The sequence below is a fragment of the Streptomyces sp. NPDC029139 genome (genome assembly GCF_055564335.1).
Window position 1 is genome coordinate 113,195 of sequence record NZ_JBVHWN010000013.1, and the last position, 57,671, is coordinate 170,865.

General features: G+C 69.6%; 41 protein-coding genes and 3 pseudogenes (1 of these 44 cut by a window edge). 25 read left to right on the top strand and 19 right to left on the bottom strand.

Annotated elements, in window-relative coordinates; genetic code table 11:
- Nucleotides 1-255: 255 nt before the first annotated feature.
- The 3 genes from ACZ4VW_RS25895 to ACZ4VW_RS25905 all read right to left on the bottom strand — a co-directional run bounded on the left by ACZ4VW_RS25895 (nt 256) and on the right by ACZ4VW_RS25905 (nt 3,238).
- Nucleotides 256-1,506 carry an NAD(P)/FAD-dependent oxidoreductase gene (locus ACZ4VW_RS25895; protein WP_467966339.1) on the bottom strand — a complete coding sequence of 417 codons (1,251 nt, stop codon included), beginning with the start codon at nt 1,504-1,506 and terminating at the stop codon, nt 256-258.
- 145 nt (nt 1,507-1,651) lie between these two features.
- Entirely contained in the window at nt 1,652-2,596 is a 945-nt protein-coding gene (gene sigJ, locus ACZ4VW_RS25900) for an RNA polymerase sigma factor SigJ (RefSeq protein ID WP_467966341.1), read from the bottom strand.
- Nucleotides 2,597-2,812: 216 nt separating this feature from the next.
- Nucleotides 2,813-3,238 (bottom strand): VOC family protein, encoded by a 426-nt coding sequence (locus tag ACZ4VW_RS25905; protein ID WP_467966343.1) that lies wholly within the window; start codon nt 3,236-3,238, stop codon nt 2,813-2,815.
- Between the two features lie 94 nt (nt 3,239-3,332).
- Here ACZ4VW_RS25905 and ACZ4VW_RS25910 point away from each other — a divergent pair, with 94 nt between their 5' ends.
- On the top strand, nt 3,333-3,920 hold the full coding sequence (locus ACZ4VW_RS25910) for a TetR/AcrR family transcriptional regulator (RefSeq protein WP_467966345.1): 588 nt from the start codon (nt 3,333-3,335) through the stop codon (nt 3,918-3,920).
- Nucleotides 3,921-4,122: 202 nt separating this feature from the next.
- Here the strand turns inward: ACZ4VW_RS25910 and ACZ4VW_RS25915 are convergent, their stop codons facing one another.
- Nucleotides 4,123-4,572, bottom strand: coding sequence for an excalibur calcium-binding protein (locus ACZ4VW_RS25915; protein ID WP_467966347.1), 450 nt, complete (start codon nt 4,570-4,572; stop codon nt 4,123-4,125).
- 217 nt (nt 4,573-4,789) lie between these two features.
- Nucleotides 4,790-5,218: an IS200/IS605 family transposase gene (gene tnpA / locus ACZ4VW_RS25920; protein ID WP_467966349.1), complete on the bottom strand. Its 429-nt coding sequence runs from the start codon at nt 5,216-5,218 to the stop codon at nt 4,790-4,792.
- A gap of 50 nt (nt 5,219-5,268) precedes the next feature.
- On the opposite strand from tnpA, the gene ACZ4VW_RS25925 reads away from it, so the two are divergent.
- The 3 genes and pseudogenes from ACZ4VW_RS25925 (at nt 5,269) to ACZ4VW_RS25935 (ending at nt 8,128) form a co-directional block, all read left to right on the top strand.
- Complete coding sequence (locus tag ACZ4VW_RS25925) at nt 5,269-6,483, top strand: RNA-guided endonuclease InsQ/TnpB family protein (RefSeq protein WP_467966351.1); 1,215 nt, start codon at nt 5,269-5,271, stop codon at nt 6,481-6,483.
- Between the two features lie 30 nt (nt 6,484-6,513).
- Nucleotides 6,514-6,836, top strand: a pseudogene (locus ACZ4VW_RS25930) (TrmO family methyltransferase domain-containing protein); the annotation flags it as partial.
- A 188-nt stretch (nt 6,837-7,024) separates the two neighbouring features.
- Nucleotides 7,025-8,128 carry a glutamate--cysteine ligase gene (locus ACZ4VW_RS25935; RefSeq protein ID WP_467966353.1) on the top strand — a complete coding sequence of 368 codons (1,104 nt, stop codon included), beginning with the start codon at nt 7,025-7,027 and terminating at the stop codon, nt 8,126-8,128.
- Nucleotides 8,129-8,375: 247 nt separating this feature from the next.
- On the opposite strand, the gene ACZ4VW_RS25940 is transcribed toward ACZ4VW_RS25935, so the two are convergent.
- The 3 genes from ACZ4VW_RS25940 to ppk2 form a co-directional block, all read right to left on the bottom strand.
- Entirely contained in the window at nt 8,376-9,926 is a 1,551-nt protein-coding gene (locus ACZ4VW_RS25940) for a hypothetical protein (RefSeq protein ID WP_467966355.1), read from the bottom strand.
- Nucleotides 9,927-10,101: 175 nt separating this feature from the next.
- Complete coding sequence (locus ACZ4VW_RS25945) at nt 10,102-10,266, bottom strand: hypothetical protein (protein ID WP_467966357.1); 165 nt, start codon at nt 10,264-10,266, stop codon at nt 10,102-10,104.
- Nucleotides 10,267-10,436: 170 nt separating this feature from the next.
- The gene (gene ppk2 / locus ACZ4VW_RS25950; RefSeq protein ID WP_467966500.1) at nt 10,437-11,420 is read right to left on the bottom strand and encodes a polyphosphate kinase 2; all 984 of its coding nucleotides are present in this window, start codon (nt 11,418-11,420) and stop codon (nt 10,437-10,439) included.
- Between the two features lie 325 nt (nt 11,421-11,745).
- On the opposite strand from ppk2, the gene ACZ4VW_RS25955 reads away from it, so the two are divergent.
- The 5 genes from ACZ4VW_RS25955 to ACZ4VW_RS25975 all read left to right on the top strand — a co-directional run bounded on the left by ACZ4VW_RS25955 (nt 11,746) and on the right by ACZ4VW_RS25975 (nt 18,205).
- Nucleotides 11,746-13,002, top strand: coding sequence for an aromatic acid exporter family protein (locus tag ACZ4VW_RS25955; RefSeq protein ID WP_467966359.1), 1,257 nt, complete (start codon nt 11,746-11,748; stop codon nt 13,000-13,002).
- Nucleotides 13,003-14,544: 1,542 nt separating this feature from the next.
- Nucleotides 14,545-14,883 carry a helix-turn-helix domain-containing protein gene (locus ACZ4VW_RS25960; RefSeq protein WP_467966361.1) on the top strand — a complete coding sequence of 113 codons (339 nt, stop codon included), beginning with the start codon at nt 14,545-14,547 and terminating at the stop codon, nt 14,881-14,883.
- Nucleotides 14,884-15,114: 231 nt separating this feature from the next.
- Nucleotides 15,115-15,318 carry a cold-shock protein gene (locus tag ACZ4VW_RS25965; RefSeq protein ID WP_030556983.1) on the top strand — a complete coding sequence of 68 codons (204 nt, stop codon included), beginning with the start codon at nt 15,115-15,117 and terminating at the stop codon, nt 15,316-15,318.
- Between the two features lie 332 nt (nt 15,319-15,650).
- The gene (locus ACZ4VW_RS25970; protein ID WP_467966363.1) at nt 15,651-16,220 is read left to right on the top strand and encodes a hypothetical protein; all 570 of its coding nucleotides are present in this window, start codon (nt 15,651-15,653) and stop codon (nt 16,218-16,220) included.
- Between the two features lie 197 nt (nt 16,221-16,417).
- Nucleotides 16,418-18,205, top strand: a complete 1,788-nt coding sequence (locus ACZ4VW_RS25975; RefSeq protein WP_467966365.1) for a BCCT family transporter — start codon at nt 16,418-16,420, stop codon at nt 18,203-18,205.
- 423 nt (nt 18,206-18,628) lie between these two features.
- On the opposite strand, the gene ACZ4VW_RS25980 is transcribed toward ACZ4VW_RS25975, so the two are convergent.
- A complete protein-coding gene (locus tag ACZ4VW_RS25980; protein WP_467966367.1) occupies nt 18,629-19,429 on the bottom strand; it encodes a bestrophin-like domain in 801 nt (266 codons plus the stop codon).
- A 1,056-nt stretch (nt 19,430-20,485) separates the two neighbouring features.
- On the opposite strand from ACZ4VW_RS25980, the gene ACZ4VW_RS25985 reads away from it, so the two are divergent.
- The 3 genes from ACZ4VW_RS25985 (at nt 20,486) to ACZ4VW_RS25995 (ending at nt 22,481) form a co-directional block, all read left to right on the top strand.
- Nucleotides 20,486-21,439 carry a hypothetical protein gene (locus tag ACZ4VW_RS25985; protein ID WP_467966369.1) on the top strand — a complete coding sequence of 318 codons (954 nt, stop codon included), beginning with the start codon at nt 20,486-20,488 and terminating at the stop codon, nt 21,437-21,439.
- A 60-nt stretch (nt 21,440-21,499) separates the two neighbouring features.
- Nucleotides 21,500-21,742: a hypothetical protein gene (locus tag ACZ4VW_RS25990; RefSeq protein WP_467966371.1), complete on the top strand. Its 243-nt coding sequence runs from the start codon at nt 21,500-21,502 to the stop codon at nt 21,740-21,742.
- A 214-nt stretch (nt 21,743-21,956) separates the two neighbouring features.
- Entirely contained in the window at nt 21,957-22,481 is a 525-nt protein-coding gene (locus ACZ4VW_RS25995; protein ID WP_467966373.1) for a hypothetical protein, read from the top strand.
- 119 nt (nt 22,482-22,600) lie between these two features.
- Here the strand turns inward: ACZ4VW_RS25995 and ACZ4VW_RS26000 are convergent, their stop codons facing one another.
- The 3 genes and pseudogenes from ACZ4VW_RS26000 to ACZ4VW_RS26010 all read right to left on the bottom strand — a co-directional run.
- A complete protein-coding gene (locus ACZ4VW_RS26000) occupies nt 22,601-22,837 on the bottom strand; it encodes a hypothetical protein (RefSeq protein WP_467966375.1) in 237 nt (78 codons plus the stop codon).
- Between the two features lie 306 nt (nt 22,838-23,143).
- Nucleotides 23,144-24,682 (bottom strand): carboxylesterase/lipase family protein, encoded by a 1,539-nt coding sequence (locus ACZ4VW_RS26005; protein ID WP_467966377.1) that lies wholly within the window; start codon nt 24,680-24,682, stop codon nt 23,144-23,146.
- 733 nt (nt 24,683-25,415) lie between these two features.
- Nucleotides 25,416-25,517 (bottom strand): annotated as a pseudogene (locus ACZ4VW_RS26010) (transposase); the annotation flags it as partial.
- Nucleotides 25,518-25,760: 243 nt separating this feature from the next.
- Between ACZ4VW_RS26010 and ACZ4VW_RS26015 the strand changes: the two are divergent.
- The 3 genes from ACZ4VW_RS26015 (at nt 25,761) to ACZ4VW_RS26025 (ending at nt 27,609) form a co-directional block, all read left to right on the top strand.
- Nucleotides 25,761-26,069, top strand: coding sequence for a hypothetical protein (locus tag ACZ4VW_RS26015; RefSeq protein WP_467966379.1), 309 nt, complete (start codon nt 25,761-25,763; stop codon nt 26,067-26,069).
- A 380-nt stretch (nt 26,070-26,449) separates the two neighbouring features.
- Nucleotides 26,450-26,752, top strand: coding sequence for a hypothetical protein (locus ACZ4VW_RS26020; RefSeq protein WP_467966381.1), 303 nt, complete (start codon nt 26,450-26,452; stop codon nt 26,750-26,752).
- Between the two features lie 251 nt (nt 26,753-27,003).
- Complete coding sequence (locus tag ACZ4VW_RS26025; protein WP_467966383.1) at nt 27,004-27,609, top strand: dihydrofolate reductase family protein; 606 nt, start codon at nt 27,004-27,006, stop codon at nt 27,607-27,609.
- A gap of 113 nt (nt 27,610-27,722) precedes the next feature.
- Here the strand turns inward: ACZ4VW_RS26025 and ACZ4VW_RS26030 are convergent, their stop codons facing one another.
- Both ACZ4VW_RS26030 and ACZ4VW_RS26035 read right to left on the bottom strand, forming a co-directional pair.
- Nucleotides 27,723-28,808, bottom strand: a complete 1,086-nt coding sequence (locus tag ACZ4VW_RS26030) for an LLM class flavin-dependent oxidoreductase (RefSeq protein WP_467966385.1) — start codon at nt 28,806-28,808, stop codon at nt 27,723-27,725.
- 122 nt (nt 28,809-28,930) lie between these two features.
- Nucleotides 28,931-29,707 carry an MBL fold metallo-hydrolase gene (locus tag ACZ4VW_RS26035; protein WP_467966387.1) on the bottom strand — a complete coding sequence of 259 codons (777 nt, stop codon included), beginning with the start codon at nt 29,705-29,707 and terminating at the stop codon, nt 28,931-28,933.
- Nucleotides 29,708-29,793: 86 nt separating this feature from the next.
- Here ACZ4VW_RS26035 and ACZ4VW_RS26040 point away from each other — a divergent pair, with 86 nt between their 5' ends.
- Both ACZ4VW_RS26040 and ACZ4VW_RS26045 read left to right on the top strand, forming a co-directional pair.
- The gene (locus tag ACZ4VW_RS26040) at nt 29,794-30,411 is read left to right on the top strand and encodes a CGNR zinc finger domain-containing protein (RefSeq protein ID WP_467966389.1); all 618 of its coding nucleotides are present in this window, start codon (nt 29,794-29,796) and stop codon (nt 30,409-30,411) included.
- Nucleotides 30,412-30,954: 543 nt separating this feature from the next.
- Complete coding sequence (locus ACZ4VW_RS26045) at nt 30,955-31,275, top strand: hypothetical protein (protein WP_467966391.1); 321 nt, start codon at nt 30,955-30,957, stop codon at nt 31,273-31,275.
- A gap of 199 nt (nt 31,276-31,474) precedes the next feature.
- On the opposite strand, the pseudogene ACZ4VW_RS26050 reads toward ACZ4VW_RS26045, so the two are convergent.
- From ACZ4VW_RS26050 to ACZ4VW_RS26060, 3 genes and pseudogenes are all read right to left on the bottom strand, one after another.
- A pseudogene (locus ACZ4VW_RS26050) lies at nt 31,475-33,016 on the bottom strand (helicase associated domain-containing protein); the annotation flags it as partial.
- Nucleotides 33,017-33,252: 236 nt separating this feature from the next.
- A complete protein-coding gene (locus tag ACZ4VW_RS26055; RefSeq protein WP_467966393.1) occupies nt 33,253-34,455 on the bottom strand; it encodes a hypothetical protein in 1,203 nt (400 codons plus the stop codon).
- The gene (locus ACZ4VW_RS26060; protein WP_467966395.1) at nt 34,452-39,701 is read right to left on the bottom strand and encodes an AAA family ATPase; all 5,250 of its coding nucleotides are present in this window, start codon (nt 39,699-39,701) and stop codon (nt 34,452-34,454) included. The genes ACZ4VW_RS26055 and ACZ4VW_RS26060 overlap by 4 nt, the downstream gene beginning before the upstream one ends.
- 431 nt (nt 39,702-40,132) lie before the next feature.
- Here ACZ4VW_RS26060 and ACZ4VW_RS26065 point away from each other — a divergent pair, with 431 nt between their 5' ends.
- From ACZ4VW_RS26065 to ACZ4VW_RS26100, 8 genes are all read left to right on the top strand, one after another.
- The gene (locus ACZ4VW_RS26065; protein ID WP_467966397.1) at nt 40,133-41,098 is read left to right on the top strand and encodes a 5'-nucleotidase; all 966 of its coding nucleotides are present in this window, start codon (nt 40,133-40,135) and stop codon (nt 41,096-41,098) included.
- A gap of 800 nt (nt 41,099-41,898) precedes the next feature.
- Nucleotides 41,899-42,453, top strand: coding sequence for a transcriptional regulator (locus ACZ4VW_RS26070; protein WP_467966399.1), 555 nt, complete (start codon nt 41,899-41,901; stop codon nt 42,451-42,453).
- Nucleotides 42,454-42,753: 300 nt separating this feature from the next.
- Complete coding sequence (locus tag ACZ4VW_RS26075) at nt 42,754-44,085, top strand: transposase (RefSeq protein WP_467966401.1); 1,332 nt, start codon at nt 42,754-42,756, stop codon at nt 44,083-44,085.
- 95 nt (nt 44,086-44,180) lie between these two features.
- On the top strand, nt 44,181-44,372 hold the full coding sequence (locus ACZ4VW_RS26080; RefSeq protein ID WP_467966403.1) for a hypothetical protein: 192 nt from the start codon (nt 44,181-44,183) through the stop codon (nt 44,370-44,372).
- Entirely contained in the window at nt 44,369-45,193 is an 825-nt protein-coding gene (locus tag ACZ4VW_RS26085) for an AAA family ATPase (protein ID WP_467966405.1), read from the top strand. Before ACZ4VW_RS26080 ends, ACZ4VW_RS26085 begins: the two co-directional genes overlap by 4 nt.
- Complete coding sequence (locus ACZ4VW_RS26090; protein ID WP_467966407.1) at nt 45,190-45,948, top strand: ATP-binding protein; 759 nt, start codon at nt 45,190-45,192, stop codon at nt 45,946-45,948. The genes ACZ4VW_RS26085 and ACZ4VW_RS26090 overlap by 4 nt, the downstream gene beginning before the upstream one ends.
- Entirely contained in the window at nt 45,945-47,075 is a 1,131-nt protein-coding gene (locus ACZ4VW_RS26095) for a hypothetical protein (RefSeq protein ID WP_467966409.1), read from the top strand. The genes ACZ4VW_RS26090 and ACZ4VW_RS26095 overlap by 4 nt, the downstream gene beginning before the upstream one ends.
- Before the next feature lie 487 nt (nt 47,076-47,562).
- Nucleotides 47,563-48,369, top strand: a complete 807-nt coding sequence (locus ACZ4VW_RS26100) for a hypothetical protein (RefSeq protein ID WP_467966411.1) — start codon at nt 47,563-47,565, stop codon at nt 48,367-48,369.
- 1,187 nt (nt 48,370-49,556) lie between these two features.
- Here the strand turns inward: ACZ4VW_RS26100 and ACZ4VW_RS26105 are convergent.
- Both ACZ4VW_RS26105 and ACZ4VW_RS26110 read right to left on the bottom strand, forming a co-directional pair.
- On the bottom strand, nt 49,557-53,954 hold the full coding sequence (locus tag ACZ4VW_RS26105; protein ID WP_467966413.1) for an AAA family ATPase: 4,398 nt from the start codon (nt 53,952-53,954) through the stop codon (nt 49,557-49,559).
- Between the two features lie 182 nt (nt 53,955-54,136).
- Nucleotides 54,137-57,671: the 3' portion of an AAA family ATPase gene (locus ACZ4VW_RS26110; protein WP_467966415.1), read on the bottom strand. Its footprint extends 758 nt past the window's final position; only the last 3,535 of its 4,293 coding nucleotides appear in the window; its start codon lies beyond the right edge, outside the window — the gene reads right to left on this strand; it ends in the stop codon at nt 54,137-54,139.

Here is a 57,671-nt window from a genome sequence, read left to right on the forward strand (position 1 = left end):
GGCGGGCCCGCCCCGGGTTCTGAACCGCCGCCCCGCCGCACCCGTCCGCCAGCACCCGCCGCGCCCGTCCGCCCGTGCCCCGCACCCGTCCGCCAGCACCCGCCGCGCCCGTCCGCCCGTGCCCCGCTGCCCGCCCGCCCGCACCGTCCGACCGTGCCCGCCCGCCCGCACCGTCCGACCGTGCCCGCCCGCCCGCACCGTCCGACCGTGCCGTCCGACCCGTGCCCGCCCACCGCACCAGCCGCCCGGCCACGGTCAGACCGCCGCCTCCCTCTCCACCGCCGCCTCCACGGACTTCCCCGCTTCCGCCCGCGCGCCGCCGCGGGTCTGCTGCGCTGCGACCCGCCGGCGCCGCGCCGGCACGCCCGCGGTCGGGTGGGCGACGCCCCAGGCCGCGCCCTTGCAGATCAGTTCCTTGTAGAGGGCGGCCACACGGCCCGTCAGCGCCCGCTCGACGGCCCGGTCGTCGGCGGTGACGAACTGGATCAGGCCCTCCTTGCGGCCCAGCGAGACGCACTGCTGGAAGTAGCGGATGGAGACGCGGGGGACCTTGGCGCCGGCCAGACGGGCGGCGATGGCGTCGGCGGCCTGCCAGGCCATCGGAACGCCCGAGGCGCAGGACATGCGCAGCGGCTTGCCGCCCGGCCCGATGGCCATCGCGGCGTCCCCCACCGCGTACACATCGGGGTGGGACAGCGAGCGCATCGTGGTGTCGACGACGATCCGGCCGCCCTCGGCGAGTTCCAGCGCGGTGGCCCGGGCGATCTCGTGCACGGCGAAGCCGGTGGTCCAGACGGTGACGTCGGCGGGCAGGGTCCGCCCGTCGGCCGTCGTCACACCGTCCGCCGCCACGGAGCCGACCGCGGTGTGCTCGTGGACGGTGATGCCGAGCCGGTCCACGACCTTGCGCAGGTGGGCGCGTCCCTTGCCGGAGAGCCAGTCCCCCAGGGCGCCGCGCACGGCCAGGGCGACATCGAGGTCCGGGCGGGCCTCGGCGATCTCGGCCGCGGCCTCCAGCCCGGTCAGCCCGCCCCCGACCACGACCACGGACCCGCCCGCGCCCAGGGCGGCCAGCCGCTCACGCAGACGCAGCGCGCCGGGCCGGCCGGCGACCTCGTGGGCGTGTGCGGTGACGCCCGGGACCCCGCCGTCGTTCCAGCCGCTGCCCAGGGCGTAGACCAGCGTGTCGTACGCCAGTTCCTCCTCCTGGCCGGGGCCGTCCGGGCCGTCCACGGCGGCGACCGTCACCGTCCTGCGGTCCACGTCCACCCCCGTGACCTTCGCGAGCTTCAGGGCCACGCCCGTGCCCGCGAACATCTCGCGCAACGGCCGGGGGGTGAGGTCCTGGCCGGCGGCCAGCTGGTGCAGCCGGACCCGCTCGACGAAGTCCGCCTCCGGGTTGACCAGGGTGATGGTGACGTCCTCGCGGTGCAGCCGCTTGGCGAGGCGGCCGGCGGTGACGGCTCCGGTGTAGCCGGCTCCGAGGACGACGATGCGGTGCTGCATGGGCCTGCTCCTGTCTGCGAGGTGGTGCCGCGGTCCTTCGCGGTGTCGCCCCTTGAACCGGACAGCCCGGCGTTTCCTGACAGGAACAGAATGTGAAGCACGTCACACCTGCCCGGGAGGGTCGGAGAACGTACACCCGGGAGGGTCAGAGAACGTACAGAGGAGACTCCCCGCGGCCCGCGGCGGCCCACTGCTGCGTGGCGCGTACGAGCTTGTCCGGGTTGACCTGGCTGCGCAGGGCGACGATGCCCTCCCCGGTGACCTCCAGGCACGTCACCCCCACCACCCGGCCGTCCACGACCGCCACGACGGCCGGCCCGCCGTTGGCCGTCGCGGCGTAGATCTCCGGCGTGCCGCCCACGTAGGCCCGCTTCGCCGGGCTGGGCTTGAACAGCCCGCGCAGGAACGTGGCGACCGCCAGTGCGCCCTCGAACGCCTTCGCGCGCGCGGGAACCTTCCCGCCGCCGTCCCCGACCGAGACGGCGTCCTGCGTCAGCAGGCGCACCAGCGGCTCGGTGCGCCCGCTGGTCGCCGCGGCCAGGAACTCCTCGACGATCCTGCGGGCGGCGGCCTCGTCGATCTCCGTGCGCGCCCTGCCGTCGGCGACGTGCTTCTTGGCCCGGTGGTAGATCTGCTGGCTGGCGGCCTCGGTCACGTCCAGGATTTCGGCGATCTCCCGGTGCGGATAGTCGAAGGCCTCACGCAGCACGTACACCGCCCGCTCGCCCGGCGACAGGCGCTCCAGCAGGACCAGGACGGCGTACGACACCGACTCGCGCTGCTCGGCGGTGTCCGCGGGCCCCAGCATCGGGTCCCCGGCCAGCAGCGGTTCGGGGAGCCACCTGCCCACGTACGTCTCACGCCGCACCCGCGCCGAACCGAGCTGATTGAGGCAGAAGTTGGTGAGGACCTTCGTCAGCCAGGCCTCCGGCACCTCGATCCGCCCGACATCGGCCGCCTGCCAGCGCAGGAACGTCTCCTGTACGGCGTCCTCGGCCTCACCGGCCGAACCGAGCAGCCGGTAGGCGATGGCCTCCAGCCGGGGCCTGGCAGCCTCGAACCGGTCGACGTCACTCATGAGCAGAGCCATGCCCGCGATCCTAATCGCCCCCCGTCCGCGGCGGCCGCCGCACCACCCCCCGGCCCGCGACACCCCCTCACCCGCGGGGCCAACACCCGCCCGCACCAACCCCCCACGCCCGCGGGGGCCAACCCTCTACGCCCGCCAACACCCACCCCGAGCCCCCACGCCCGAGCCCCCACGCCCGCGCCGACCCCCGCCCCCGCGCCACCGCCCCCGACGACCTCAGACGCCGGTGTACTGGGCGGCGTACTCCTCGCTGGCCGGGACGACGGTGATCACGTCGATCAGCACACCGTCGGGCGCGGCGACGATGAAGTGGCGCTGGCCGAACTCCTCGGTGCGCAAAGGCAGTACCTCGGGCAGCCCGGCCTCCGCCACGAGCCGCCGGTGCTCGCTGTCGACGTCGCCCACCTCGAAATTCAGCAGCAGCCCGCCTTCCAGCGCGGCCCGGTGGCCCTCGGGGACGCTCGGGTGGGTGTGGTCGAGCAGGGCCAGCTCGTAGTGCGGGGCGTCCGCGCGGCGCAGGCTGACGTACCACTCGGCCTCGAAGGTCACCTCGAAGGCGAAGTGGCGGGTGTAGAAGTCGCGCGCGGCCGCCACGTCGCCGGTGGCGAGCACCGGATAGAAGCCGTGGAGTCGGTCGGTCATGGCAGGGATCCTTCGCTCAATTTCACATACCCTGGGTATGTGAATGGTGGCGTTAGCATACCCCCGGTACGCGAAATGGAAAGGGCGACCCCTGATGGCCACCAACCGAGCACAGCAACGGGCAGCCACCCACCATGCCCTCCTCGCCGAAGGACGCCGCCGCTTCGCCGCCGACGGATACCACCACGTCGCCCTGACCGATGTCGCGCAAGCCGCCGGAGTCACCAAAGGGGCCGCCTACCACCACTTCCACAGCAAGACCGGACTCTTCCGGGCAGTCGTCGCCCAGGTCCAGCACGAACTCGGCGAACACGTCGCCGCCGCGGCCGCACACCACACCGGCCTGTGGGACCAACTCCGTGCCGGCTGCCACGCCTTCCTCGCCGCCGGAACCGACCCCGCCGTACGCCAGATCCTCCTCATCGACGCGCCCACCGTCCTCGGCTGGAACGAATGGCGCACCCTCGACGAGGAGAACTCCGCCCGGCACCTCACCGAAGCGCTCACCGCACTCGCCGAAGCCGGATCCATCCCCGACCGGCCGGTCGAGCCCCTCGCCCGGCTCCTGTCGGGAGCGATGAACGAAGCCGCCCTCTGGATCGCCGGCGGCGGCGACCCAGGGGCCGCCGAAGCGGCCCTCGACCAGCTCCTGGCAGGCCTGCACACCCCCACCCGCCGATAACCCCCGCCCCCGTGCCCGCCCCGGTGCCCGCACCGGCGAAGCCCCCGCCCCCCCGCACGTCGGCGGGGGAGGGGGCTCGCCCTCACGGCTTCCGAGCTGTTCGCGGCGAGAACAGTGCGAACGCCCTCTCCGCGTCCACCAGGACGCGTACGCGGCGCTGGACGCAGCGGCGCATCGCACGCCGCCTCTTGCGCCGTTGCGCTCAGGAGTGCCGCCGACGCCGAAGAACGACGTACGACAGACCGACGGCCGCACCTGTCGCGAGCACCAGACCGGCCCCCGTCTCCAGGCTGCTGGGCCCTGCCGCGCCGCCCACTCCGCCCTGGGCTCCGCGGGAGGGCATCACCGTCGGCCGGACGGTGGCCGGAGACGTGGACGTAGGCGTGGGCGTGGAGGGGGACGTGGGCGTGGAGAGGGGCGTCAGGGGCGGTGCGGTGGCGGTGCTGCTGCCTCTTCTCGGCAGCCACTCGCAGGCGATGTTGTCGTCCGGCCCCTGGTCCTCGTCGAGCCGGTTCGGGTCGCTGCGGTCCATCTCGAAGACGGCCTGGGCGTCTTCCTGGAAGCGGAAATCGCGGCAGTCAAGATCCCCTTGCGCATGCGCCGCTTCGGAGAGCGGAGCGAGGGCGGCGAAAGCCAGAGCTATACCGGCCACAGCAGTACGACGATTCACCTGGACCTCCTCATACTCCCCGAGACGGTCGCTTCGACCTTAGGAGCACCGGCCCCGTCAGGCACTGGGATGTGGGCCGAACGGGTACGGCACACCCGGCCGGCACGGCGGGAGACCACCCCCGTCGGGCCGCCCTGCACCGCGATCCCGAAAGCGGAGGCGCGGAGCGCCGGAGTGCCCTGCGCCTTTGTCATGACGGTCAGGTAGGCCGCTTCTGGTTCTCGATGTAGTCGCGGACGATGCTCAGCGGCGCCCCGCCGCAGGAGCCCACGAAGTACGAGGGTGCCCAGAAGACGGACCCCGTGCCGATTCGGTTGATGCGGCCGGTGTACTCGGCTCGCAGGTAGCGGGAGCTGACGCCCTTCAAGCTGTTGACCAGTTTCGACAGGGCGATCTTCGGCGGGTAGTGCACGAGTAGGTGCACATGGTCGCCCTCGCCGTTGAACTCGCGCAGCTCGGCTTCGAACTTCTCGCATACGTCCCGCATGATCGCTTCGCATCGGTTCAGCATGGCGTCGTCGAAGACCTCACGCCGGTACTTGGTGACAAACACCAAGTGGGCATGCAGGTTGTAGACGACGTGGTTTCCTCTGCGAATATCGGGGTCTGGTTCCCAGCGAGGTGACATCCGCCAACTGTAGTATGTTGATCACGGTGACCTGAAAGGGGGTGGGCCGGGTGATCCGTTCGTACAAGTTCCTCATGCGGCCCACCGTGGGGCAGACGATCGCGCTCGGTGAGATGCTTCGTGATCACTGCTCGCTCTACAACGGTGCGCTGCAGGAACGCCGCGATGCCTACCGGCACGCGTCGAAGACGAGCATCAAGTACGGGATGCAGTCGGCACAGTTGAAGGAGATCCGGGCGTTCGACCCGGAGCGTCAGGGGCGTTGGTCGTTCTCCTCGCAGCAGGCGACCTTGCGTCGTCTCGACAAGGCGTTCGCCGCGTTCTTCCGGCGGATCAAGTCCGGCGACACTCCGGGATACCCGCGCTTCCGGGGCATAAACTGGTTCGACACCGTGGACTTCCCCAAGGACGGCGATGGCTGCCGGTGGGATGCAACCCCGCACGACCCGGTGACCCGCGTCCGTTTCCAGGGTGTCGGGCACGTCAAGGTCAACCAGCACCGGCCGGTGGTCGGCAAGGTCAAGACCGTGTCGGTCAAGCGCGAGGGTAAGCGTTGGTTTGTGGTTCTCACGGCCGAGCAGGCGCAGCCTGAGCCGCTTCCGGCAACCGGCAGTGTGGTCGGTATCGACGTGGGCATCGCCAACTTCCTCGCCGATTCCAACGGCGAGTTCGTTCCCAACCCGTGTCACGGCCGTCGCGCCGCCGACAAGCTCGCCGCCGCACAGCAGGCTCTCTCCCGCTTCGGCCGGGTCCGCCGCGACAAGCGCACGGCGAACCACCGGCGGGCCGTGGAACGCGTCGCGACCCTGCACCGTAAGGTCCGCCGCCAGCGTTTCGACCACGCGCACAAGACCGCCTTGGACCTGGTTCGGGCGCATGACTTCATCGCGCACGAAGACCTCAAGATCCGCAACATGGTCAAGGCCCCCGCACCCAAGCCCGGCGCCGACACACCGCGCAGCTTCCTGCCCAACGGGGCCGCCGCGAAAGCTGGACTCAACCGCTCGATCTCGGATGCCGGATGGGGGGTGTTCCTCACGATCCTCACCAGCAAGGCTGAAAGCGCCGGTCGGGAAGTGATCGCCCTGGACCCCCGCAACACTTCCCGGACCTGCCCCGAATGCGGGCACATCTCAGCGGATAACCGGCCCACGCAGGAGCAGTTCCACTGCGTCTCGTGCTGCCACAGCGCGCACGCGGACACGGTGGGCGCCCTGAACGTACTACGGGCCGGGCTGGTCCGTCGCAACGCCAGCCAGGCATAGCGAGAAGCCCCCTCCTTTAGGAGGGGGAGGAGTCACGTCGAGGTCGTCTACCACTTGGCTTCGACCGGGTCCCGGTGGAGAAGGTGGAAGCAGGGGCCCGGCATCCCCGCGGCAACACCGACTGGCCGCTGGTGGGCATCTTCGCCCAGCGCGGCAAGAACCGCCCCAACCGCCTGGGGGTCTCGCGCTGCCGCCTGTTGCGCGTCGAGGGACTCGACGTCCACGTGCAGGGCCTGGACGCGGTCGACGGCACCCCCGTACTCGACATCAAGCCCTACATGACCGAATTCGGCCCCCAAGGTGCCACCACCCAGCCCGCGTGGGCCACCGAGATCATGCGCCGGTACTACTGACACGACCCCGGCCGTCCCCCTCTCCCGCCCTCCCGCCCCGTTCCCGGTAGGGCCCCTGGTCGGTGTCAGCGACATCGAGGCCGCGCCTGGAGCGTCACCCGCGCTGTCCTGGGCATACGCATGACCTGCGGCCCCCCAGGCCGGGGGCCGATCCGGTCGGGCGTGGCCCGTGGCGTGGAAGGAGCTTGATGCGCACCGTAGGAGTCGAGGAGGAGCTGCTGCTCGTCAGCGCCACGACCGGCGAACCGCTCGCCGTGGCGCCGGCGGTGCTGGCGGCGGAGGCGGTCAGCGGTGACGGGGAGGAACAGGGCGTCTTCGAGAAGGAGCTCCACCAGGAGCAGTTGGAGTTCGCCACCCGCCCGCTGAGCGACATGCGCGAACTGCGCGACGAGATCGTCCGCCTGCGCGGGGCGGCCGCGCGTCACGCCGCAGAGGCGGGCGCCCGGGTCGTGGCCCTGGCGACCTCGCCGCTGCCGGTGGAGCCGTCCCGCAACCTCGGCAGCCGCTACCGGTGGATGGCGGAACAGTTCGCCCTCACCACCCAGGAGCAGCTCACCTGCGGCTGCCACGTCCACGTCTCCGTGGAGTCCGACGAGGAGGGCGTCGCCGTCCTGGACCGGATCAGGCCCTGGCTGTACCTGCTGAACGCGATCAGCGGCAACTCGCCGTTCTGGGACGGCCAGGACAGCGGCTACAGCAGCTACCGCAGCCGGGTCTGGAACCGGTGGCCGTCCGCCGGCCCGTACGAACCCTTCGGCAACGCGGAGGGATACCACGAGCGGGTGCGCGACATGCTGGCGACCGGGGTCCTGCGCGACACGGGGATGGTCTACTTCGACGCCCGGCTCTCCCACTCCTACCCGACCGTGGAGATCCGCGTCGCCGACGTCTGCCTGGAGGCGGACACCACCGTGCTGGTGGCGACCCTGGCCCGGGGACTCGTGGAGACCGCCGCCCGCGCCTGGCGCGAGGGCGAACCGCCCGCCCGGATCCCGGCCGCACTGCTGCGACTGGCCTCCTGGCGGGCCGCCCGCTCCGGACTCGAGGGTCCGCTCCTGGACCCCCGCACCCTGCGCGAGACACCCGCCGAAGCGGCCCTGGACGCCCTGCTGGAGCACACCGACGCGGCCCTGCGCGACTCCGCGGACCGAGACGGCGTCCACCGCGCCGTGGCGACCCTCCTCGCCCGCGGAGGCGGAGCCCAGCGCCAGCGCGAACTCCACCGCGGCGGGCGCGACCTGCGCGAGGTCGTACGGCAGTGCGTACGGATCACGTCCGGCGACACCACCTGACCACACCGGGCCCGCCCCCTGCGGGCCGGTCCATCGCCCGCCACCGCCATGGGCGAGTGGGCGGTGCCTGGCGGCTGTGAAGCGACCTGGTGCTGTTCCGTCGATCTGCCCGCCCCCAGGGGCGTGAGGTCCGACCGTCCGGGCGGGACGTTCACGGCGGCCGCGCCCGGTCGGTGACCCGCACCTCCCTCGGCCCCGCGCGCGAACGGACCCACCAGCCCTGCCCGGCAAGGGATGTGACTGGACGTCAGGACCGTACGGGACCAGCGGCGCCCTCCGGCCGAGGCCCCTCCAGCCCCGCCGCGTCCCGCCCCGCGGCGTCCCGCCCCGCGGCGTCCCGCCCCGCGGCGTCCCGCCCCGCGGCGTCCCGCCCCGCGGCGTCCGGCCCTTCCGGCCCTTCCGGCCCGGGCCGGGGCGCCTCGCCCGCTTGCGAGGCCGACACTTCCGCGAGCAGCTCGGGCAGCGTTCCCGGGAAGTGCCACAACCGAGGCAGGAACGCGGCCCACCACCGGGCGGGAACACCGCCGGCGCTCCAGCGGGCCAGCAGAGCAGCCGTCTCCACGTGCAGGGCGGAGCGGCCGCTCCAGGCGGCGCGTGACACATCGGTCCAGCCGGACTGCTGGCCGACCCACGACGTCAGCAGGCTCGCCGGACGCATCAGGGCGACCGCCTCCGCCGCCGACAGCTGTCCGCGTTCGAGGACCGCGCCGAGGTGACCGAGGTGAGGGGCCTGCGGGTCACGGTGCGCGTTGAAGACGACCGTCGTCGTCCGCAGCACCTGGCGGGCCGAGGCGGCGGTCTCACCGAACGGCCCGGTGTCACCGGGCGGCTGCCACGGAGGCACCCAGTGACTGCTCGGGCGCCGGTACGGCTGCTGCGCCGTCTCCGCCTCGGGGGCGGCGGGCGGCAGCGGCCGGCCGGGGACGGCCGGCCGGCCGGTCCTGAGAACGACAGCGACCTCGGGCGGGCAGTCGGCGCGCGAGCGCAGCACCTGCGCAGCCGTGCGCGGCAGCCGGCCGCCGAGCCGGGCCGCCGCGACCAGCCGCCAGTCGATCCGGTACGGCTCCTTGAGGACCGACCGCATGGCCCGCTGCACCTCCCGGGGCGGGCGATCCGTGCGATGCGCGGCCCGCAGGCGGCGCAGCAGCGCGCCCGTGCCGAGCCGGCGCTCGGCCGCGCAGTCGAGGAACGGTTCGGGATCGGCCTCGGCCAAGGCCGCGACGACGTCGGCGTCGGCCGGGTGGCCTGCGCCGGGCAGCAGTGCGGCGAGTTCCCGCATCCGGGCCGTTCCACCCGCGGCACGCACGGTCTCCCAGGCGAAGGCGCGAGCCGTCGGCGGGTGCTCGCCGCGCAGGTCCACCAGGGCGGCCGCCGCAAGCTCGGCGTCGTGCGACAACAGCGCCCGACGATGATGGTCCTGCTGGTACGCACGGCCGGCCGCGGCGGCGACCGGATCCCGCATCCGCAACAGGCACCACGTCTCGTACCCCAGCTGGCGGTTGCCCAGCAGCGCCGCGTCGACCTCGGGGATGTCGAGGTCGAACAGGGCTCGCTGGGTGCCGGCGTGACGGGCCGTGTGCGCGAGCGCGGCCCGCAGCCGTGTGCCGCCCAGCCGCTGGACGGCCTCGGTGACAGGGGTGGGCGGGTCGAACCCCATGAAGAACAGGGCCGGGTCGATGTCCAGCCATGCCTCCAGGGCGGCGGGCCGCTGGTGGTACGGGATCAGCGTCGCCAGACAGGCGAGGTGGAACCGGTTGGTCATCCGCTGGTTCGGCGTCAGCTCCTCGTACGCACCCACCCGGACCCGCCCTCCCCAGCACCGCACAGCACCGCATCGCCCCGCCCCGGGGCCGGCCTGCCACCGCGGCCGACTGCCCGGCCTTCGGCTGCTCGCCGTCCAGCCTTCGGCTGTTGGCCGTCGATGAGGTGGACCAGAGCCCCCTGGCACCCCCGCGGCCACCCCTTCGTCCGTTTCAGATGGCGCGTACCGACCTGAAGTCGACCGCCCGGTCCGCCTCGTCCAGCACCTGCGCGGCCACCCGCCGGACCTCCGCAGGTACGTCACCGCGTTCCCGGACGAGAGCCGAGTAGATCGGGACGTCCCCCTGCACCCAGCGGGTCTGATCGTGCTGGCTCACTTCGGTAATCCTCCCGTGGTGGAATCGGCTAGCGAGTGTACGGGGACCCCTGTCGCGTCGCGTCAGCACGGTGCGGGCCGCTCGCGCGCAACCCACCCGGTGTCGCCCGGGGAAGGGGGCGGTACCTCGTGGTGAGCGCGGTGCCGACCTCCGGGGGCGGGCGGCGGCTGTCAGCTGTGCGGGTGTTCTCCAGGGCCCTCACGGCGCGGGGCCAGAGGTGTGGGGGAGAGGGCGGAGGTCTCCTCGCCGGGTTCGAGCAGGGTGTCGGCCGCGCCGACGATGAGGGGATCGGGCTCGCCCACCGCGGCCGGGTCCTTGCTCGGGTAGTCGAAGCGCGACAGCAGACTGCGCATGGCCTCCAGCCGGGCCCGCCGTTTGTCGTTGCTCTTGACCACCGTCCACGGCGCGTACGTGGTGTCCGTCGCCCTGAACATGGCCACCTTGGCGGCGGTGTAGTGGTCCCACAGGTCGAGCGAAGCCAGGTCGGTGGGGGAGAGCTTCCACTGCCGGACCGGGTCCACCTGCCGGATCGCGAAGCGGGTGCGCTGCTCCGAGCGGGAGACGGAGAACCAGAACTTCAGCAGATGGACGCCGTCCTCGACCAGCATGCGCTCGAACAGCGGGCACTGGTGCAGGAACAGTTCGTACTCCTCATCCGTACAAAAGCCCATCACCCGCTCCACGCCCGCCCGGTTGTACCAGGAGCGGTCGAAGAACACGATCTCCCCGGGAGCCGGCAGATGAGCCACATAACGCTGGAAGTACCACTGGCCCGCCTCCCGCTCCGTCGGCTTGTCCAGGGCCACGATCCGGGCGCCGCGCGGGTTGAGCCGCTCGGTGAACCGCTGGATCGTGCCGCCCTTGCCGGCGGCGTCCCGGCCCTCGCACACCACGACCAGCCGGGCACCGGTCTCCTTGGCCCAGCGTTGCAGCTTCAACATCTCGATCTGGAGGATCCGCTTGGCCCGCTCGTACTCGCCCCGCCGAACCTTGCGGTCGTAGGGATAGTTCTCCTGCCAGGTACGGATCGGTTCACCGGCGGCGCTGAGCAGGACGGGCTGCTCGGGCCGGCTCGCGTCCACGCTCAGACCGCTCAACAGATCCTGCCGCTCCCCGGCCACCGCCTCACCCGCCTCGACGCCCCCGGCCTCCACCTCGACGTCCCCGGCCTCGACGCCCACGTCCTCGGCTTCCACGTCCTCCGCCTCGACGTCCCCGGCCTCCACGTCCTCGACCGCGGCCTCCACGTCCTCCACCGTGACGTCGCCGGCCACGATCTCCCGCTCCTCGCCGCCCGCCGCGCCCGCTCCCGTCACCTCACCCACCTCACCCACCTGCCACCTCGCTCTCCCGCTACCTGCCGGTGCCCTCGGCCCGACGCGCCAACCCTCCACAAAAGCGTTGATCCCGGTACGGGCCGATGCCGATGTGTGCGTCGGGCCGTCAGCGGGGCAGACGGCCCCCAGGAGGTGATCCATCGTGCCCAGGCGCGGCAAGGTGCCCGAAAAGGCGCGGGCGGCGGCCGCCGACAGAATCGGCTACCTGCGGCGTGCCCTGCGATCGTCGGGAAGCGAGCGGGACGATCTGCTCCTCACGGCGAAGACGGTCGTCGCCGCCACGGTCGCATGGATGCTGGCCCACCACTTCCTGCCCTCGACGGTCTCCACCTTCGCGCCCTTCACCGCGCTGGTGGCGGTGCAGGCCACGGTCTACCGCTCCTTCCGGGAATCGGTCCAGTACCTGCTGGCGATGTCGCTGGGGGCCACGCTCGCCGCCGCCGCGGCGGCCACCCTCGGCCTGCACGCGTGGGCCCTCGCGCTCCTGACCCTGACCGCCCTGCGCATCGGCCGCGTCCGCAGCCTGGGACAGCAGGGCATCCAGGTCGCCGTCGTGGGGCTCTTCGCCTTCTCCTCCGGCGAAGGACGGATCGACTACATCGGCCACCTCGCCCTCTCCGTCATCCTCGGCACCCTGTGCGGACTGGCCGCCCACCTCGCCGTGGCTCCCGCACGGCACACCAGCCACCGCCAGCAGGACGTCGCGCACCTCTACGACGGCCTGAGCCGGCGTACCGACGGCCTGGCCGGCGCCTTCGCGGCGAGCGCCCCCGACCCCGGCCAGGTCCGCCGGTGGCGGCAGGACTGGCGCGCACTGTCCGCCGACTGCGACCGCATCGGCGCGAGCATCGACGCCGAGGAGGAGAACGCCAAGCTGAACCCCCGCCGGAGCCTCGACGGGGACACCCACGCCCTTCCCCGGGCCCGTGAGGCGCTCACCGTCGCCCAGCGCTGCCTGGACCACCTCCGCTCCCTGACCCGGACCCTGGACTTCGCCCTGGCGGACGAGGAGCTCGACACCCTGCCCGGCACCTTCCGCTCCGGCCTGGGCTCCCTGCTGCGGCGGGTGGCCACCGTGATGGAGGAGCTGGGCAAGCCGTCGCCCACCGACGACCACCGCCTGCCCGAGATGATCGACGCGGCCCACGACGAACTCGGCACACTGGAGCGGCAGGAACTGACGGCCCCCAAAACCCGCCCGCCCGCCCCCACCCTGCAAGGCGCACTCCTCACCGACGCCTCACGCCTGCTGGCCGAACTCCGCTGGGGCCACCAGGCCCTGGCCGCGCTCTCGACCACACAAGCCCCCCGGGCCCCGGCACAAGCCCCCCGGGCCCCGGCACATGCCCAAGGCCGGGCCCGCGGCACCGGGCCGGCCACGCGCGATCCCCGGCACTGACACGGCGAGACCCCGCCGCGACGGGGGAAACGCGGCGGGGCCTGACCCCCGCGTGCCCCGTATCGGCCGGCCCACACCCGAACCGGACGGCCCACTTCCCCTCGGCCGGCGCGCACGACGTGCGGGACCGGTTGTCACCCGGCGCCCCTGCCGCCGTACGAGACGCCAGTGGCGGCCACCGAGAAACAGCACACCGCCCCCCGGTCGGCGGCGCGCCCCTCCGGCACGGCCCCCGACGGCAACGGCGCGCCCCCAGCCCGCCCGCCGCCCGCCCCCGCACGCGACCAACCCCGCGCGGCGCCCCGGCATGATGCGGGCTGCCGATCACCGCCCACATGAGTACCCGTACTCAACCCACCGGAGCACCGGCTCACCCACGGACTTCGGACCACCGGATCCGCCGCCCCGACAAGCAGGTACTCGGCAGGCGCCTGGCGGTACGGATGCCGGCGTTCACGGCTGCGGCCACTTCCTGACCCGCCGGCGGGTTACCCGGTCGTTCTGGCGCGCCGGTTGGCCATGCGTCAGCCGAAGCCACCGGTGCCGCCGTTCAGGCCGGGGGCGCGCACACGCAACATCCGCGGGTTGGGCTCTGCACGGCCACCTTGATGCTGTTCTGGGGTTCGGTCAGGTCACGCGACAGCGCTCCGGAGCTCCTCGCCGGGTCTCCCGCCGGCGGTCGCACCGTCGGTCCCGTCCGCCCGGTCCCGTCCGCCCGGGGCTTGGGCCCCGGGCACGGCCCGTCACCCCGGCTCGTCCCGGCAATCGTCCATGTTCGATGGTGATTACCTCCCTGCCGAGCACACGAAAATCTATGGCGGCCAGAGTAGACATTGAGCGGTGGTGTGGTTATGTTTCTCTCGTAACCAAGAAGGACCGCAGGGCCCGGCAGAGACGAACTGCCGGGCAGCAGTACCCGTAGTTGCAGTGCGCATGACGGTCCGGTGGTGGAGTGTCGAAGCCAGGGTGGTTGCAGGACGGCGACGGGACTGACGACCGGACCGGGCGGCCCGCAGTGATCAGGGGCCGCCACCGTAGTGGCGGTACCCCGCAGTGAGTCAGTGAGCGGTACCTCGGTGAAGGCGTCGGCTGCGGACGCGCGCACCGGGAGGTTCGGCAGTGGGGTTCCAAGCCGGAGCAGACGCAGGACGGGCGACGGGGCTGGCTGCCGAAGAGTGGCGCTGTCACAGGTCACTTGAGCGGTTCGCATCACCAGCAGTACCCAGTGGAGCAGTACCAGCAGGAGGAAGTTCCCGTTTGGTAGGTAGTTGATCACCGAGGGAAGAACGGAGGAACGAAGCGCCATCAGGATCGCCCGGGCGGAAGTCTTGGGCCCGGGTACCGCAGGACATCGACAGTGAGGTGGTCTCCGGTCAAGCAACCGCGATCCCCGCAGCCCCGACAGCAACTGGGTCGGGCGGGCGGACACAGAACGCCGGCGCAGGATCAGGGCCGGCAGATGGTGTAGTTCCTTCGGGGCCCTGGTGCCGTACGGCACCAGGGCCCCTCCACACGTTCATGCGGTTCCTCGAGAGAGGTGCGATGACAGCAGACCACTCCTACGGCCGTCTCGACGACGACGACTACCCCGCCTACACCATGGGCCGGGCCGCCGACATGCTCGGCACCACACCGAACTTCCTCCGCGCCCTCGGCGAGGCACGCCTCATCACCCCGCTGCGCTCCGAGGGCGGACACCGCCGCTACTCCCGCTACCAGCTGCGCATCGCCGCCCGCGCCCGCGAACTCGTCGACCAGGGCACCCCCATCGAGGCCGCCTGCCGCATCATCGCCCTCGAGGACCAGCTCGAAGAGGCCCAGCGCATCAACGCCGAACACCGCCGCACCACCGCATCGGCCCACCCGCCGACCGCGGCCTGAGAAGTTGCGCGCCCGCCGGACACCGGCGGGCCCGCGCACACATTCGGGCGTTTCCTGTGGTGACAGCGTGTAGGGACGTGTAGCGTCCCCGTTAGCTGTCGTGGTTCGGAAGTTCCCTCTGCCCATGCCTACGGCGTGGGCGTTTTGCTGTGCTGTGCCGCAGGAACCAGGGCGATCACCTCCGTCTCCCGCATGGTGCGCGAGGCGTTCATCGACTGGAAGGCATGAGACATGGCTACGGGAACTGTGAAGTGGTTCAACGCGGAGAAGGGCTTCGGCTTCATCGCCCAGGACGGTGGCGGCCCGGACGTCTTCGCCCACTACTCGGCGATCAACTCGACGGGCTTCCGTGAGCTCCAGGAAGGCCAGATGGTGACGTTCGACGTCACCCAGGGCCAGAAGGGCCCCCAGGCGGAGAACATCAACCTGGCCTGACCCTCCCCGCCCGCTCGCGGAGCCGTGGGCACCGAGCTCGAGGCGAACGGCTGCGTCGCGCAGCCCCGCCCCGAGCGGCGGACAGCGGCTCCGCTGCGGGGGAGTGGGCATGTGAACGGGGCCGCGCGGCCACCTTCTGCGCCACAACGTGTCTACGGGGGCGGGCCGCAGGCCCGGGCGCGTGCCCGGCGCCGGCGGTGGCCGCCCACCCCGTCACCGTGCGCAGGAGGCGTCAGCCGGCGGGGAGAAACGCGACCGCTGCCAGGTTCGCCTCGCGGCCCGCCTCGCGGTCCGCCCCTCGTGCCCCAGCTCCCCGCTCCTGGCGCCCCGGCATGCACCACCAGGTGCCTGTCCCCGTCGCGGCCGACGCCGTCGGCCCCTCAGGTTCGGCAAGGGCCGTAAAAGCAGCCCGTTCATGGGCAGGTGGCAGGTGGCAGGTGGCAGGTGGTGGTGAAGTGGCGCGGGTGGAACCGGAGAAGCGGAACATCGCAGCCGAGATCTCCGCGGCGATGCGCAGCCTCGGTGACACAGATCCGGACATCGAGGAGCGGGAACTCGACGGCGGCGGCCGGATGACCGAATGCGTCATGCGGCTGGACGGCGAGGACGTGCAACTTGACGTCATGCACCACGAACGCGTCGACGCGTCCGCCCGCCTCATCCTCGAGGGATGGCAGTTCGATCAGGTCGCCGCGTCGGATCTCCGGCAGGTCATCACCGCGATCCTGTCGGGTGATGCTGTGATCAAGCCCAGGCGCAGGTTCCTCCGCCGCACCGACCACGTTCTGAAGGTGACAGCCGACACCAGTACGTACACGTACACGTACTACGCCTCGAGCGAGTCGTTCGCGAAGGAGCGAGCCACGGTGTGGGAGACACGCCTCCTCGCCGCTGCGAGCTAGCACAGGTCCGGCGACACGGGCAAGGCCGGCCGCGACGGGCCCTCCCTACGGCGGCGGCAGTCGCGGCGAGCTCTCGTGCCACTCCTCCTCCATACCCGTACGGGCCTGTCACCTCAGAGAAAGGCGCGCTCGGCGCCTGTTGATGCCGGGACAGGTGTGCGCGCCGTGGTACGGGATAGCAGGAGCCAATTCGGGCCATGATCGCGAAGGGTGCGCCTGTGTCTCAAGAGCAACGCAAACGGGGCCAGAGGCTACGGCTGCCGGTGAAGGCCGCCCTGCCAGGCCGTCACCCGCACGAGGACCAGGCGCCCGTCACCGACCGGGTGGTCTTCGGGGTGACGGCCGTGCTCACCTTGGGCTTCGTGATCTGGGGAGCCACGGCCACCGGCGCCCTGGAGAGCGTCTCCGACACCCTGCTGGACGTCCTGATGCACAACGGCGGCTGGGCGTTCGTCCTGGCCGCCTCCGGATTCGTCGTCTTCGCGCTCTGGCTCGCCATCAGCCGGTACGGACGGATCGAGCTGGGCCAGGAACACGAGAAGCCGGAGTTCAGCACCGTCTCCTGGGTCGCCATGATGTTCAGCGCCGGCATGGGCATCGGCCTGATGTTCTACGGCGTCAGCGAACCCCTCGCGCACTACACCACCCCGCCGCCGGGCACCGACCCCGCCGACTCGGCGGACGCCATGCAGACGGCGCTCGCCACCACGCTCTTCCACTGGACCCTGCACCCGTGGGCCATCTACGCGGTGGTCGGCCTGGCCATCGCGTACAGCACATTCCGGCGCCGCAGGCGACAGACCATCAGCGCCGTCTTCGTCCCGCTCATCGGAAAGAAGCGCGCCGAGGGCGGACCCGGCCGGGTGATCGACATCCTGGCGATCTTCGCCACGCTGTTCGGCTCCGCCACCTCCCTGGGGCTCGGCGCGCTCCAGATCGGCAGCGGCATGCACGAGGTGGGCTGGCTGAACAAGGCCGGGACGGGTCTGCTCGTCGCCATCATCGGCGTGCTGACGGTCTGCTTCGTCTTCTCCGCCGTCTCCGGCGTGGAGAAGGGCATCCAGTGGCTCTCCAACATCAACATGGTGCTGGCCGTGATCCTCGCGGCCTTCGTGTTCATCGTCGGCCCCACCATCCTGGTCCTCGACCTGATCCCCACCTCCCTCGCCGCGTACTTCGACGAGCTGCCGCAGCTGATCGGCCGCACCGAGGCGTCCACCGGCGGCGGTGACGTCGCCGACTGGCTGAGCAGCTGGACGGTCTTCTACTGGGCCTGGTGGATCTCCTGGACGCCGTTCGTCGGCATGTTCATCGCCCGCATCAGCCGGGGACGCACGATCCGTCAGTTCGTCGGCGGCGTCATCCTGGTGCCCAGCACCGTAAGCCTGGTCTGGTTCGCCATCTTCGGCGGTACGGCCATGCGCCTGAAGGAGCAGGGAAGCCTCGGTGAGGCGACCACGCCCGAGGCGCAGCTCTTCGGCGTGCTCCAGGAATTCCCGATCGCCGGCGTGACGAGCCTGCTCGTGATGATTCTGGTCGGCATCTTCTTCGTCTCCGGCGCCGACGCGGCGTCGATCGTGATGGGCACCCTCTCCCAGAAGGGCACGTTCGAACCTGCCCGGTTCGTCGTCGTCTTCTGGGGCGTGGTGACCGGTGGCGTGGCGGCTGTGATGCTGCTCGTCGGCGAGGGCAAGGGCGACGCCCTCGCGGGCCTGCAACACCTCACGATTCTTGTCGCGGCCCCGTTCGTCCTGGTGATGATCGGCATGTGCTGGGCCCTCTTGCGGGACCTCCGCCGTGACCCGCTGATCGTCCGCCAGGAACTCGCCGAAGAGGCCGTGGAGGAAGCCGTGATCGCGGGCCACGAGGAGTACGCGGGCGACTTCGAGATCCGCATCGGCCCGGCGCAGGGCGAGACCCCTCCAGGAAAAACGCAGAACGGCCGCGACCCCAAAGACCCAGAAGCCCCGCCTCCGGCCTCCTGACAGGTGGCGGCGGCCACTGTGCCTTGTCCCGGCCGGGACAAGGCCCGGGCCGGCCGCCCGTTGCCGTAAATCGCCGCCCACGGCCGGCCCAGATCACCGGCATTCCGCGGGCCCCCGTCCTCCACGATCGCGAGGCCGAAGCCCGCCGCCTGCCGGCCGTGGAGCCGCTCTCCGCCCGCGAGCGCGGCCTCCAGCGGCCCGCGTCCTTCCCCCCAACCCCCACCCCCCAACCCGCCAACCCGGCCAACCTCCCAACCCACCAACCCGGCCAATCCACCAGGCCCGCCGGGGTCCTCCGGTTCCCACTTGGTCTTCGACCTCATCGAGGGCGGGGCCGGTGGCGTACCGGGGATCTGGAAGGCCTGCCCACCACGATCGGGACCCGAGGGAGACCGGCCCGCCTGTGAGCCGGTCGGTTCGGTGTCAGGCGTTTCGGCGGTTGCCCTGTTCGTCGCAGGGCAGGTCGGCGGCGGTGTGGTGGGCGAGGAAGTCGCGGGTGGCCTGGCGTTCGACCTCGGAGATCGCGGTGGGCTGGATGTCGATGATGCCGCCGAAGGGGCGGTCGACGTCGCGGATGATGCACAGGGTGGCGGTCAGGAGCGCGGTGATGACGGTGAGGGTGATGATCTGCCCGCGGTTGTTGCGGCGTGGGATGCACGTCCCGAGCGCCATGACGGTGATGACCAGGGTCGCCAGGAGGAACCAGAGGACGGCGCTGGGGATGCTCGCGGTGGCCTGGGTGAGGCGCTCCTCGCGCTCCTCCGAGCGCTTGTTGTCCGCGGCGACCAGCATGCCGAACACCGGCTTGCCCTCCACCTCGCGAAAGACCCGTCGGAAGTCGGTGGCCCACACGCTGGGAGCGGCCGAGCCCTTGCCGTCGGCCATGGCCGGCCACTCCTGCGTGCGTACGGCACGGGCGTAGCAGACGGCGTCCGCCTGGATCTCGGCCCGCTGCGCCTCGGGCGCGTACTCGGCGGCCTCGACGAGCTGGTCGACGGCCCGGGCCTCACCGCGCGAGGCGACCTCGGCCTTGCCGTAGGAACCGTTGGCGGTGACGAGGACGAAGGCGAGCAGCAGCACGGTCAGCGTGAGCAGCGGGCCGACCAGGTCCTTCACCGCCATGCCGGAGTCGTCGTCCTCGGTGATGAGGCGAGGACGCAGCCAGCGGTTGGCGGCGAGGCCGGCGAGCAGGGCCAGTACGGCGACGACGATGACGAGGACCACGGACGGTCACCTCCGGGTAGGACGCTAGGTGGCCCCGGCACAATGGGGGCGCCGGGAACGTATCCCGTGCCCCACACCGCCCTGAACTGCGGAAACGTCTCCTCACTCCCGAACGAGCGACGCCCCTTGCGCCGGAAAGCCCCACGTCGCGACAGGCCGTGCCCGGCCCGGCGTTGTCCGCGGGCCAAGGCTGCCGCCGGCCGGGAGCACCGCGGTCGGTGATCCGACAGCCAAGGGCGCGAGCGGACACGGCAGGACCGGGCGGGCGGATCGCCGCCGGTCCTGCGAGCCTTCACCCTCGGCCCGCGGTGAGCGCGGCCTGCGCCCCGACCGCCCGTGAGGCACCCCCGCTCGAGGTACCGGCTCGCCGGCACGTCCGGGTACCGATCAGGTCACCCTGTGCGGCTCCGGCGGTTCGTCGCCGAACCGCCACGCCAGGCAGGTGAGGCGGTCCAAGTGAGCGTCTGCAAGGGTGTCTTCGCGGGGGAGCGGCGCAGGCAGCCGACGCCCACGTGCCCCGGGCAGGACGGAGGGAACGGCGGGGGACAGGGGCGCAGTGGTGCTGCATCCAGATGTCCACAGGGCCCTGCGCGACGCCCGGCTGCTCCGCACTGAAGCAGAGCAACGCCCGACCGGGGAAGCGTGGTGTCGCCCGCAACCGTCGCACCCCCTCCGAGCCGGAGCCCAGCGAAGCTGCCCGACTGGCTGATCAGCTCCGGGCGGCCGGCTTCACCCGACGCGACATCGCCCGCCTCCTCGATCGTGACCCTCGCTGATCTGCTCTCCACACGCCACCGACGCGCCGCTTTCGTCTCTGCCCTCACCCGCCTTGCCGCAGTTCGGACCGAAGGCATGACCACCCGCGAACTCGCCTCGATCGCCGCCCCCCTCACATCACCCGCCGCACCAGTCATCCCAAGATCATGGTCTCCGTGAGGTCGTAGCGTCACAAGGACTGCGGTTCTGGAAGAGGCGGAACACCCCCTGCAATCGCTGACTGTCAGACGCGATGGCTAGTGTCGGCGGCGCCGACCAGCACCAGCAGCAGGAGACCCCATGCCGTCGTGGCACACGCAGGAGGACGCCGTCCATGGACGGCCGACCGAGCCCCGGGCGCTGGCGCCGATCCCCTTCGACGTCGAGGCCGTCTTTCCGGAGCTGACCGGTACGTCCCGCGACGTCACCCTCCTCTATCCGCGGGCCGGGCAGCCGGGCCCGGGTGACAGCTCCATCGGCGGGCCGCTGCTGTGGCCGGCCGGCGAGCCCTGGCCGATGTGCGCCGAGCCGGACCACTACAAGCCGCTCAGCGAGGCCGTCGGGCCTGAGCCCGTCGCGATGGTCCCGGTGGTCCAGCTGTACGCACGAGATGTGCCCGGTCTCGTCTTCCCGGCCGGCACCGATCTGTTGCAGATCGTGTGGTGCCCTCTGGTGCATGAGGACGGCCAGTACGCGGCCAACCCCCGGCTGTACTGGCGCAGCACGGTGTTGACGGCCGCCGGCGCTGTGGCCGGGGAGCCGCCGCGCCCGCACACGGCGGAGGGGGACTACCTGCCCCGCCCGTGCACGCTGTCGCCCACTCCGGCCGTGGAGTACCCGAACTTCGACCTGCCGGAGGCGCTCGGCGAGCTGCTCGACGAGCGGTTCGAGGCCCTGGAGGAGGAGCAGGGCTTCGACTACTACGAGGTGGCCACCACGCAGCAGAGCAAGGTCGGCGGCTACCCCGGGTGGACCCAGCCGCCGGACTGGCCCGACTGCGCGGGCTGCGGCACGCGCATGGAACACCTGCTCAGCGTCACCGCAACCGAACCGGGCATGGGCCGTTGGCTCCCCTTGGACGACCGGGACCCACGCCAGGACCCGTCAGCGATCCCGTCCTGGAAGATCGAGGCGGACCCCGCCGCCCTCGAGGCGTTCGGGCACGACATGGTCCTAGGTGACCTCGGTGGCATGTACTTCTTCGTCTGCCGTATCTGCCCCGACACCCCCTACACCCACCGTTACGACTGCTGAGCCGCCTGGGCGGCTCACGCGGGCAGCGACGTGGTGCGGCGCCGGCCGGAGCTGAAGGCCGTGCACGAACTCGACGACATCGTCGACCTGGTCGACCTGGTCGGCCCGGGCGGCCCGGTCGGCCCGGTCGGCCCGCAGGCCGTGCGCATCGCCAAGTACGGCGAAAGATCCCTGGCCAGGTCGCCGAAGGCTTCATCACCACCGGAGCCGGCGCCCGTTCACGTCTCCACCGCTACGAGTCCCGCCGCTGATCACGGGTGGAACGGCTTGCCGACCGCGCTCGACCGGAGCCTCGCTGCGTAGCCGGCCGAGGACATGAGCCCGTCTCCCCGCCTTCGCTGTCCGGTGTTCGGGGAAGGCTGAGTCGCGTCGGCCGAAGGGGCTGGGCTGCTGTGGGGGCCGGGGGCTGCCGTGTGGGTGAAGCCTCTGTGTGGCAGCCGCCGAACAGGACGGCCGAACGGAATAGTTCTGCGCGAACGCAGGATCGGATTCATGGTGCAGACCTGGAGGATGCGTCGTGGACAATTCTTTGCTGGCTCACATCGAAGCAGCCGTCGGTAGGGGAAAGGCAGTCGTCTCGGCGGACGACGACGCGGTCGTGGCCCTCGTGCAGGAAACCATCAAGAGCGGCAGAACCGCTTCCTTCTACCTGTCACGTGAGCAGGCCCGCACCCTCCGGGACCTGCACTGGACGCCTGAGCTCGTCAAGGCCTCCCGGCTCGAACCGGTATCGGCCGAGGAGAAGGCGCGGATCGAGTCCGAGCTGGGAATCGCGGACATCGGCGCCTTCCGGTTCGGCCGCTTCACGTGCAAGCAGGGCCACGAGTTCAGCGCCTTCGACTTCCTACAGCTCGGAATCCGGGAACACGGATCGGACGCGGTGAAGGCGATCTTCGAGCTGAAGAACGCGGCCTTCCTCCGCGTCAACCCGTACTTCGCCGTCAACTGCGCCACCTGCGACCAGCCGATGGAAGGGGGCATCACATACGAGGGCGACACCTACGCCGGGTGCTCCTTCCCGGACCCGCCGGTCTGCGTGTAGCTGCCTCCGCCGCGGTGGCCGCGGTCGCCATCGCGGGCAGCCTGGCGGACACGCTCGCCATCCTCGGCGAGACCGACCGCCGACATCCCCGCCTGGAGCTGGACCGTCGGGGCTACGGGTCACCGCCCCGTTCCGCGCCCGGTTGAGCTGTGCCTCTGACGAGCGCCAGGGTCGCTCATGTACCCGTTCATCTGAAGTAGGTCGATGAGGTCGATGAGCGGGTCGGCGGAGACGAAGCGACCCGTGAGGGGCTGGCCCTCGACCTGGTCGACGGCGACGGTCGCGGTGCTGTGGTGGTCGGAGAGCAGGACGGTATGACGCAGGGCACCGAGGCGCTGCCCGAGTATCTCGGTCACACCCCCACACAACTTTTTCGCCGACGGGGTTCGATCGGCACTGCCCGTAGCAGTGCCTCAGGCCGCATTCAATATCCCCCACCGCTCGGAAAGCCCCAGGTCGGGTATTGAAGGCGGCCGTCGCCATGTCCCTCGTGACTGGGCTTCGGGCCTAGGTGGGCCGCCCTCGTACGAGCAGAAACGCCGAACGGATTTTCGCGCGGTGCCGGCCGGACCGTGCCCCTGATCGTCTCTCGGTGACGACGCCACGACGGCCCCGGCCCCCGATCCTGTGGGCGGCGGGGGCCGTCGCGTGTCCGGCGCCCTTCAGTGCCGGGCGGTCACAGCCCCCGGGAGCCACAGGTCGCACTTGTGGTCCTCGGGGAACGTCGTCGATGCCGTGATCGCCCCCGGCGCGAGCACCTGCACCTTCGGATACTGGTTCCAGCGGGGGGCGTCGGCCGCATACGGGATGCCCGTGCGGGCGAAGTGGGTCCAGTAGCCGAGCATCGTGGAGGCCAGGGCGTTCTGGGCGGGGGTGCCCGAGACGCCGCCGAAGACATAGCGGATCTCGGAACCGTGCGGGGCACCCAGGGGGAAGCTGACCGGCAGGCCCAGGTAGTCCACGGCACCGCGGTCGGCGAACTCGTACTGGTAGGACCGGGTATGCCCGGCCATCAGCCGCGCCGTGCGGGACTGGAGGCAGGCGAACTGCGAGTCCGTGAGGATCGCGCCGAGTGCCTCGGCGGGGGAGCCGTGGTCCGACAGCGGGTAGCGGGCCAGGATCGCGTCGGTACGGTCGCCGTACAGGGCGCGGACTGCCACCGGGTACCCGGCCGGGGTGAGCCGGCGGCCGGCCAGGTCGTAGGTGGATGCCACGGTGAGCCGTCCCTCGTCGGCGGTGGTGCCCTGCAGGACGGGCACGCGGTGGAACTTTCCTCTCTCCAGCGCGTCGGCGATCTGCAGCGGGATGATCCGGCCGTCGACGTTCGGGACCCAGCGGGCGGTGGGGTTCGTCGAGGCCGTGAGCAGATCGTCGGCGGGTTTGCCGCGCAGGCAGGCGACGTCGGCACAGCCCAGGGATTCGGCCCAGGTCGCACCGGTGCGCTGCTGCGACTCATGGGTGGGCAGCGGGAAGCCGCAGCCGGACTGGGCGATGGCCCGGTCGAAAAGGCCGGTCGCCCGGGGGGAGACGAGGTGCTGGCAGACGCTGCCGCCGCCCGCCGACTCGCCGAAGACCGTGACGTTGCCGGCATCACCGCCGAAAGCAGCGATGTTCTGCCGCACCCAGCGCAGGGCCGCCTGCTGGTCGAGGAGACCGTAGTTGCCGGAGATGCCGTCCGCCGACTCTCCCGCCAGGCCCGGGTGGGCGAGGTAACCGAAGGCCCCCAGACGGTAGTTGAGGGTGACGACGACCACGTCGCCCCGGGCGGCCAGTTCTCCGCCGTCGTAGAAGGTCCCCGAACCGATGGTGAAGCCGCCGCCGTGGATCCAGACCATCACGGGCCGGTCGCGCAGGGAGCGCTCGGCGGGCGTGTGGACGTTGAGGTAGAGGCAGTCCTCGCTGGGCGTGCCCGGACCGGCCAGATCCCCCCAGGGGGTCGACGAGCCCGTCTGCATACAGGGGTTGCCGGGGACCGTGGCGTCCCGCACTCCGCTCCAGCGCGCGGGTGCGGCAGGCGGCTTCCAGCGCAGGCCGCCGACAGGCGGCGCGGCGTAGGGGATGCCGAGATAGTCGACGGCCCTCTCACCCGCCGTTCCCCGCACCTGCCCGTAGCGGGTGGTCACGGTCGTGTCGCCGGTCGCCGGAGCGGCCGCGGCGGGCGTGGTGCCCAGCCCGGTCGCCGACAGCAACAGCGCGCTCACCAGCACACCCCGTAAGCGGTGCCTCCACGACGGCGATCGTCGCGCCGTCCTTGACTCGTGCCTCGTGTACGGACCGGGCATCGGTACCTCCGTGCGGGGTTCGGATGGGGACAGGGGCACCGCAGTCTCGGCGCCCGTGCGCGCCTGCGCATCGCGCGAATCACCGGTCCTGCAGAGGGGCGGCCCGGCACCGGCGGAATCGGAAGCGGGCCGCGATTTCGTCGACGGCAGTGCTCCCGCCCAATACGCCATGCCCTAGGTGTCCCGGGTGCCGCCGGAACGCCGGCCTCGGCAAGTCCTCGACGACGCCCCTCAGCAACGCCGTCGACGACGCCCGGGCGCGAACGGATCGGCTCGGTCCCGGGCCCGTGTCCCGGCTGCCCGGTGTTCCCTGCGGACGGTCGACTACTTTGTCGCTGCCGGCTTCGAGGCAGCTCGCCGCCACTACTACGGCAGCGGCACGCCTACCGCCGCATCCTCGCCTTCGGACGAGCCCGCCGGGTGCGGCCGGTCGGTGGCTCACCCTGCCCGCACTGGACCGCCTCGTCCCGGCGGGGCCGCAGTCGTTCCCAGGCCCGGGGACTCCTGCGGGGCCGAGGGGGCGCTGGAAGAACCGTGTGCTGAGGGGCACGGCATGACGTCGAGTCGACGCTCACCACGCTCCGGTCGATCCGGCCCGGCGAGGTCGGCGTCGGTCTGGACGGCACGCACGATCCGGTCCCAGGTGCCGTCCGCCATCCGCCGACCAGCGACGCCGGTGCCGTTCATGGACGCTCTTCCAACTGCCGCCGAAACGCTCCGGAAGATCCCGCCACGGTATGCCCGTTCGTACCCGGAGAAAGGGATCCGGTTGATCACCTTGCGGTGATCGTTCCACCGACCGCCACGCTGCCCCATCGCCAACAGGTGCGCCTCCGACCGGCCTCACTCGGCATTCGCCAGCTCGCCCCGCCCCATGCTGACAGCAACGAGCGACCGATCCGACGGTCACATGATCCGCCTAACAGGGTGCAACTACGCCTGACTATGGGACAGTTCATGATGTCGTGCCACCGGCTGCCGGGGGGAAGGGCGGGATATGGCGCACGAAGAGAAGGACATGCTGACGGCTCGCGAGGTGAGCTACTTGTGGCCGGGCGTCCGTACTCACTCGGTGCATGTCAATGCGGTGGCCCGTGGGGTGCGGATGGGAACGGAGAGCTGGCTGACCACTACGGGGTACGCCCACAAGGTGTGGTACAACGCCGACGACGTGCGCCGAGTGGCCCCGCAGGTAGCAGCCGAGCCACTCAAGGGGCCGTCCTCGCTGCCGTGCTGTCTGATGCTGATCGTTCTGGCGGCGGGACCAGTCGTCTGGCTGGTGCTGGCCATACGAAGCGGGCAGTAGAGGTCACGTGTGTGGCTGCGCGGCCGGCCAGCCGCAGATGCCAGGGTGCCAACTGCACCATCTCTGGCTCGTTGGGCAGGGCGCTTCCGAGCCTCGAGGGGAGGCCTCCTGGACACCACCCTCGTCCAGCCCGACCTCGTCGCGGGGGTCGGCGCCGACACCTCCGTCGACCGCGGCGGCGTCTGCCGGCACCCGATCCCGTACATGCGTCTGCCCTTGGACGCGAGCATGGAGGACGGGCCTCGGTTCGGCGGGGGCCCGGCCACGGCCGCCGGTTGAGCAGCGCGCGGTCCGACGCGCGTCATGCGATCGGCTGGTCGCTACGCCTTGCCTGCGGCTGTGAAGCGGAAGCCGAAGAGGCCGCCCTCTTCGTCGCCAGTGTGACCACCTCCGAGCCCAGCACGCTTGCCGTCGCCGACCTCGAGGAGATCGGCCGGGCCGCCTACACCTTCTACCCCGACGGAGTCGCCGACTGGCAGTGGGCCGACGGCGCACTCGCCACCACGCGAAACGACGCCTCGGTCTGCGTGCACACCGGCTCCCTCGCGCTGATCCGCCGACCCGGCGGCGTGTGGTGGTCGTACTACGACAGCAAGGAAAGGCACGGTCCTGGGCGTGGCAAGATCGATATCGGCCGCCTCGTCCCGCTCGCGGAGGTCCACGACTGCGGCGGCCACGGCTGAGGATCTGTGTGCCCGCCTGTCCGTGCTGCGGGCCCGGGCGACCTGTGGTGTCGGGTGTGCTGCCGGAACCCGCGCCGCGCGCCTTTCGGTCGTCGCGGTGCCGGCGTGGTCTCCAGGACCACCACCGCCGCTGCTGCTCCGATCTGTTCGGTTGCAGTGTCATGGGTTTTCTCGTTCCTCCGCAGCGTGGTCGATGAGTTTGTGGCTCGCGGCCGGTCCAAGCTCGTGACACCTCAGGAAAGGACACCGCCATGTCGGAGCTTCTCGTCGACTTCATCACCTCCCTGGACGGCTACGCATCCGGAGAGGGATGGCCCGGATTCTGGGGCCTCGAGGGCCCGGAGTATCTCGCGTGGCTCGGCGAGCAGCCCGAGGTCACCTACTTGATGGGAGCGAACACGTACCGCCTGATGTCGGGCTTCGCCGCGGGCGAGGTCCCGGACGGCCAGGACGAGTTCAGGCCCGAGGAAGAGGCGTCCGTCGACGAGCTCACGCAGGCGTCCAAGGTGGTGTTCTCCTCCTCGCTCGAGGAGCCACTGACGTGGGCCAACTCCACGCTCGTCCGCGACGACGCCGTCGAGGCGGTCCGCGCCATGAAGTCGAGTGGGGCGGGGCTCCTCAGCACGATCGGCAGCCTCAGCCTGTGCCGGTCCCTGCTGCGTGCCGGGCTCGTCGACCGCTTCCGGGTCGTGATGTTCCCGGTGATCACCGGGGCCACGGGCGAAGAACGCATCTACGACGGCTATCCGGACGTTGCCCTGGAGATGATCGAGCACCGCACCTTCGACGGCCGCATCCAGCTGGTCGAGTACAAGCCCCGCGTGCTCGAGCACCCGCCGCTCGGCGCCCCTGCCTGACGCCGCCCCGTCCGCCGGTCCGGGGCAGCCGCCACGCCGGCGCCGGGGGCTCCTCGGAGCTCTTGGAGAGGGGCTTGGGGGTGAAGGCGGTGGGCGGGGTCGCCGGTCCCTCGTCAGTGCGGGCTGTCGGGCATGCCGTAGGCGTCGGCGATCAGCTCGGTGGAACGCAGCCGGGCCTGGGCGGAGTGGCCGACGCTGCCGATCATGAGTTCGTCCGCGCCGGAGTCCCGCTGGACCTGGTTCAGGTGGGCGGTGACCTGTTCGGGGGTGCCGTGCGGGATGTGGGTCAGCCAGCTGTCGACGGCCTGGCGTTCCTGGGCGTCGTAGGGGTAGGCGTCCACTTCCTCGGGGGACGGCAGCAGGTAGGACGTGCGCTGGAACATGCGGAGCATGGCGTGGGCGAGGGTGCCGGCCTGGCGGCGCGCCTCCCGCACGTCGTCGGAGGCCGCGACGGTGAAGCTGACCAGTGTGTACGGCTCGGCCAGGGCCTGGGACGGGGTGAACCGGTCGCGGTACAGGCGCAGGGCGGATACGACATCGCGGGGGTTGAAGTGTGCGGCGAAGGCGAACGGCAGGCCGAGCCGGGCGGCGAGCTGCGCGGAGTAGCCGGACGAGCCGAGCAGCCACACCGGCAGGCGGCCGGGGGGCGGGGTGAGGCCGTTGAGCCGGTCCTGGGCGGGCCCAGGGACGGCGTACACGCGGTCGGCGTAGGGGTGGGCGGCGGGGAAGTCGTCGCCGAGGAAGTGCAGCAGCTCGGCCACCTGCCGGGGGAAGTCCTCGGCGCCGCTCGCGCCGCGGCGCAGGGCGGCGGCCGTGGTGTGATCGGTGCCCGGGGCGCGGCCTAGGCCCAGGTCGATGCGGCCGGGGGCGAGGGCCTCCAGCATGCCGAACTGTTCGGCGACGACCAGCGGCGGATGGTTGGGCAGCATGATCCCGCCCGCGCCGAGCCGCAGCCTGCTGGTCTCGGCGGTGAGCCGGGCCAGCAGGACGGGCGGGCTGGAGGTGGAGACGCCGGGCATGGCGTGGTGCTCGTTCATCCAGTAACGGGTGAAGCCGCGCCGGTCGGCGAGGCGGGCGAGTTCGATGCTGCCGGCCAGCGCCTCCGTGGCGGTCTGGCCGGTGCCGGTCATGGCGGAGTCCAGTACGGACAGGGCGGCGGGGGCGGAGCCGTGGCGGGTGCCGCGGATGGGGTCGGGCATGGTCGTGCGGTCCTTCGGGTTTCGAGGTGGGCGGCGCACAGGGGGCGCCGGCCGGCAGTCGTGGCAGTTTTCTGTCGGCCGACCGCCCGGCTGCCCTGCGTACGCGTGCGACGCAGGGGGGTTCAGCCGCGGACGCCGAAGTCGACGCGGGCGGTGAGCCCGGCGTCGGCGAAAGCGGCGACGAGCTCGTCGCGGCCCTCGGTGAAGTGGGCCCAGCTGTCGAAGTGGACGGGCACGATACGGCGAGCGCCCAGGATGCGGGCGGCCTCGGCGGCCTGGGCGCTGTCGAGTGTGAGCAGTGCGCGGTCCAGGACGGGTGTGCGGACCGCGCCGGCGAACAGCACCGCGGTGTCCACCGGGCCGAAGTGGTCGGCGATCTCGCGGACCAGCGGGAGCTGGGCGTTGTCACCGCTGACGTAGACATGGGGCAGGCCGTCACCGCTCAGGACGAAGCCGACGACCTCGCCGACGACCGGCTCGAGGTCCTCACGCGCACCGGGGCCGTGCAGGGCCGGGACGCCGGTGACGGTGATCGTGCCGCCGCCCGGGCGGTCCAGCTCAATGGACTCCCAGTCCTTCAGGGGGCGCGCCGTGCCGCCCAGCCTGCCTGCGCCGCTGGGCGTGGTCAGGGTCAGGGGTACGTCGGCGAGCAGGGCGCGGCCTGTGGCGTCGAGGTTGTCGTCGTGTTCGTCGTGCGACAGGAGCACGACATCGACGCGGCCCAGGTCGGCAGGCGCGGCGGAGGCGGGCGCGGTCTTGGCCAGCCCCGAGGGGTAGGTGCCGGGGGCGTCGAAGGTCGGGTCGGTCAGGAACCGCAGCCCGCCGTACTCGATGAGTGCGGTCGGGCCGCCGAAGACACGGACGGGAATCTGCTCGCTGGACACGCCGGTTGCTGCCATCACGAAAGCACCTCACGGATAGATTGACTAACATCCGTGACCATAGGTGGTTGTCACGGTTAAAGGCAAGCTGTAACGTGAGACGCGTGAGTGAGACCGATACCACCGTCACCACCGGCACCATCGACCCCGGACTGACGCCGGCACCGGGCGCTGACCACTACCCCGCGCTCGACCTCGCCAACAGCGCCATCGCCCTGCCGGGCGGCCAACTCCTCGACCTGTTGGGCACCCCAGCCGGCGCCAACCAATGGCTGGTCGACCACAACCTGGCCCCCGCGGATGCCGGCATGCAGGAAATCTGCGCGGCTCGCCTGCGCTCACTGCGCGAACAGGTACGCGCCCTGCTCGCAGCCCAGGTCGGCAACCACCCCGCCCCCACCACCGCACTGGCCGCCGTCAACGACGCCCTCACCCGGGTCCCCACCGCCTCCCCACTCGGCTGGGACTCCGTCCGCGGCATGCACCGCACCACCCCGCACCCCATCGACCAGATCGTCGACCAAGCCCTCGGCATCCTCGCCGCCAACGCCGCCGACCTGCTCACCGGACCCGACGCCCAACGGCTGACGGCCTGCCCCTCCACCCCCTGCAACCGCTACCTGCTGCGCGCCGGACGCCGCCACTGGTGCTCGGTCCGCTGCGGCGACCGAGCCCGCGCCGCCCGCGCCTACGCCCGCCGCACCCAGACCACCGCCGACTGAGTCCGGCACACCCGCATTTCGCTTCGGGCACAGGTCCTCTCGAAGGCCCGCACTTCAAGCCCCTCCGAGCCGGCCAAGTGCGGTACGCAGGACCTGGGCCAAGGCGGTGCCGGATCCCGAGCCCGACGTCACCGCCTGACGGCCCGCGGTGACAGTTCAGCCGTTGCCGACAGCCAGCGCGGCGAGGCGGGCCTCGAGCGAGGAGGCAGAGAGAGAGTGAGCCTCGCGGCGCGCACCGACCCTGTTGACGGGGAGGCGAGGGATGCCGGCTGGGATGCAGACGTAGCCGCCGGCCTTGAGCCGGACGTCACCGTCGGACGAAGACGGCCGACTCGTAACCCTGGTGGAGGTGAGTTCGCCCGCGTGCTCCCGCCGGCATCACCAACTGGCGGAGGCACAGGCCCTACGCTCCGGCGGACTGGGGCCGGGAGGAGCAAACCCATTGAAGGTGCCCGCTGACCCCGGGGCGGGAAACAACCTTGGTGCCGCAGTCGCCGCGCACGGACCGGCTGCGCTCCGCCATCGCCACCGACGGGAGCCGGGATGGGCTATCTAGACGGCATAGAAGCAAGCCTCAGAAAAGAGCTGGAGCTACGCAAACTCTCCCTCCACGAGCGGACAGACAGGAGGGGCTACTTCGACGTGTGGTGGGATGACGGCATCAAGAACGGCCCAAACGACCGAGGACTCCCCGTCGGGTACCTGAACGTGCTCGCTTCCTCTCGCGGCTTCATGAAGCGCACGGATGAGTTCTGGTTCGTCAACGTTTCCAGCCCTGCAGTCCACGAGGTCGCCAGAAACATCCCGAACATCAACGAAGCCATCAGGGCATTCCTTGTCCATCTCCCCGACCGGTACTCCTGAACAACCACTGGCAGCGCCCTTGAGCGCCTGCTACTGAACCCACCGGCGGACGCGGGCCCAAATGACCTAGTACGCACCAGCAGCAGCGACTCCCGTTCGGCAAACGGTCACCGTGACCGCTCCCCGAACGCCTTCCCAACATCCCCGCTCAGAACTCATGCCTCCTGACCTGCTGATACGGGGCTGAGGAAACGCGTACTCACGCCCATTGCGCGCCGAGCTTCTGTAGTGCGTCGAGTTGCTCTGGGGTGAGCCGGTCCCTTCTCGTTTTCGTGTTGGTGATCCATACGCCGAGTCGCACCGTGACCGGCTCCCCGTCGAGGGCGATGGTCTCGCTGTGTCCGCGTGGTACGGGCCGGTCCACGCCTTCCCGCTCCACCCACTGCGCCATGGCGACCAGTCCGCGCTGGAACGCCTGCTGCGCCTTCCTCGGGCCCTTCGCCGAAGGCGGAGCCGCCGAGGCGGGAGACGGGGCCTGGGCGGGTTGTACGCCCAGTCTTGACAGCCGTTCCTGCTGTTCGTTCGTCAGCTGCTTCCAGGTGCCCGGCTGCTTCTGTCGTTGGAGCCATCGGCCGATGTCGTCGCCGTCGAACGTCACGCCGGGTGCGATGTCGGGCAGCATCCCGCCCGGCTCGTCGTCGGCGAGGTGGGCGAGGTGGCGGTAGTGCCGCTGCCAGTTCAGAGGCCAGGGGCAGTTCCAGTCCTCGTCGACTGCGGCCAACTGCTCCGCGCGTGCGGCGGCCCGCTCCGCGTCCTTGCCGAGGCCGCCTTTGCGGCGCAGGTTGGCCATGTGCTGGCCGACGGGCACCACCGACTCTCCCTCGCCCCACACTGCGTCCTGACGCGGCGCGAGATGCCCGGTGGCCCGCCGGTAGGACCGGAGCGCGGCGAGTTTGTTCTCCCAGGCTTCTTCGCCGGGTTCCCACACCATCCCGGCTTCCGGGGCGTCCAGCAGCGTCTTGCGCCGCTCCTCCAACTCACCCGCCCGCAGCGCCTTCCGCTGCTGATGCACCCACCGGCCAAGCGGAAAACCCTTTGTCACGCCCACCTCGACCTCGGTGTCGTAGGGAACGGCGTACACGCCGGTGATCTGCTTCTCGGTCCGCCAGTGGAGAAGGGCTTGATAGCCCTCCAGCCAGACCAGGGACTCCGGCCGGTACACCCGGGTGCGCAGGAACGCGGCGATGGTGGCCGCATCCCGGGGCGTGGAGAAGCGCAGCAGCACAGCCCAGGCGTCGTCGTTCTCACCGTGGCCCTCGCCGCCGGCGCCGATGATCCGCCCCTCTTCGTCGCGCTGGAGGTGGGCCTTGCGCCTACCGCTGCTGAGCGCGCGAGAAGCGAGCTGCTCGACCAGGCGCTCATCGTGCGAGCGCAACCCCTGGAGGACGGCCACGAGCGGTTTGTAACTGGCACTGGCAATCATGTCGGTGGGATCTTCACCGGGCTCCAGAAACACCGGCACGATGATCCGCGCGATCTTCGTGGAGCCGTCGCGGTTAAGCCTCAGCGCGCGGCCGATGTTCTGCACGACCTCCACCTGGGAGCCGCGGGTGTCGGCGAAGCACACGGCCTCCACACCTCGCTCGCCGGTGATGTCCACGCCCTCCCCGAGCACGCGGCAGCTCGCCAGGAAGGCGCGGTGGATCCGACGGCCCGCCGCATCGATCCCGCCTGCGAACTGGCGCAGGACCTCGCGCCGCTCGGACACCAGGTGGTCGCCGCACAGCCACGCCGCCCACATGTGAGGTGCCTCCTTAGCGCCACTAGAGAAATGTCATCTAAGTGTCAGCGTAGGGCTCTGGTGCTGACAGCTTGAGCAGCGAAGATGACGGAGGCGTGAGTGGCACCGCATGGCAGTCGGCACTGACGTGAGGTGGTATCACCCCATGACATGGTGCTGACACTTCCTATGGATCGGCTCTGAGATGACTGCACAGGCCGGACGTGCGGAACGTGCAACCCATCATGCGCCAATGGTTAATGGCTGCTTCGATCTCTCTCGATGGTGTCGTCGGTTTCGTCCGTCGGCATGTAAAAAACGCCGAGGCCGACCCGGCAGCGTGCGGCGCTGATGGTGTTGTGGAGAAGGGTGAACAGGTCGGGGCGGATCAGTAGATCTGCTCCCTCGATCGCGGGCAGCAGGGGCTTGTAGTTCCCGTCGTGGACGAGGTGGCCGTGCCATTGGCGGCCGATGAGCGCTTCCCCTCGTGCGTCGCTAAGGCTGAAGCCACAGATCCCTGCTGTGGGTTCGAGGCCGAGGAGCGCCACGACGGGGGCAGTTGGTGCGAGGACGTAGTGAGGCAGGCCCAAGCCTTGTGAAGGGAGGGGCGCCTCGACCAGGGAAGTGTTGCTGGCATCGGTCAGAGCTACGAGGGGCTGGTCGGTGGCCATGATGAGCTCGGCTGCCGCTTTCACTTCGACGAACGAGGCTGCCATTGCCCGGTGTCGCAGCGGGCGTGTCCACAGTTGCCAGGGAGCCCTGCAGACAGGCAGCGAGCCGGCCGGCGCGTCAGCCGCGGAAGCTTCCATTCCGACGACGATCTGTATCTGGCGGGCGGGCTCGTTCGGATACCGGCGCGCTGGAGTGTGCTGCCGCTCGATCAGGCCGATCTGCACCCAACCCGTATGAGGGCCATTGGGCACGCGGGCGAGAGCCATGGCGCCTCCCGGCAGGCATCGCTTGCCCGCGACGGAAGCAAGCCCAAGAGGTGGCCAGGGCCTTTGCTCCTGTCGGCTGTCACTGAACCACGGTGCAGGATCGAGCGACCAGGCTAGTACTTCGGGGCGGATGAGGGGCCGTGGCACGCGGGCCAGCTCCGCTCGCAGTGCCGCCCGTGGATCGTCGCGCAGTCGTGCGGCAGCATTGCGTTCAAAAACTTGTGCCTTACTGCCCATGTGTCCGGCTTGAGCGAATGCGGCACGTAGCCCTGCCGCAGCTTGCTGAAGTGCGTCTTCGGTGGCGCTTTCATCGGCAAGGTAGGCGTCGGGCCACTGTGTTCTGCTCGGATGAGTAAGCGAATCCAGTTGTTGACCCATCAGCGATTCCACGTGTTTAGGCAACGCCTCGGTAACGAGGTCGATGACGGTCTCTCTTAGCCCCACAGGATTGCCTGCGGCGGCGAGACGGGTTTCCAAATGGTGCTCGACGATCTCGGTCGCTGCCTCTTGGAAGTCCGTCATCGGTGACCCTCGGTGCGAGAAATAGCGGCGGTTATGGCGTGTGTGAGTGTTGGGTGGGCTGGCGTTGCGGGGGGTGAGGGAGGTTCGTGTCCGGCGCGCGTAAGGATCTCGGCAGCTCCTACTCGGACGGACAGCATGTCGCTGCTGCACAAGGCCACGAGCTGGTCGAGGAGTGCTCCATTCAAGGATCCTGGTGGCAGATGGTCTTGCACGACGGACATAAGCCAGGTGAGTGGCCCGGCGCCGAGGGAGAAGGAAAGCACGTGCGCGAGTGCGGTCTGGGCTTGGCTGGGGCGGCTCGCCAGCAGCACTGTCGCTGCGATCAGGGCGCGTCGTCTGTCGCCGCGTTCGGGCAGGGCGATGGTGGCCATGGCAAGAGTGCACAGCGCGGTGTCGATGTCGTGCTGTGTGGCCGGCTCTTGGTTCGGCTGGTAGGCACCGTCACCAAGGTGAGCGTCGCCCGGCAGGCGATGAGCGATGACTTCGTAGGCAGCGTCCCAGCAGGCGAGCGCATCGACGGCTGGCGGCCGGTCAAGTGGGGCTTGTGCGGCGAAGGCGGAGACCAGCGCTTGACTGACGCCAATTGTTCGGCTGTATGAGGCGTCGGCGACGGCGCGTGCCACCTGGTCGGCGAGGAGGTTGGCTGCGACGGCGGTCTCCGCCGAGTGCGCCTGCTGCCAGAGATCCAGCCGCTCTTTGCCTGCGAAGGAACGCCAGCCGCCTCCTCCCCGCATCGTGGTGAATGCGAGCACGCCGGCCGTTGCGGCGAGTGGGCCGAGGGTGTCGGAGGCAGCCTCTTGGCGCAGACGGAGCCCAGTGGCGATGTCGGCCAAGAGCTCGCGCGGCTTGATCGGGCTCAGTTCCTCAGCGATCCGGTGCAGGAGTCGGGTGGCCGCGTCGGCGCCGTGTCGGTCGATGACCTCCAACAACCTCCACCCGACCGCGTTGGCCAGGCTCTCTTGTGACCACCGGGCACCCGGGGGAGCGTCGTAGGGCTTGTCGTTGTAGTCACGGACTGCTGCCAGCACACCGGCAGCACCTTCGGCAAGCGTGGGACGTTGCTGCGCGTGCAGGTAGACGCCTGTGGCGTAGCGCCCTTTGGGCTCGGACCAAGCACGTGAGGTCTTGGCGGTGGCGGGCTTCGGCGACCATAGCGGGCCGCCCTCGCCACCGCATTGCTGTGCTGCTGCGGTCAGTGCCGTGGTGGGCGAGTCCCCAGCGCCGCGTGAGGTGTAGATCAGCGCCTGGTCGTCGTAGGTGGAGGTGATCGCGTTGGCCATTACCGGCAAGAGTTGCTGTGTCCGGGCCGCATCGTCGCTCGGCAAGTTTGTGAGCCTGTCGAGCAGGGCGATGTCTGCGTCAACACTCCGGCCACCGGGACCGGCGGCGATGCGCAGCGCAGTCAGGACGACGGGGTCGGCGGTGTTGGCCTGTGTGACAAGCAGCTGAAGATGGGCCGCTTCTACCCGGGCATCGGGCAGCCCTGGTTCGGCCAGCAGCACGTGGGCTCCTAGCTGGGCGGCAGCCTGTGGGTCCAGTTGGGCGAGGAACCGCCACCACTCATGGGGGATTCCGTTGGTGCCCCGGCCGTCGGTGCAGTGGGCGACGAGATAGGCGAGAGGTTGCGTGCGCGCCAGTCTTTCACGGGCCTGGGCCGGCTCGGCCTGAAGGAGCTGGGGCAGAGGATCCAGCAGCTCCTCGACCGTGGCGTCCTTGTGACCGCCATAGGCACCCATGAACCGGGCGGCGCGGTCCCAGCACTCCTGCGCTGCTCTGGGGTCGCCGCAGGCGAGACTCACGCGGGCCATCTCCAGCTCGAAGTCCGCATCCTCCGCATACAAAGCCCGGCGGTCCGCTTGAGCTGCGCGCAGGGTGTCCATGAGCTCGTGCACTACATCGGCTCCAGCCTGGCCGACACTCTCGGCGAGCAGAGACAGCAGCTCCGTCGTGATGAGAGGTCCGCTGCCGGCCATGCCCATGAGGGAGGTGGTGGTTCCATGGCTGATGGCTTGCAAGGACGTGATGCCCAGCGCCACCTCCTTGCCCTGGAGTACGGCCACGGCATCGTGCAGAACCTGCCGCACGAGTTGGTGAATGGCACCGAGGTCGCTGGCCTTCGGCCGGCCGGTAAATGGCTGATTGTTCTGGGCCAGCTGCTCGAGCGCCACACGGGCGGTCAAAGAAGCCGTCTCGGCGGGGATTCTGCCCGCCTCGACATCGTGGCGCAGGCCCAGGGTGGCCAGGGCGAAGCGCAGCCAGGCGCGGTAGAAACCGACACCTTCGCAGAGCGGTTGCAGGCGAGCGGCAGCCTGTGGGTCGGAGGCATGAGCCACGGCAAGCAGCGACAGCCACCTGCTCACCGGTGCCGGCAGATCACCGGCGTGATCGGTCAGCACCTCTCGCGTGGCCTCTTCAAGGACGTCGGTGATGCCGCCGCCGGAGAAGACGTCCTGCGCTAGGTCCGTCACCGGCACGCCGTGACGGAGCAGACGCCGCGGGTCACAAGGCCCACTTGCCCAGGCCGCTGTGGCTAGATTGCGCGCCGAAGGTAGCTCTCCTGAAGTGCTGTCACGGGCGTCGGCGAGACACAGCAGAACAGCCGCACGCCGGTCGGGGCGCTCAATGAGCTCTACGCTCGCCATCAGCGGCTCGTGTCCCAGGCAATCCAGCAGCACACCCAGGGCACGCTCAACAGGCCTCAGGCGCTCCTGGTCAAGGAACTTCGCCACTCGCTGCGCGACCGGGAGCGGCGCGGCGTCGCTGTCTGTGTTCCGGCGTGGCTGCCGGATCTGACCGCGCAGCTCCGCGAGGAACACAGCATCGTCGCTGTCAGAGCCGTAGCGGACGTGATCGTCACGTTCCTTGTCCCAGGCCGCCAGATACGCCTCCCAGGGTGCTGCCAAGCCCGCACGATCGACAGCCGCGCACAACTGCAGCCCCCACCGGGCCATCATGGTTGCCTCGCCCTCATACATCAGGCTCGCTGCCACCCGATCGGCTCCGCACAGCGTCACCAAGACATCGGCGTACGGGACGAGGGATCCCGGCAGGCCCTCCTGCTCGTAGGTCGCCCGGGCCCGGCTGAGTTCGATGCAGCGAATCAACGTGGGCCAGTCGGTGCGGTCAGCCGCTCGGCGCGCGGCGACAGTCAGCGTGTGGACGATGGCCTGCGGGGGTTGCAGGCCGGCGATCGCGCGGGAGAGGAAATCGGGACCTACGAGCACGGCCAGTTCGTCGTCCCGGCCCAAGGCGGACAGAAGCTCGGGCAGGTGCCGGAACGCCCGGGGGTCCGTGAAAAACCCACGCCTGTCGAGCCAGGCGGCAGCCTGTGACCGGACAAGATCGGCCCAGTCCTGATTGCTGTCGATCTTTCGGATGAAGCGGCTGAAACTCTCATGGTGGATCTTCAGTCCGCCGATCCCCGGCTGCTGCGCGACAATCGGCGCCACGCTGGTCAGCGCAGCGCCGAGCATCATCCCAGGCAGTGGGAAGATCTCTCCCAGCTCCTGCGCGGTTACGGCGAAGTCGCAGATGGCTAGCATGCTCACGGCCTGCCGCTGCTCGTTGGTAAGGCCTTTGAAAAGGTAGTCGTAGTAGTGGTCAAGGTCCTGTGCCGAGGACGGGACCGCGCGCAGACGTTCCAGGGGGTCCCCAGCGACGTCCGGAGCCGACAGCGATGCCAAGACGGCCGTCGGCCCCACCGCCTGGCGACACAGGTACGTGGCATAGAGGGCATTCCCCCGTGAGCGCTCCTCGATCAGGCAGACAGCGGCCTCTGCAAGCTCAGCAGATGCCTGCTCTGAGGCGGATTCCGACAGGGCCGACAAGACGCCCAGCCGATCCGCCAACGCATGCAGTTCCCCCCGTCTGAGAGGCGGGACCATCAGGCGTTCCGCACGGTCGTCCAGGGCTTGGAGATGAGGACCGGGCTGACTGGCCAGTACAAGGACCACACCGGGAGGCAGGGTGAGAGCAGCGAGTTCTTCTACCAAAGACGCGGCTGGGTCCGACTGCTGCTGAAACGCGCTGCCAGCAACGCTTCCGAGGACCCGGCTGACATGGTCGATCCCGTCCACGATCAGCGCGATCGGCCGATCTGGAACCAGACGGCGCACCGCAGCGACTGCCGCCGTGAGCGTCTCGGCCGTGGCCGCATAACGCGGTCTGACCTGCGCCACCGCCTCCGGGACGGCTGTCTCCAACTGCTTCAGAAGGCTGCCGATCACCACATCGGTCAGCACACGATCACGAAGCCGGTCGTCATCGCTTCCGAGCCAACAGTGATGCCGCGCGGCGACCCAGGTGTCCCGCAGTGTTTCACTGAGCTGCTCGCACAGCCAGGACTTGCCGATGCCAGGACCGCCGGTCATCACGACGACACCACCCGTATGGGCCGCGCTGTCCACGACGGCTGTCATGTCCGCAAGAACCGTCGGGCGGATCACCTCCGCGGCACGGTCCACGGGGTGCCCCTCCTGAGCCGCTCCGAAGTCGACGTTCAATCCCAGCCGGGGAAACAGGCGGTCGAGGGCCACCGCCCCTCCTCTGGCGCGAGCCTCCTTAGCGGTGTCAATGAGGGCTAGGGCTACGTCCTCAGATGCACGATGCCGGTTCGGCGGCCGCCCAGCACCGAGTTCTTCGCTGACACGATGCAGCAACGCAGCCTCGGCCGGTCCTGGCTCTCGGACGTTGAGGGAGCATGCCGGTACCCCCGTGTCCACAATCAGGGAGGCACAGGCACTGCTGAGCAAATCATCATCCAGATCGGCGAGCATCGAACGCCACGGCTCGTGTTCCCGCAGCGCAGTGGCACTGAACCGAAAGCGCCTGCTGTTGAGCCCCGACAATGCCGGCCCCGGGTCGCTACTCGCGCTGAGCGGCTGCAAGACCTGGGACAGATCAGGGTCATCCGGCTCCGTGTCCCGTACTACAAGGCGGTGCGAGGTGTCGGGGTCCGCTTGAAGGTCCTGGATGACTGAGGAGAACAAGAGGTCCAGTTGCAGGCTGCGCTGGTCCTTGGTGAAACTCTTCAACGGCAATGCGCGGTCGTGAGTCGTGTGCTTAATCTGCAGCCGCTCACGGCTGCCCTCGGCCCACTCGCAGGTAATGTCGTCGAACCGGTCCCCGGCGAACATCTTCGTGTCGACGAGCACCGACCGCGCGCGCCCCACCGCGAGATCCACCAGACGCAGCGCGGTAAGCAGATCTTGGTAGGCGTAACCAAGGTGTGTCGGACGCAGGTCCATGATTACCTCCGACATACCCTTGGATCACCCCGGCGCCGAGTGTCACGGCATGAGTCTGGGCAAACCTTAACCTCAGCAGCTGCTGCCCAACGCGCCCTAGTCCACGTGCCGTCAATGCACGACTGCCCCGGCGCCGAGTGCCAAGGCACGCCCGCGCCCTACACCAGTGCCCCCCGTCGCATAGATGTTTGTGGGACCGGCGCCCTGATAGCTGCCACCCGATGCGAATGGCGTCATGCCACACACGGGCCTGCCCCATTTGCAGCCCGTCATAGAGGACTGGGAAGCCGACCCAGGGGCGCCCGCCGTGTGGGGACCTCGCAAGCCCGCAGCGGCAGTGCTGGCGCCACCGCACGGCCCACGTGCGCAGCCCAGCTGTGATCGATAACATCGATGATACGTATGTGCGAATTGATGCAAGGGAGAGTGCCGTGCCTTACGACCTGGGAAAGCGGCTGGTCATCGGCATCGCCTCCAGTGCCTTGTTCGACCTCGCGGAGGCGGACGCCGTCTTTCGCGAGCAGGGGGAAGAGACGTATCGCGCCTACCAGGAGGAGCACCTGGAGGACATCCTTGCCAAGGGCGTCGCCTTCCCCTTCATTCGTCGGTTGCTGTCCCTGAACGACCTCAGCGCAGCGGACGACCCTTTGGTCGAGGTCATTGTCCTGTCACGCAACGACCCCGACACCGGACTGCGGGTGATGCGCTCAATCCAGGCGCACGACTTGCCTATCACCCGGGCCATCTTCATGCAGGGACGCTCGCCCTACCGGTTCATGCCCGCCCTGAACATGTCGCTCTTCCTCTCGGCGAACGAGACCGACGTCCGCGAGGCCGTCGCTCTGGGCCTGCCTGCCGGCCACGTCCTGGGACCGGCCGCTGTTGACGACGACGACGACGGGCACCTGCGCATCGCCTTCGACTTCGACGGAGTCCTCGCCGATGACGCCTCGGAGCAGGTCTTCCAGGCCGACGGGATCGAAGGTTTCCGCTCGCACGAGACGATGAACGCCGCCACACCGCACGACCCGGGACCCCTGCGGGACTTCCTCGCCAACATCAACCGGCTGCAGCAGCGCGAAGAAGAGCAACGCGTGAAGAACCCGGATTACAAGATCCGCGTGCACGTTGCTCTCGTCACCGCTCGCAATGCGCCCGCGCATGAACGAGCTGTCCGCAGCCTGAAAGGCTGGGGAGTGACTGTCAACGATGCCTTCTTCCTGGGCGGCATAGACAAGAGTGCGATCACCAGCATCCTCAGACCGCACATCTTCTTCGACGACCAGGTCAGTCACCTGGTCGGCACCTCGCGCAGTACTCCCAGCGTGCACGTGCCGTTCGGGAAGATAAACGAACCGGCCGACTCGAGTTCGGCCGAAGGCGCTACTCACCCCTGAAGTGGCCCAGGGGCGCTGGGCGGAACCCCTGAATCCCGGTCAGCGGCGGCAGAGTCGAGATCGTTGAAGGCCCCCTGCGGTCCTGCGGGGGAACCTGTCAGCGGGGGAGTGGCAGGCTGAGCCGCGCAGACTGGCGGCAGCGGTTCAGCTGCCGTAGGCACCTGCCGGGAACCGGAAATAGGACAACTCTGCCACGATTGAGACCTGGTATACGGCCCTCGGGCCGGGGCGTTGTCAGACCCCTGCAGTATGGTGACCGGCCGCCGCGACGGGTTCCGGGTGCCCGTGCTCTTTTGCTCGAGGAGTGATGCGGCAATGTGTGCCTCTGTGTGTACAGAAGCCTTCCCATGCTCCGGCAGGTGGGGTTCAGCCTTCTCGCAGCTCTGCCTGCAGGTCCGCGCCATAATCAGGTCGCGTGCCTGGTCGGGCCGGCTCTCATTCGTGCTGAGAAGCGTAAGGAATCAGTGCGCCAAACGTAAGGCTCTGCAAGCTTCTGCCGGCCAAGTCCGGTCCGGATGGTGGCCTTTGGCGGCTATTTGGTCGAAGAATGCTTTCTGGCGTTAGAAGGGTGTTTGGCATTCTCCGTCTGTGTAACGACCTGAAGCTGCCGTGACAGCGCCTCGCCCGGCATACGTTGCGGCACGGCTCACGAACTCTCTAAACGCCCACCCGGGTGTCGTGGCGGCCACCACACACGGCGGGCGTCCTGCCGCGTACAGAGAGCGCGTGGCGCACCTCGTGGGGTCAACTGCGCCGCTACGAGGCCCGCACGTAAGACATCACGCACAGGAGACTCGAAGATGGGGTTCGGACGACTCGGAGCCCAGGGCGTACCCGCAGCGGTAGCCCTCACCACGACTCTCGACGAGATCGCTGGAATCACCCATTCCTACCTGAAGGCCGAGGCCAACTGCAGGCGCTACCTGCTGTATCTGACCCGTTCTCGCGCCGGCTACGCCTTGATGCAGCGCAGCGGGATCCGCCTGGACCGGCGGAAGGTCACCAGATGGCTGTCCGAGGAGCGCGCCCCCAGCGCTGAGCAGCAGCTACGGCTGGAGGAGGCCTTCCGTTTGCTGCGGCGCCGCAACATGGCGCCCAGCCTGACGCGTCGGCTCAACAGCGACGGCGGAACAAGGGTGGAGATCTATCCCGTCGACCAGAGCGAGGTCGACCCCAGGCACCAGCGTGTGGCCCGGTGGCGCCGGAAGAACATCTACCGCTGGGACCCCATCGTCGCGGCTTGGTCCCGCAGCGACCTGCGTGAGCTGACCCAGCAATGGCAGTACGTCATCTCGGACTTCGACTCCGACTGGCGTCAGTACGAGAACGTCACCCATCTCGGCTTCTGGGCCTGACCCGCCCGCCATCGCCCTCAAGACGCCAAGTCCGACCACCACGAAAGAGCCGTCCCCACGGTGCCTCCAGACCTCGAAGACTCCCCGGCCCGCAGCAAGCGCGAACGTGACGAACTGATGGGGCCTGCTGTCCGTGCCCTGCTACAGCTCGCCGAGCGAGGCGAACTGACCACCGCGCACGTCACTCTGTCCGCTCACACATTGGGTGTCCACGTCCGCACCGTGTGGCGCAACCTCGCCCGTGCACGCGCGGGGGAGCCCTTGCGCCGACCACGGGACCGGTTCGAAGTCACCGACCACGTGCGCATTCTGCTCGCCTACTACCGCGGCAACGTCAAACGCGTCCATGAAGAACTCGCGAAGGACGCCGCGAAGGCCGGAGTGGAGCCGGTGAGCCTGTCGACGCTGCACCGGGCGATCAAACGCGACCTGGCACCCGGCGACATCGCCGGCCTCAAAGCCGGGCTGCCAGCCTCCCGCGGACACGATCCGCACCTGCGCCGGCCGCCCTCCGCCCGCAACGAAGAATGGGAAGGCGACCACAAACAGGCCCCCGTCGTCGTCTACGCCGCCGGCCGCCTGGCCAAGCCATGGGTCACGTGGTTCTGCGACTGCCACACCGGCATGATCATGGGCTGGGCCGTCACACCGCACTACCCGCACCGCGGATCGATCCTCGCGGCTCTGCGCGCCTGCATCCTCGCCGACGAAACCCATGGACCCGCCGGCGGACTGCCCACACGCATCCGTATCGACCGCGGCAAAGACTTCCTGTCCAACGCCGTCAAAGAAGCCCTCGGCGCCTTCGCCGTCCAGGTCGACGTCCTGCCGCCCTACACCCCCCACCTCAAGGGCAGCATCGAGAACCTCAACCGCGCGGCAACATCGATGTTCTTCTCCACCCTGCCCCGCTACACCCACGCGCAGAAACTCGACACCCGCAGACGGTCGGGGGAGAACGACCCACCGCTCACCTTCGAAGGATTCGTCGCGAAGTTCGCCGAGTGGGTCCAGACCCGCAACGCCGGGCACCGGATGCAGGACTACGGCGGCGTCACCGCACTGGAGTGCTGGAACGCCGACACCGCCGAGCTACGGGAAGTGCCACCGCAAGACCTGCACGCGTTTCTCCTGGAGGCCGACCGCTCCGAACGCGTCATCCAGGGCCACGGCATCCGCTGGCGCGGCCGCGACTACATGGCCCCCTGGATGACCGGCCGCACCGGAACACGCGTCCGCATCCGCTTCCAGCCCCACCACGAACAGCAGATCGAAGTCTTCGACGCCGCTACCCACCGGCACTACGGCACCGCCTACCTCGCCGACCAGGCCACCGAAGAGCAGATCGACGAGGTGTACCAGGCACGGTCCGAGCGCGCCCGCCGACTGCGCCGCGACATGCGCAAGGCCGAGGCTCTGCGGCGGCGCCGTTTCCGGGCCGTCACCACCGCCGGCCCCGCCACCACCGAGGCAACGATGACCCGCAAGCAAGCCGTCACCGAACTGCGTGCCGCTCGTACCAGCCGGGGCCAGGGCGACCTCCCCAGCAACTACATGCCCCGGCGCATCACCCCCTCCAGCCGATGGAGCATCCCCAACCCCGCCAGCCACGAACAAGACGAGACCACATGACCCCACCCGACCAGCCCGCCCCACCAGCCAGGGACCGCAGAGTCATCAGCGTCACCGGCGTGCGCTGGGAATGCCGCCGCTACGCAGCCCCCTGGATGACCGCACACCTGTCCCGCAGCGTCATCGTCCGCCGCTGCGGCGCCGACACCATCAACCTGCTCGACCCCACCACCGGGGCCATCCTCGGCACAGCGCACGCCGACGCCGCAACCCTCAACGCCCCGCAGCAACCGCAGCAGCCCCCAGCCGAACGAGAGCCGCTTTCCGACCAGCAGGAGAACCTATGACCACGACCCCGACAGCCGCACTCGACGACGCATCGATCGGAGAACCCGACTTCTACCTCAACCTCACCGACGCCCGCATCGTGGCAACCGAAGCACTCCTCGAAGCCAGCGAGAACATCGCCGATACCATCGAAGCCCGCGCCATGTCGTGCTTCTACGGCGACGCCGGCCTCGGCAAGACCTTCTCCGTCCTGGCCGCGCTCAAGGAAGTCGCCGCAGACCGCGTCCTGCTCCTGCAGTTCCGCTCCCGCCCCACCCCCCGTGACATCCGGATGGAACTGTTCACCGCACTGCGCCTCGAAGGCGAACCCCCCTCCCACCCCAGCGAGTTCGACCGGCTCCTCAAGCGCACCCTGGCCCGCAAGCCCTACGTCATCGTCTGCGACGAAGCACAGCAGTTCAGCCGCGAATGCTTCGAATTCGTCCGCCACCTGTGGGACACCGGCAAGGGCCCCACCCGCCCCGCCGTCCTCTTCGTCGGCGGCGAGGAAGCCTACAAAACCCTCTACAGCGAACCCGCCCTCGCCTCACGCATCTACATCTGGCAGGAATACACCCCCATGGACCCCGCCGAGGTCCAGCGCAACATCCCCCTCTTCCATCCCATCTGGGCCAATGCCCCGGCCGAACTCATCGAGTACGTCGACGACGAAGGCGGCGCCGGAACCTTCCGCATGTGGTCCAAGATCACCTACCACATCCTCGAAGGCATGAAGCGCCGCGGCCTCATCGAAGTAGACGAGACCATCGCACGCTGGGCCATCCGCCGCGCCCTGCCCAGCCGCGGCAAGCCCCGCCGCCCCGTCAAGGACGCCGGGTGACAACCACCTCCACCCAGGCGCACCACTACCTGAACCTGCCCGACGCCCGCACCGTGACCACATCCACGGTGCGGGCCGCCGCCGACGCCCTCGACACCACCATCGCCCAGCAGGGAATGCTCTGCATGGTCGCCGACCCCGGCGTCGGCAAGACCTTCACCCTCCACACCCTCCTCGACCAGCGGCCACATCTGCCCTCCCTGCGCCTGCTGGCCCGCCCCCAAGCCCGCCCGGACGACCTGCGCCACAGCCTCTACCGCGCACTCGCCCTCCCCGGCACCCCACCCAAAGACCCCGGCATCTGCGACGACTACCTCCGCCACGCCCTCCACCCCGCCCACCGGATCCTCGTCATCGACGAAGCGCACCAACTCTCCGCCTCCTGCATCGAGTACATCCGCTACCTCCACGACGACCCCCTGCCCCGTATCACCGTCGCTCTCCTCGCCAGCCGGCCGCGCCTCCGCACACTGCGTTCCCAGCCCTCCCTCGTCCACCGCGTCACCACCTGGCACCCCATGGAACCCCTCACCCCCGCAGAAGCCCTCACCGCGATCCCCGACCTTCACCCCCTGTGGCAGCACGTCCCCCACACCACCATCAGCCAGCTGGACACCTGGGCCGGCGGAAACCTCCGCCGATGGGCCGCACTGACCCACCGGCTGCTCACCACACAGCGCCGCCACCCTCACCAGGCCATCGCCCCGGCAACCCTCCTCACACGGCTGGCGCCCACCCGAGCGGTGGCCGCATGACACCCACCAGCCCCAACACCCCCGGCGACATCCGCAGGTGGACGCCCCAGTGGTCACCGAGCCAGACGAATCCGGACCTGCCCCCCATCACGATCATCAGCGACCCGGATGACCTGCCCGCCTGCACCGCAAGCGCTCTCAGCGCCCACCGCCCCGACCACGGCCAGGCCACCATCCATCCCACACCTCTGGCCACCGCGCCTGCCTACCTCGCCCATGACCTCATCCGCGCCCTCGACAAGCACTTGCCCACTTCCGACACAGACCCGCCCTGGTGGACCAGCAACGCAGACGAGTCCTGGCGCATCGCCGTGGCCTGGACCCAAGCCCTCAACATCACCCACTACGTACTGACCCGTGCCCACCGGATCCCCAGCCGCCACTGGGAACACCTCATGGCCCTCCGTGAGCACACCGGGATCCACCTGACCCTCATCGTCAGCGGCCCCACCCCCACCGCACTCAACGACATCCTCGCCACCGTCGCCCACCACACGATCACCGACCTCGACGAGGCCCGCACCCACCTGACCCCCACACATCACCTTGCGGCACCCCCGCCGCATCGTGGTCGGAACACCACTGCCTTCCCGCCAGCCCAGGACGAGCAGTGGTACCAGCTGCCCCCACGCCCCAAACAGCCACCCGGCCGACCCAACGAGCCCAGCGAAAGCAACCGCGGCACACCAACCCAACTGGCCTCTACACACAATCGCCCCCACGCCATCTCCCTGGAAGCCTTCACACCAGGGCAAACCCTGCCCGCAGCCATCGCCCAGCGCATCCACACCCGCATCGCTCACCCGGTCCACGCTGCCGCAGTGGCTCTCAGAGCCGTGACCGGCTACGAAGCCGACCAACTGCGAGCCCTGACAGATACCTCACCCAAAGCCCACCCCAGGCCGACCATCCCCCAAGACCTTCCCGACTGGGTCGATCCTCTGATTCGTGCCGTCGACGCCTACATGCGACTGGAGAGCCCCGCCCGGCAAGGAAACCCGTTCACCCTGTCCCCCTGGGACAGACACGACGTCGCACACGCCACGGAAACCTGCCGCCTCCTCGCACCACTCCCCGCCCAGCGAGCAACCCGCAAACGCCGTCAGTCACGGCGAACACCAGCATGAAGGACCAGCGATAAACGCCTTCCACGCGATCGACGCCCTCCTCGCCACCGCCCACCCCCCGCTGCCGGCTACTGACGAACGACGCCGCCTACGCCTCCGGCTCTGTCTCGAGACCGAACCCGTTGCCCAGGCCCTGGGCGTCACCACCGACACCCTCACCTCCTGGGAACAGGGAAGCGAACCCGACGGCATCACACGCGTCAACTACGCCTACTTCCTGATCAGAGCCCACATGCTCGCCCCACCCGAGAACCCCACCCCCAGCCCCGCCGATCACAGCGCATCCCCGCACCAGCCACCCCGCCCTACTCCTGCGACGGCTCCCACACGGCCGCCCCGGCCACGCGCAGCCCTACCCCCAGCCGATCCCATCGCCGACACAGTCACCGCCGCACTGCAGTACTACGGCGGCGACCGAGACAGGACGAAGAAGGAACTCGTCAACCGAGCGATCCCGCACGCGGTCCGCCTGTTCAACCAAACCCGCGTGGGCGCCCGTTACGACGTCGTCGCCCACCCGCCGATGCCCGACATCCTCACCCGAACCAGCCCGCAGGCACCCGACAAGATCTGGGAAGCCCGACCTAACTGGGACCGCCCCGAAGGCCCTACCGGTGCCACCCCTGTTGCAGCCCTGGACATCAACGGCGCCTACCTGTCCGCGCTCAAAGCACACCTACCACTGGGCCGCCTCGAACACCGCGTCGGCGCACCGCACGACCGCCGTCGCGCAGGCGTCTACTTCATCACCCCATCCCAGTGGGAGCACGGAGCCTACCTTCCCAACCCCCTCGGAGCACGCCTTGAGAACGGACCCCTATGGGTCACCGAACCCACCCTGAGACTGCTCCTGCACCTCTCACAGGACCCCACACCGCTCTGCGAACCACCAGTGATCCACGAGTCCTACACCTCAGGATCCACCGAGCACATCTTCGAGAAGTTCCGCACACTCCTCAGAGACGCACGAGCCACAGCGCTGCAACGAGGCGACGAGGTCACCCTCGAATACGTCAAGAGCATGTACTCCAAGTTCGTCTCCACCATGGGCGATTCCACCTTCAACCGGGAACTCCAGCGCCCCGACTGGATGCACATCATCCGCTCCCAGGCCTTCGCCAACCTCTGGCGTAAAGCACACCAAGCGCACCGCGAAGACCTCACCGTCGTCCGTGTCTGCGGAACAGACGAACTCCACGTGCAGGGAGACTGGCGTCGCATCTTCACCGAAGGGCGCGCCCTCAATGAGGTCAAGCTCAAAGGCGAACCCCAGCAAACCGAACAAGACGTCTGACCCAGTCTCGAGCGGAAACCTCCCCCCATCAGGCAGGTGACACATCCGGGGCCGGACGAGCGCCGCTGACGACCCTCACGGTTCACCCAACCGCGGGTGAGTGAGAGCTCGCTGTTGGGGGAGAGGGAGCGGGGCTGAAGAGCCGGGCGACCACGTCCTAGCGACATCTCCGCCCACAGCAACTGAACCCCGTCGTCAACACGGCCGTTGTCGCCGAGAAGTGGACGCCGCCGCGTGCGGGGCGAGCGCTGCTCGGCGTTCGCCCCTTCGGGTACGGGCCCAGTACCGGGAAGGCCTGGGGGTAGATCACGGGGGTGGGGGCATGCGGGTCTTGAGCGCTTGGGGGCGCTCTGGATAGGCAAGGCCTGCTGGATTTCCCCCCGGCAAGGTTCTTGGGTGGATGAACGGCCTGCACCGACCTGGTGCGGGCTGTTCCGCATGTGCCGGTGCCGGGTTTCTGCGCGTGGGGCAGATGGATGCTCCCGTGGTGTTACAGGCACTCGACGCGCCGAACGTCTCAACAGCTGGGAGACCGCCGCCTACCAGGCCTGGGATGAGGACGTCCGGTTCTTCACCAGCGGCTGGACCACCAACTGGACACACCACGGTCCTTTCACCACAGCGGCCTGGGGGAAATGAGCAGTGTGTCGGGGGGCCGCGCTGTCTAGGGCGGCGCTACCGTCGACGGCAGCTCCACGGAGTCTTCGTCTTTAGCGGCGTGTATTTCCGTTGCGGCTCGTCGCGCTCACGTCCTTGGTCGGGCTCGCTGGCCTTGGGTGCTGGTGGTCGGCTGTGGTCTGTGCGGTTTCTTGAGGCGGAGGTCCTGCCAGGGAGTGATGAGGGAAGTCCCACGGCGACATCTCCGCCTACAGCAGCTAACCCCTGCCCCGGTGATGCCGTCGCTGGCGGGCAAACAAAACGCCGCGGCGCACGGGGCGAGCGTTGCTCGTCGTACGACTTTCGCGGGTGCTGGGCCGGTATCCGGGAAGACCGGGGGTGTAGATCACAGGACCGGGGGCATGCGGGGGTTGAGCGCATGGGACCGCTCTGGATAGGGCAGGGCCTGCCGGTCTCTCCCCCCGCTCCGGCAAGGTTCTTGGGTGGATGAACGGACCGCACCACTGGGTGATGGTGCGGGCCGTTCAGCATGTGCCGAAGCCCGAAGGCCACCGTCTTCGAGCGCGCCCTCACGCCATCGCACCGTTGCTCACCAGAGCAGCGATCCCGGCCGGGCCACTGATCCACAGTTGCTGTTCGTTGTGGTGGCGTAGGCAGGCGAGGTCGGACACAGGAGCGGCGGTGAGCAATGTGTGGACAGACTCCAAGGTGTGAGCGTTCCACAGCTGTACTCCGGTGCCGGTGCCTGCTGTGAGCAGCGGCGGCTTACCGTGCGATCTGACCACGGTCAGTGCGTTGACGGCGGCGTCAGCTTCCAGCGTGGCGTGAAGGGCCAGGTTCTTCCACAGAGAAATGGTCGACCCCGCGGCGATGGCCAGCATCTGGTTTCTGCGCCGGGAGGGCAGGCACACCATGCTGCTGGGCGCGGTCCCCGCCCGCTGTGTGAGGAGCTCGTCTCCCAGGGCGAGGTCCCAGATGGTGATGCGTCCTGTGCGGCCGCCGAGGATGACATCAGGGCGGCCCGGTCCCGGGCGCCATACACCCAGCGTCTGGGGCATCTCTCCAGGACTCAGGGCAATGTGCCAGACAATCTCCCCGTCCAGGCGGTGTAGCGACAGGCCGGTGGGGGTGGCGATCACCCAGCCAGGCGCGTGGCGGCCGGGCAGCGCCGTCGTGCACCACGCCGATCGGCGTGGCAGGGGCACTGTGCCGATGGGGCGCGCTGCTCCCAGGCTCCAGCCGATCAGATCCTCGCCTGCGTGTACAGCGATGATGTCGGGGTGCGCCGGGAACGCAGCAACCGACTGGACGTGCGGCACCGGCAGCTCGGAGACGACGTCAGGGCCGTCATCGGACAGCAACACCGCTTTCTGGTCACGGACACCGGCGACCGGGCCGATTCCGTCGCCTGGGGAGCACAGGCTGGTGACGTGACCTGTCGGGCGCACTACCCTGCGCCGCTGCAGAGCAGGGGCCTGTGGTCGGCTCGCCCACTGTGGCACGGTCAGGCGGATTCCCTCCTGCCCGGCGGTGACGATCGTCCAGGACATAGCGTGACTGGCGGGAACAGCGGCCACCTCGTGGACGGTCCCGCTCGGATAGGGCACTGTGGCCACTGCGGTGCTGCTCGACTGTGCAAGGTCGTGAATGCTCAGAGTGTCACTGCGCTGAACGCCCAGAACCTGATGCCCCTCTGCGCCGGTAAGGGCGTACATGTGGGAAGCCACGCCCCCGATCCCCGAGACCCTCGTGCGGGTGTAGGGGTCCCATACGTAGATTCCGTGCCGGAATCCGTGCTGTGTCACCAGCACGTCGTGACCTTCAGGCCCGTGTACGGCCACCAGGGACCGGCCCGAGAAGGTGTGGGGCATCTCCAGCGGGGCGACCGAGGCCTCCTCCGGGTCACACACCGCGACGTAGCGCCTGTTCGGGGGACCGGGAAAGGCCAGCAGCGCAGGCCTGTCCCGGCCGCGGACCACCACGAGGTCCGCTGCTCGCCGGGGCATGACCGCGAGGGGCAGGGCGACTTCGTGCAAGGTGTCCTCGGCCGGCCGCCATAGGTGAAGGCGGTCACCTACGACAAGAGTGAGGAGCCATTCCTCCTCTTCGTCCCGCAGAACGCGCACAGCACGCACCGGTGCGGCGAGCGCCGTACGGGGCAGAGCAGTGAGGCAGCGTCCGGACAACGGGTCCCATACGGCCGCGCCGTCCCTGCCCGCAGAAACCAGGAACGTTCGCCCGCCCCGCCCCTTGAGCGTCACCAGGCCCCGGAGCTTCGGCACCCGGATATGGACCAGTCGCTGACCGCTGGCGCCGTCCCACACACCCACTCCCGAGCCGGCGGCTGCTGCCACCAGAACGCGCCCGTCCGCGGCGACGAACGCACACAGAGCGTGGACCGTGCCTCGAGGAGAAGCCAGCACATTAGTGTTCGCCTGCCATTGCGACCATGTGGCGGTCCACGTCGGCGTCAGCGGCGCGAAGGCGGGTTCCGCCAGCGGCAACATCCATTCGTCGTCGAACCGGTGGCTCAGAGCAGCGCGCTGGAACGCGATGCTCGACAACCGTGACGGGCCGTCGACGCTGTCATCGAGGTACGGCTCGACCAGCGCCGCTGCCACCAGCGTGGGACGGCTTGGATCCTCCACCGGCAAAGGCAGCCGCAGCCGCGCCCGCAGAGTCCTTGAGGTCTCTTGAACCAGCAGCGCCGGCGGAACGTGCTCGTCGTTCATCACCGCGCCGGCATCCGCGTGTGCCAGCAGATACCGCCTGACGTAAGGATGGGCGGGCAGCGGTGCCGCGTCCTGCGCGAGCTGGGCGAGCTCGCGGGTGACTCCGCGGTGGGTACGGCGTGGATCGCCCAGCCCAGCCTGCTGTTGGGGCCCGTCCGCGGTGCCGGCCAGCAAGGACGCCGGGTCATTCAGCAGAGCTTCGGCCACCCGCTGGTGGACCGGACGGTAGGCGACCCGGCCGTCTTCGGCATCGTGAGCCAGGTAACCGGACAGCCGGCTGGCGTGCACAAGGCGGATGGCTGCATCCACATCCACTTCTTGCGGTACGTGCCCGTCCAGTAGCCCGCGGACGGCGGCCGGCCACACCTCCGCCCAGGGCAGTCCAGCACCCTGCCCGAAGGCCGTGGCCCGAAGTACGGCCAGTAGTACGAACGCGGGGATCTGGTGGTCGCGAGCCACATGATCAAGGTCTTCCCGCAGCAGCGCAGCGGTGCCCGATGCCAGCCGCGACAGCCACGTCGGATCGTCCAGGTCCTGGGCGCCGGGCGCGGCATGCAGCTGTGCCGCGGCAAGCCTGGCATCCAGGAAGGACGGCCACACCGACTCTGCGATCAGCCGCGAAGTCTCCTGCACCGCAGTCGGCGTTTTCCGGTACGCGGGCCCGTCGGCCAGCACAGCAGCGGCGTAGGCCGCGATGTCCTCGGCGCTGTCCGGCAGGTCCGTCCGTACAAGCCGGCACGCCACTGGCTGCTGCCCGTCCGATCCTTCCAGCGCCTCGACCAGAGCGCTCAGCAACTGATCGGCACGCTCGTCCCGCAGCCCGAGCGGCGAACCGCCCTGCTGCGGCGCGGAACTGCGCAGCCCCAGCAGCAGCCGCACCACAGGCTTGCCGTCAGCCGTGCGCAGCCTGCTCAGCGGCACGATGACATCGCTGAGACACTCCAGCGGCCGCTGCGCCTCATCAACCCCGTCGACGACCAACGTGACCGCGCGCTCCAGGGCTGCCGACTGGCCGACCAGCACATCCATCAACGTCTGCAGCAAGGGCGGGCCGCCATGCTGCCGTGAGTGCCCCAGGGCTTCCAGCAGATCCTCGAGCAGCATCAACGACGTCTTGGCCCGGACCAGGACCGCCGCGTTCACCGCTCCCACAGGCGGCCGCAGATCCTCAGGCACCTGCTCGACTGCCAGGGTGAAGCCGGGAGCGTTCAAGAACACCGGATCGCTGAAGGTGACCAGACGGGCCAGGAGTCCAGACTTGCCCGAACCAGCCGCGCCCGTCACCACCAGGACACCCGAGCCGCCGTCCACGAAACCGATCAGCTCACGCACCAAAGAGCTGCGGCCGCTGAAATACCAGCCGGCGTCCTCCTCACTGACCCGCCCCGAAGCCCGCGAGACCCAGTACTGCAGCACCTCGGGCGCCAGCGACACCTCCTGGCGAGCTGCAGCCACCACCGGCTCGACAGCCCTGAAGGCCGGATTGGGAAGACACGCACTCGCCACCGGCTTCCGCGACCGCGGCCACACCCATACCGGCTCGATCAGCTCCGGATGCTCCGCACTCACCTGCGCCAGAAGTTGCTCCCATTCCGCCAGCGACAGGTACGCGTTCACATAGCCCGCGGCCTCGTCCGCGGCCTTCGCCAGACTCAAGGCGATCAGCCTGGTGAACTCACCCACATACGGCTGCTCATGCACATCCCCACTGGTGATCACCGCGAGCGTCGGCAGGGCGCGGCGGGCAGCGGTCAGATCGTTGACGACGGCCGCCACCTCAGCACCGAGCGCGCCGGCGAAGCACGAGTCCATCAGAATCAGGACGTGCTCCGCCTCGCTGTCCAAGACCGCGGCGACCAGCTCCCGGGTCGGGAAAGCGGTCCCCAGCAGCCGCTGAGGGTCGGTCCCGGAGAACGTGAGGTAGTGGTGACTCGCCGCGCTCTTCACCCCGTGACCCGTGATGTAGACCACCAGGGCCTCGTCGTGGGCGGCCGACGCCAGATCCTGCTCCAGCAGGAACCGGCGCAGATCGTCCACCCGCTCCAGCTTTTCCGGCCGGGACACCTCAAAGCGATCTTTTTCGGGCAACTGGGGGGCGGTCAGCCAGTCAGTGACCACGGAAACCTGAGCACCGACACCATCAGCGAAGACACCGTCCTCGTCCCCGTAGTCAGCAACGCTGACGACGACGAGCCGCCGTGCCGCCACAACCGGCCCGTTCACCTGCACACCCATCCCGCCTTGTGAGCCTTGCCCGCCCAGTGACTCTAACGACCATCACCAGGCCCGACGTCCTGCCCGGCTGTCCGCAGTGTCTCAGCAAGGAGCCGGCCCGACTCGACCGGTTCTCCGCAGCGGCACAGAGCCGCTGCGGAGAACCGGCGAGCCGATGGCCCCGCACACGGAACAGACTCCCCTCACAAGGAGCCTCGTCCAGACTCCCAGCGAAGGGACGCCCGCCCGGCCGGCCCGCTGATGTGCAGCATGTTGTTCGGCTGCGTTGTCTGCGCGATGTGCGTGACCGGCGCGGCGGTCAGCACGCAGTGCACCAGCTCGCCGCTCAGCGGTTCCCACAACCGCAGGCCCGTGCCGTTGCCGGTGGCCACAAGCCACGTCCCGTCGTCCTGGCGCACGGGCGTGACCGCGGTGGTCAGCGGGGTGTCGATCCGCCCGACCGGCTTCCATGCGCCCGGGGCATACAAGGTCACCTCTCTCCCGGTGGCGACCGCCAGCACGGGAGCGCCTCCCTCTACGGGAACGACACAGGCACCCCGGCCTGCGGACAGCGTGAGCCCCACTCTCATGGCCACCGAACCGCTGGCCGCATCCCACGCGCCCATGCCTCTCTTTGCCACGCCGATGACCTGAACGCAGGCCGCCGGCGACGGATACGCCACCAGGTCGGTGACCCTGCCCCACGTCGACGGCTCCAGGAACCGGTGCTCCCCGGTGAGCAGGTCAAACACCCAGGCGCCGCCGCCGTCCGAGACGAACAGAGCGGGCCGGCCGCTGGCGAGTGTGACCGCCAAAAGCATGGGGGCATGGAAGTGAGTTCCCATGATCTGCTGGACGAGCCCGGCCCGCGGCTGCCACAGCACCAGCCCGTCACCGTGCGCCACGGCTACCATGGGGCCATTGCCCAGATCCGGCACTCCTTCTACGCGCTGCACCGGCGAGGAACATTCCAGGTGCTCCAGCGCCTGGCCGCTGACCGGATCCACCAGCGACACACCGGCGTCCTCGGCTACTGCCAGCCACTGCCGCCCGTCCGCCTCGCTGATGACCGCACTCACCTGCGCCCGGGCATTGGCCGGGACGGCTGGCCTCCGGCGCGACGGCGACGGGTCCTGCCCGCGCAGCAGCAGAACTCCTTCGTCGCTGGTTGCCGCCAGCCCCCAGGAACCGTCCTGCAGCGCCACAGCGGTGACCTGGGAACCAGGTGGGCAGGCGAAGCGCGCCAGTTCCAGCGGACTGGCGGCGGTGGTGTCCCAGACCGTGATCATGCCGGAGCTCCTCACCCCCAGCACCCGGCGGCCCTTGGGCAGTGTCAGCGTCACCGCCCCGTTTCCCCGTCCGGGAAGATGCCCCTTCACCTTCCCTTCGAAGGGATCGAACAGGTCCACCCTGCTCTGGCGCATCACGGCCAGCAGGTCATGACCGTCGGGCCCGGGCGCCGCCGCAATCCGAAGCGACGCAGCTGACAGCAGCGGAACCTGCGTTGTTTCCCCCGTGAGCGGGTCATGGAGCGCGAATTCGGAGTGATTTCTCAGCAGCCTCACCATGTGACCGGCAGGACTACGCAGCCAGGCGATCATGTTCAGGTGATGAGAGGGAGGAGCGTCCAGTTCCTGGTGCAGGTCCTCCGAAGGACGCCACAGCACGATGCCGTAAGCGGTCATGATGGCTACCTGCCACCGGTTGAGCCCGTCCCGCAGAACCTGGACGTGGTGGGCGTCCGACCCTCGCCAGGAAGCCAGTTCCCGCCCCGACAGCGGGTCGAACACTCCAGCTCCCTGCTGGCCGGCAGCTACCAGGAACGAACGGCCGCCGGTTGCTCTGATGACGCCCAGGCCCCTGGTCAACCCCGTGTTGATCTGCACCACCTGCTGTCCGCTCGAGGCATCCCACACCGCGATTCCGCGGCGCGTGCCGGCAGCGATCAAACTGCGTCCGTCCGCGGTGGTGACCGCGCACAGCGCGAAGACGTGAGAGTCGGGTGAAGCGACCACGTCGGCCCGCGGCCGCCACCGAACCCTCACCGGGGTCGTACCAGGACCAGGACCCAGGCCCGCGGCTGGACCGGCCAACGAGTCGGAACCATCCTCTGCCTCTGAGTCGCTACAGGCCGCCAGCTGGAACCGCACAGAACTCAGCCGGGACACCACATCGACCGACTCATCCAGATAGGGCTCGATCAGTCCGGCAGCCGACAGCACGCGGCGGCTGCCGTCCTCCACCGGCAAGGGCAGACCCAGCCGCGCCCGCACCGTCCCCGAACTCTCCCGTGCGGCCAGCAACACCGGCATGATCGAGTCATCCAGAACGCCTCCGGCATCGGCGTGGGCCACCGTGTAGCGACGCACATAGGGATGCGGCGCCCCAGGAGCGGCCCTGCGAGCGAGCTCCGCGCAAGCCTCAGCGATCGAGCGGTGCCCCTGCACGGGACCCGGCACCCCCTCCGCAGCCATGCCCTTGTCCGAACCGTAGGCAAGGTCGCCCGGATACCTCAGCAGAACCTCGCTCAGCCTCTGGTGAGCCGGCCGGTAGGTGACCCGGCCGTCCTCCTCACCCGTGACGAGGTAGCCCACCAGGCGACTGTGCCGCACCGTCCTGATGACGTCATCAAGCTCCCTCATCGCAGGCGCGCCCGCTCCCAGCAGCGCAGAGGCAGCCGCCGGCCACACCTCCGCCCACGGCAGCCCAGCGCCCTGCGCGAAAGCCGTGGCGCGCAGCACGGCCAGCAACACATCGATCCAGACGGACTCGTCCAAGGCGACTTGCCGCAGATCACTGCTGAACAACGCCAAGGTCCCCTGCAGCAGACGATCCCGCCACACCCCGTCATCCGTATCCTGTACCGCGGCCGCGGTCCGCAGCTGCGCCGCTGCCAGCCGCGCGTCGAGGAACGACGGCGCCACCGCCTGCGCAATGACTTCCGCCGCCTGTACGGCTGCCTCGTCGAGGTCGCGATAGGGGCTGCTCTCCTGCATCTGCAGCAGCGCCCGCACATACGCGGTGATGTCCTCGACGGTCGCCGGGCCGTCCGTACGCATCCGCGTCAGCGGGATTTCCTGCTCCACCACGCCCGCCCGCAACAGCTCCCGCAGGACACCGAGCAGCTGATCAGCCGCCGCATCACGCAGCTTTTCATCTCCGGCATCCAGAGCCGAACTGCGCATACCCAGCACCAGACGGACAGCAGGGCTGCCGTCCGCCCTCCTCAGCCTGGCCAGTGGCACGAGCACATCCGACAGCACAGAACGAGGCTGCTGCGCCTCATCGACACCATCAACCACGACAGTGACGGGCCTCAGGAAGGTGCCACTGGCTTCGACGAGCTGCGCCAGCAGCGTCTGCAAAGGAGGAACGCCCTGCACCGCCCCACTGAACGCGGACAGCAGATCCTCGAGCAACTCCAAAGTCGACTTCCCCCGGGCAACCACCGCCGCATCCACCGACCCGAGGCCGGGACGCAGCTCCTCAGGGACCGCACTGACCACATCTGCGAACCGGGACTCGAGGACAAAGTGGGGGTCGCTCAGCGTCACCAGCCGGGCCAGCAGAGCAGACTTCCCCGACCCGGCCGCGCCAGTGACTGCCAGGACGCCCTCACCACTGTCAACGAACTCCACGAGCTGTTTCATCAGTGCCTGACGCCCACTGAAGTACCAGCCCGGATCGCTGTCACCGGTCCGGCCAGAGGCCCGGTTCAGCCAGTACTGGTCCAAGACC

Coding starts and splice junctions, on each gene's coding strand:
- ACZ4VW_RS26025 (WP_467966383.1), top strand. CDS start 27,004: ATGTCGGAGCTTCTCGTCGACTTCATCACCTCCCTGGACGGCTACGCA.
- ACZ4VW_RS26080 (WP_467966403.1), top strand. CDS start 44,181: ATGACCGCACACCTGTCCCGCAGCGTCATCGTCCGCCGCTGCGGCGCC.
- ACZ4VW_RS26030 (WP_467966385.1), bottom strand. CDS start 28,808: ATGCCCGACCCCATCCGCGGCACCCGCCACGGCTCCGCCCCCGCCGCC.
- ACZ4VW_RS25985 (WP_467966369.1), top strand. CDS start 20,486: ATGCCGTCGTGGCACACGCAGGAGGACGCCGTCCATGGACGGCCGACC.
- ACZ4VW_RS26070 (WP_467966399.1), top strand. CDS start 41,899: ATGGGGTTCGGACGACTCGGAGCCCAGGGCGTACCCGCAGCGGTAGCC.
- ACZ4VW_RS25895 (WP_467966339.1), bottom strand. CDS start 1,506: ATGCAGCACCGCATCGTCGTCCTCGGAGCCGGCTACACCGGAGCCGTC.
- sigJ (WP_467966341.1), bottom strand. CDS start 2,596: ATGGCTCTGCTCATGAGTGACGTCGACCGGTTCGAGGCTGCCAGGCCC.
- ACZ4VW_RS26045 (WP_467966391.1), top strand. CDS start 30,955: ATGGGCTATCTAGACGGCATAGAAGCAAGCCTCAGAAAAGAGCTGGAG.
- ACZ4VW_RS25910 (WP_467966345.1), top strand. CDS start 3,333: ATGGCCACCAACCGAGCACAGCAACGGGCAGCCACCCACCATGCCCTC.
- ACZ4VW_RS26015 (WP_467966379.1), top strand. CDS start 25,761: ATGGCGCACGAAGAGAAGGACATGCTGACGGCTCGCGAGGTGAGCTAC.
- ACZ4VW_RS26055 (WP_467966393.1), bottom strand. CDS start 34,455: ATGACGGACTTCCAAGAGGCAGCGACCGAGATCGTCGAGCACCATTTG.
- tnpA (WP_467966349.1), bottom strand. CDS start 5,218: ATGTCACCTCGCTGGGAACCAGACCCCGATATTCGCAGAGGAAACCAC.
- ACZ4VW_RS26060 (WP_467966395.1), bottom strand. CDS start 39,701: ATGGACCTGCGTCCGACACACCTTGGTTACGCCTACCAAGATCTGCTT.
- ACZ4VW_RS26095 (WP_467966409.1), top strand. CDS start 45,945: ATGACACCCACCAGCCCCAACACCCCCGGCGACATCCGCAGGTGGACG.
- ACZ4VW_RS25960 (WP_467966361.1), top strand. CDS start 14,545: ATGACAGCAGACCACTCCTACGGCCGTCTCGACGACGACGACTACCCC.
- ACZ4VW_RS25905 (WP_467966343.1), bottom strand. CDS start 3,238: ATGACCGACCGACTCCACGGCTTCTATCCGGTGCTCGCCACCGGCGAC.
- ACZ4VW_RS25965 (WP_030556983.1), top strand. CDS start 15,115: ATGGCTACGGGAACTGTGAAGTGGTTCAACGCGGAGAAGGGCTTCGGC.
- ACZ4VW_RS26085 (WP_467966405.1), top strand. CDS start 44,369: ATGACCACGACCCCGACAGCCGCACTCGACGACGCATCGATCGGAGAA.
- ACZ4VW_RS26105 (WP_467966413.1), bottom strand. CDS start 53,954: ATGGGTGTGCAGGTGAACGGGCCGGTTGTGGCGGCACGGCGGCTCGTC.
- ACZ4VW_RS25935 (WP_467966353.1), top strand. CDS start 7,025: ATGCGCACCGTAGGAGTCGAGGAGGAGCTGCTGCTCGTCAGCGCCACG.
- ACZ4VW_RS25975 (WP_467966365.1), top strand. CDS start 16,418: ATGATCGCGAAGGGTGCGCCTGTGTCTCAAGAGCAACGCAAACGGGGC.
- ACZ4VW_RS25970 (WP_467966363.1), top strand. CDS start 15,651: ATGCACCACCAGGTGCCTGTCCCCGTCGCGGCCGACGCCGTCGGCCCC.
- ACZ4VW_RS26035 (WP_467966387.1), bottom strand. CDS start 29,707: ATGGCAGCAACCGGCGTGTCCAGCGAGCAGATTCCCGTCCGTGTCTTC.